The organism is Vibrio cyclitrophicus (assembly GCF_024347435.1).
Taxonomy (GTDB): Bacteria; Pseudomonadota; Gammaproteobacteria; order Enterobacterales; family Vibrionaceae; genus Vibrio; species Vibrio cyclitrophicus.
Genome location: NZ_AP025481.1, coordinates 692055 through 749725 on the forward strand (window position 1 = coordinate 692055; position 57671 = coordinate 749725).

A 57671-nucleotide genomic window follows, 5' to 3' on the forward strand; every position below is an offset into this window, starting at 1 on the left:
TCTATCCAGTTTTCCCAATCTTCTCCGCCCATTACCTTGAGTGTACTTTCGGCTTCTTCTTCCGTCGCAGCTTCAAGCGTATTGGTCACCCAGTTGTCATGTTGAAGAGAGATGGTGGCTCCGGTAACGCTTTCGCCAATAGGTTTAATCGCGGAGCGCCAGAATTCATCGGAATCGGGTTTAGGTCTAACGCCAGCAGCTAAGCTGTATACAATGAGATCGACTTCACCTTCAAAGTAAGTCTCAATGGCTTCAACAACTTGTGCACGTGTTTCTTTTGAAAAAGCATCTCCAACGATGTTTATCGCAGTACGTTGTTCACGTTCGGCTTCTTTTTTGAAATAGATGTTGTTGTACCAACCGGCGGTCCCTAGCGATTTTTCATTAGGACCACGTTCAAATGAAACACCGATGGTGTCTGCGTTAGCCCCGCCAAAAGTAAGAGCGATACGAGAGGCGAGGCCGAAGCCCGAGGAAGCGCCGAGAATCAGTACTCGTTTAGGGCCATCTTTGATTTGCGGCGCACTCTTAACAAATTTAATTTGTTGCTTGACAGCTTCTTGACAGCCGAGAGGGTGTGCGCTTTTGGCTACCACACCCTTGATAATAGGTTCGATCAGCATAAATAACCTTACAGTTAACGGTGATATGCACTCAGGCTAACGTAAAGCTGTGTAAAATTTATTGAGCTAGACCATTAAAACCTAAAGATACTGATATAATTCTTCGGCGACAAATTCAGCGATCCAAGGTTGAGCTTCAGGTTTTGGATGCAATCCATCGTTCATCATCCACTCAGGTTTAAGGATGATATGCTCCAGGAAAAATGGCAAAAGCGGTACATTTTTTTGATCAGCAAGTGACGTGAAAACGTATTCAAATTGTTGGTTATAACGCTTACCGTAGTTAGGTGGGATTTTTATCTGCATCATGATTGGTGTGGCGCCCGAGGCTTTTATCTGCTCAATGATTTGGTCTAAATTTGCAGACATAAGCTTAGGTGGGAAGCCACGAAGTCCGTCATTCGCTCCTAGCTCAATAAGAACGGTGTCAGGCGCATGCTCTTCAAGTAGCTGCGGTAAACGTGCTAAACCGTTGCCTGTTGTGTCACCAGAGATACTACCATTAACCACGGTAATCGCTTTATCATGCTTCGTAAGAGCGTCCGGCAGCAAACTTGGCCAACTCTGTTTGATATCCATGTTGTAGCCAGCACTCAAACTATCGCCAAGTATCAATAAAGTAGCGCTTGGATCTAACGTAGGATTTCGAACTAGCTCAGTATTTTGAGCCAACGAAGCGGTTGAAAATAAAATAAAAAATAAAAAGGAAATTAGTCGAGTCATGCATACATCCATCATAAAAGCAGAAGCTGTTTCCAAGACAGTGTCTACTAATCAAGAACATTTAACAATCTTAGAACACGTCGATATCGATATTCGTGAAGGCGAAACTGTGGCGATTGTGGGGACATCCGGTGCTGGTAAATCGACCTTAATGACTTTGCTTGCGGGTCTTGATGTACCAACAATGGGCGAAATCAGTTTATTAGGTCAGCCTCTATCACAACTTGATGATGAAGCTAGAGCAAAAATCCGCAGTGAATCTGTCGGGTTTGTATTTCAGAGCTTTTTGTTAATCCCAAGTTTATCTGCACTGCAAAATGTCACACTACCTTGTTTGCTTAAAGGTGAAGACGAAGACATCGAACGTGCGACCGCTTTATTAGAGTCTGTCGGATTAAAAGACAGGCTCGATCACTTACCATCTCAACTATCTGGCGGCGAGCAACAAAGAGTAGCTTTAGCCCGTGCCTTTATGATCAAACCAAAAATCTTGTTTGCCGATGAACCTACCGGCAACCTAGACCAACAGACGGCAGCAAAAATTATCGAGCTGTTGTTTGAGCTCAACTCTTCCCACGGAACAACGTTAGTCTTAGTGACACATGATCCTAAGCTTGCACAACGTTGCCAGCGAACTTTGAAAATGCACGTCGGTCATATAGAGGAAGTCTAAATTGAATTCATCAAAGGGACTCAACAAACGCCTGTTTTCATGGAGTATAGAAGAGATTCGACACGGACAACTGTGGCCAGTATCGATCGCTTTAACGCTAATTATTGCCTGTGTATTCGCGTTGTCAGCGTTGGCGGAGCGTATGGAACAAGTCATTGTTAAGCAGGGAAAGGATGCTTTAACAGCGGACAGTGTGTTTATTTCGGCGAACCCAATCCCACAGCTCTTACTCGAACTCACTGAAGCTGAGCAGTTAGAAAGCTCCCAATTAACCCGTTTTTCAACCATGGCATTTAGTGACCACTCAATGCAGTTAGTCACGGTTAAGGCTGTTGAAAGCAATTATCCATTACGCGGCGAAATGATACTTCAGCAAGCTAATGATACGTTTAGAAATCACGTAGAGCCGGGGGAACTTTGGCTGGATGAACGTATATTTGCTCAACTTGAAGTTGAAATTGGTGACAATGTCACGATTGGCGATGCGGATTTAACGATAACAGGGCGAATCACCCAAGAGCCTGGGTTGAGCTTTAACCCATTCCAACAGATGCCTGCAGTATTGATACACGAAAGTGATATCGATGCCACAGGTGCAATTCAACCGGGCAGTCGCGTTAGCTTTAGATTGTTTTTGAACGGCGATGAAACACAGCTTAAATCCGCTCAAGACAGTATCGAATTAACACCAAGCGATCGATGGCGCACGCAAGATTCAGCAAGCCGCACCAATGAGATGTTTGAAAGCACCACGCAATACCTGTCACTGACCGTTGCCATCGTGGTGATTATGGCTGCAACGACTTTAGTTTTAACTTGCCAGCACTATGTGGCGAGTCGTCGTAAAACCATCGCGATGCTTAAAAGCTTGGGGGCGAGTAAGCAATGGATCATTAAATGGCTGTCAGTACAGGTCTTTCTACTTGTGGTTATTGGCGCAGTATTAGGCATCGCTATAGGTATAGGCCTAGAGTTTTTGCTTCGAATTCCGCTCGGAGACTTACTGCCAACGCCGCTTCCTAGCTATGGTGCAGAACCTGCTATTTTGGCCATTTTATCTAGTCTTTTGATTGGTGTTCCTGCACTCGGAATTCCATTGATTGGCTTGGTCTCGACCTCAGCAATCAGCGTGATTCAATCGAGCCACCAGTCAAACGAAAGTTATAAGAAGTACTTGTTATTGCTCGTTCCTATTATTCCAATGATGTTGATGTACGGCGATAACTTGTTGGTATGGATAGTCTTAGTGGGTATTGCATGCCTGTTCCTAGTGCTAGCAATAGTGAGTACGGTTGTTCTTCGCCTATTCAGTAAGTTGCCAACGTCAACATCGATGCGCTTGGCGTTAAGCCGAATTAATCGGACACCATTAGCAACGGGCATCCAATTTGGCTCTTTGGCTTTGTCTTTAATGTTGTTATCGATTATTTGGTTAGTAAGAAGCGATTTATTATCCGATTGGCAACAAACCTTACCTGAAAACGCACCCAATGCTTTCGCACTGAATATTGCGAGCTATGAAAAAGACAGTTATCTCGCGACCATTGACTCGAATGAAGTAGAGCGTACTCAAGCGTTTCCAATTATTCGTGGACGATTGACGACAATCAATGGCGTAGAGGCAGCAGAATACAGCGATACATCTGATCAGACCGACGCCCTTAGTCGTGAGATTAATTTCACTTGGGGTGATAGTTTGCCTGAATACAATGAGGTGCTAGAAGGCAGTTGGACACAAGAGCAGGGCGTGTCTGTTGAATCTGATGTGGCTGATCAACTTGGATTGAAGATTGATGATGAACTTTCGTTTACCATTAATAGCCAAAGCGTTTCCGCAAAAGTGAATAGCATCCGAGAAGTAGAGTGGCGCGAAATGAAACCGAACTTCTATTTTATCTTTACTCCTGATGTTTTGAGTTCGATTCCGTCAACCTGGCTAGTGAGCTTCAGGCTCGAAGAGCAACACAATCAAATGCTCAACGAACTGTCCCGAAAGCATCCAACCGTCAGTTTGATGGATATTCGTAAAATGGGTAGTAAGATCCAGGAACTACTCAAGCAGATTGTTTGGTCTATTACCGTGCTTGCGGCTTTGGGTGTTGTAGCGGGGCTGTTACTCATTTTTACCTTACTAAGGTTGAGTTTATCCCAAAGACAACAAGAAATACGCTTGTATCGAACTCTAGGGGCAAGTAAGAAGCGGATTCTCAACACGATTTGGTGTGAATATGGCTTAATGGCTTTAGTCGCGGGTTCTATTGCTGCTCTAGGTTCAGAACTTAGCGTAGCCGGTGTAATGAACTTTGGTTTTGAGTTAGAACCATCGCTTCACCCAATGCTCTGGGTTGTTTTACCAATTCTTACTTTCATCACGCTAGCTGCTGTCGTGAATAGTTTGATTAAACGATTGTTAGCGCCAATGAACAAAGATTTTGGTTAAAAACCAACAGACGGCAAGTAAAGATTAAAAATTAACGAAATCGAGTCAAACGGTCTAAAGTGAATTTTTTATACTTAATCATGCACTATCTATAATACACCGCTTTAGATCGTTTTTTATTTGACCAACTCGTAGTATAAGTAAAAAATTTCACACCTTAAAATCGACATTTTTTAGCATTAATTAAAAGTTATTGAGCAATAATGCCGATTTAATGAACAACGGTTAGTCCCTGTAAACAAAGGGTTTGCGCAACTTAGCAAGAACGTTATCAACAGTTATCCACAAAAACGGTGGATAACTTTAGGGATAAGTTAACATCATTGTTTTACAAGTATTGAGGCAGCCTTTATGTGGCGTCACTTAGGGCAAATTCGACTGTTAGAATAACCTTTAAAACTCTATCTGGAGTTATTGAGTCAAGAGATTATTTATATTTTTTACATAGATATTAATAAGTGCCCAACTAAGACCTTGATAAAAATGTGTTTTAATTCGTCGCAGAACAAAAGTAGAATAGAGACAGTTAATCATATTCTACAGAACACGATGAACCACAACAAAACGGATACAAATCAACCTTCTATTGCCATTGTTGGTGGCGGCATTGCCGGAACGACAAGTGCGATTCACTTTAGTGAGTTGGGTTTTAATGTCACTATCTTGGAAAAAGGGCCGAGTTTGGTTAATGGCCCACCTATTTGCCACCTGCACGCGGGCGGCAATTTGTATCGAGATATTTCTGTAGAGCAATGTCTACAACTTCTCACTCAGTCTATTGATACCGTCCGTTTATTCCCACACACCATCAATATACGCCCAACAATCATTGCTGTGCCGCATAGTGATGGTGGGGAACCAATGGATCTACTTCCTCGTTTAAAGATAATCAAAAACGCTTACGCTGAGCTTGTTAAACAAGATAACAGCAATCAAGTGCTTGGTGACCCGGATGAGTACTACAAACTTTATAGCAAAGATGAGTTGTTAGCCCTTTCTACAAAAACTCAGCCTCTAAAACCGATTTCACTCGACGACTGGTGCATTCCTTTTGCTAAGCATACTAATTTAGATACGCTTAAATACCCGGTCGCAATGGTTCAAGAGTATGGCTGGAGTGTATTTCGACTTTCGGCGACGGCTCAACTGTCTTTAGGTAAGCAACCGAATTGTACTGTGTTGACCAACAGTCGCTTAAAGTCTGTTGAATCGACAGGACAAGGCTGGTCTTTGACTTACTCAGACCATGAAAACCAAAACCAACATCTGACGACTGACTACTTGATCAATGCTAGTGGGTTTGAAACAGGTATTGTGGATGATTTTGTCGGTTCGAAACAACAAAGACTTGTTGAGTTCAAAGCTGCATACGTGACAGAGTGGCCATATTCTCAAGAATGCAAAGAAGAGTGGCCAGAGGTAATCTTCCATGGCCCGAGAGGCACCCCGCAAGGTATGGCGCAATTAACGCCGTATGCTGATGGTGTGTTCCAACTTCACGGTATGACAGAAGGGATTACTCTGTTTGAGGGTGGGCTAGTTTCTTCATCAACAGATTCGTCCCAGCCACAGTTGCCTTCAAAGCTTCTTAAGAAAATCATATCCGGTTGGAGCGAAGAGCAACTTGAATTAAGAACTCGTGCTGCAATTACGCATATGTCTCAGTTCATCCCAAGTTTTAGTTCTGCAATGGTTGGTGGCAAACCTCTGTTTGGCGCGCAGCAGATTCCAGGAACCGATCCGAGTCTAAGAGCTTCAGATGTTTCATTCTGTGGTGATCGCTATGCTCGACTTGAAGTCGTAAAGGCGTCTTCAACACTAGAGGCCGCGCAGAAGGTTGCTCAACGTTGGTTTGGTGTGACCGAGACTATGCCGATTGAAAGCGCACACTCAGTGACAATGTCACTTAACATAAATGATATTGAAAACAGAGCGATAGACTTGACCAAGGAACGTGGTTACCCGGACGCTCTTGCTAAAATATCAGGGCAAGAGCACCACTAAAAGCTTATTCAGCCTTGTTTGTTACCCAAACCAAGATGCCAAAAGTCAAACCCAGCTTACTAGCAAGTAGTAAGCTGGGTTTATAATTTAAACGCCTTTTTATGCGAACATAGTCGCGGAAGCTTCGAATAGCCATTCTAAACAGAAAAGATCAATAACCAAAAAACTGCGCCCACTGACACCATACATCTTGAAGCCCCAAGCGATCGCCTCTACTAAACGAAATTGGATGCCCTGGTTTGGCTTGTGCCAAGCGCGGTAAGTCGATTCTCGCAACACATCCAATCTTTGGATAACCCCCAATGGTCTGTCTGTCATTGAGCAATACGATCGGTTGCCCATCTCGTGGGATTTGAATCGCACCAAGGGCGATACCTTCGGACAATAGAGAAATATCAGGGGAATCGACTGGCTCGCCATTGAGTCGATAGCCCATTCGATTCGAATTCTGGTCAACGTTATATTGCGTATTATACAACGTCTCTTTTGCTGGTTCTGAGAAGAGGTTGCTTTGGTAACCTTCAATAACTCTTAAATTTACTGGTAGGTTGTAATCCGGTTTATAGCGGAAGGTCACACTCAACGCTTTAAAAGGGCGAGTAATACGATGCTTGGAAAAACCAATTTGTTGCCCTTGTTTACAGGGTTCTCCATCTTGATCAAGCCCACCAATCTGTTCTCTCGTTACAGTCGAACAGCTATGAAGGGTGGAAGGAACATCGAAGCCTCCTTTAATTGCCAAATACGCTCTTAATCCATTTTTAGGTAGACCAAATGAGAGGACTTGTCCTTTAAAAGCTTGGAAAGTACTCCAGTTCCCTAAAAGCATACCATCTAACTTCGCTTGTAGATCGCCGCCGCATAACGCCATCTCACAATCAAAATCTATTTTTAGCGCACATTGACCGAGTGTAACTTCCAACGCCGCTAAGTTAACGGCATTTCCTAATAGATAATTAGCCCAACTATAAGAGTAATCATCAACTGGCCCGCCTTGTGTCAACCCAAGGTGAGCGACACCAAATCGGCCAAAGTCTTGAATCAAACTCAAAGGGCCTGGTTTAACTACTGTAAGCGTCGGTTTATTATTTAATTTACCCATATGTGATATCTCCACCAAGCGCTATAAACCTAAGATCCATAAACTCATGTTTTGATATCGCTTTAAAACGGACAGTATCACCTACATTCAGCAGTGATAGCGGAACTTGTGTAGTATCTGCGTTCTTCAATTGGCTGTGGTCAAACAGCGACAAAGGGCAGTTGCCAATAATGTTCCAACCACCTGGTGACTCCGATGGGTAAACCGCCGTTTTTGATCCTGCAATTGCGATACTTCCTTTAGGAACACTTAAGCGCGGGGTTGAGTGACGTGGTAACGCAAGCCTACTCACCACATCCGACATAAAGGCAAAGCCGGGAATAAATCCTATCGCGCTGACACTGTAGGTCTGAGAGGTGTGATATTCAATGATATCCTCAATCGACAAGCCTTTCACCTGATACCTATCTAAATCAAGCGCGGTTTCAGGTGAGTAATAGGCGGGTAGTTCAATAACATTGAGCGCTTCCTGAGTCTCTGAGAAGGAAGAAAGCGCTACAGCTAATAGCGAATTAAGCTGTTTGATAAACTGTTGCTCTGAGATTCGATAAGGTAAGTAGTCAACCAATATAGTGTGGTAAGCGGGTGTCACATTCATCAATACAGTTGTTAAGTTCTGGCGAATGGCATCAGAAAAATGAGCCATATACTGCGCATTGATCGCATTAGTATCACCTTTTAAATGCGGCAACGTTAACGTGATTAAAACGCTACATTCGGCAACCGGCGCTATATTAAATTCAATCGGATTCGTCGTCATTTCGTTTCCATACATTTTGATATTCTTGTTTTTCAACTTAGCTTTAGCTTTTTAACTTCCATGTCCTAAGTCACATAGGATTTAACAATCATTACTTAATAATTAGCGTGCGATAGACTTACGCTTCGTACTAATTAAACGTATTAAGATCTTGTCTGATTTTTCTAATCAGAGCGATGGATTGAGGGTTATCACCATGCACGCAAATTGTATCTGCCTCAATGGGCAGTCTTTCACCCTCAATCGTCGTTACTGAACCATAATTAACAATTTGCATGACTTGGTTATAGATGTCATCTTGATTAACGTAAACCGAACCTTTCCGGGTTCGCGGCGCGAGTTGGCCATTATTCAAGTACGCTCGATCTGCGAAAGCTTCAAACAAAAGAGGTAAGTCGTGATCATCAGCAATATCTAAATACTGTTGGTTATCAGAAGAAGAGAGAATCATCAGAGGAATATTAAACTCAGCTACCGCTTGAGCGACTGCGTTAAAAACATCGGTGTTCGCCATCATATCGTTATAAAGGGCACCATGAGGTTTCACATACCCAATAGAGGTATGGTGATAGCGGCAAAGCGCTTGTAATGCGCCCACTTGATAACAAACTAATTCACTTATTTCATCCATCGTATGCGGGATTGAGCGACGTCCAAACCCAACCAAATCTTGGTAGCCCGGATGAGCACCAATTTGAGTATGGTAATGCTGCGCAAGTTTGATTGTCTTTGACATCACGTGAGGGTCAGACGCATGGAAGCCACAAGCAATGTTTGCCATATCGACCCATTCCATAACCGACTCATCATCGCCCATTTTCCAGTTGCCGAAACTCTCTCCCATATCGCAATTAAGCAAAATCTTCGTCGTCACTTGTCGCTATTCCTTTAGGTTTGGGTATCTGATGACACTCGTATATATGAATAAATTAAACAGTGACCGAATTCAAATTTTTACTACTGTTAATCTAGCACTCATTATTAATGCAGAGTGAACGCTTAATGTTCGGTTAAAGAATGTTCGATTCTAAATTTTGTGACTGGACCACTCAACATAATCACACGATATATTGAGCCAAATGAAAAGAATATGGCCAGTTGATGCTCTTTAAAGAGCATCAATGAAACTAGGCGTTTGTGAACTCACTGTAAGTTGTTGTATCATAAGTGATAGGTTGAATATTTTAATTAAAAGGTCTGCTAAACATGAATGTTTTAGTTACAGGTGGCATGGGCTACATTGGTAGTCATACAAGTATCCAAATGATCAATGCAGGCATGACGCCTGTGCTTTTTGATAACTTGTACAACAGCAAACCAAGCGTTCTAGAACGTATCGAGAAAGTGTCTGGTGTTCGCCCTAACTTCATTGAAGGTGATATTCGCAATAAAGCGCTTTTAACTGAGACGATGAAACAACACGACATCGAAGCAGTTATTCACTTTGCGGGTTTAAAAGCAGTTGGTGAATCAGTTGCTAAGCCTCTTGAATACTACGACAACAATGTTAATGGTACGTTAGTTCTTGTTGATGCGATGCGCGAGGCTAATGTTAAAACGTTGGTCTTTAGTTCGTCAGCGACCGTTTACGGTGATCCTGCAAGTGTACCAATTACTGAAGACTTCCCAACAAGTGCGACTAACCCTTACGGGCGCAGTAAGCTAATGGTTGAAGAGTGCTTAACAGATTTCCAAAGTGCAAACCCAGATTGGAGCATCACTTTGTTGCGTTACTTTAACCCTGTTGGTTCTCATCCCAGTGGTGAGTTAGGAGAAGATCCGCAAGGTATTCCAAACAACCTAATGCCATTCGTATCTCAAGTAGCTGTTGGCCGACGTGAATTCCTGTCTGTATTTGGTAGCGATTACCCAACAAAAGACGGTACTGGCGTACGTGATTACATCCACGTTATGGACCTGTCTGATGGGCACATTGCAGCACTGGAGAAAGTAGGGCGCAAAGATGGTCTTCATATCTACAATCTTGGTACGGGTAACGGTTCAAGTGTGTTAGACATGGTTAAAGCATTCGAACAAGCAAGCGGTAAAGAGATCCCTTACAAGCTAGTTGAACGCCGTCCTGGTGACATCGCAGAGTGTTGGGCAGATCCAGCTAAAGCTCAGAAAGAACTGGGCTGGAATGCAAGCCGCACATTGGCTGAAATGACCGAAGATACATGGCGCTGGCAGTCAACGAACCCGAATGGATTCCCTGGTTAACCTAGTGGTTTCGTGAATGATTCAAAAATTAAAAGATGCTTTCGGGCATCTTTTTTGATCTTAATCGAATAAAAAGTAAATTAGTGGTTAAAAAGTATCATTCTGTATCCGCTGTGTTATTATGCTCGCGAATTATATGTTTAATGTTAATTTTCTTTGGAGTTAATCATGGAACTAGGCCTAATCATCACTTTCATCGTTGCTGCTGCAGTAATGGTTAAAAAAGAGATGGCAGAGAAGTAATTTCACTTATTACCTTTTTTATACAATTTTTTAGTGAAATAAATTAAAAGCCAGCAATTAAGCTGGCTTTTTAGTTTCTGCTGTATCAGATTCTGTCGTTAAGTTTTCTAACGAGTTAGAATTCGTATTTAGCTGAAATACCGTAGTTTCTTTCCGCTTGAGTGTTCTCTTTGTAAAGTTCATCATCACCGCGAATATCATTCCAACGGTAGTACTCTTCGTTAGTTAAGTTGAACACACCACCACGAATCGTCAGATCCTTCATTGGTTTGTAGTAAGCTGTTAAATCAACAACTGTTGCGCTTGGAAGCTCAGCCTGGCCTGCGTTACCGCCACTTTCGTCATCGAAGTTGATGTCTGAACCAGATTTGTCAGCTGTGTAGTTTAACTTAACGCTAGTACCCCAATTTTGGTTTGGTGCATCATAGTTAAGACCTAACACCGCATTCCAAGGGTTAACACTATTTAGTGCATTTCCGTTTCCGTCCTCACCCTCTGTGTATGAAGCTACGAAGTGAGTTGAAATACCCTTAGGCGCACCAACCAAGACATCCCAAAGTAACGTGTTCGAGAATTCAATCCCCTTTATCGTTGCCGAATCCAAGTTAACGTTAGAATAGTGCGTTGTTCCACCAACCTTTTTCGTAACCACTGTCTCGATAAAGTCATCGTAGTCACTGTAGTAGGCCGCGATTTCAGATGATGAAGCTTGAGTGTTGTGACGATAGCCTAGCTCGTATGAAATACTGGTTTCTGATTTAAGATCTGGATTTGGATCATTTACGTACCCATGTCCAGGGTTATCATATGTATAGTAAAGTTCATCAAAAGAAGGGGCTCTAAAGCCTTGGCTAATTTGGCCAAAAATAGTGCCTGTATCTGTAAGTTTGTATGTTGAACCTAAACGACCAGTTACCGCAGAATCTGAGAAATCACTCAACGTCTCAGTGGTGTTGTTACCAGGATCAGTTGAGAAATAGTCAAAGCGTACACCAGGGGTAACAATAAGTTTGTCATTCACTAAGCTAATTTCGTCTTGAATAAACAAGCCAAATTTTTGCTCCTTAGCATCTGGAGTATATACATAAAGTTGGTTATCAGTAGCAGGATCAGAGTTATACTCCATATTGGTGTTGCTGATGTCACTATGTGTATAAGTTGCACCATACACTAGGTAATGGTTATTAATTTCTTTATCTAACTGAGTCTCGATTTCAAGCTTATCTTCAGTGTACTCGTAGTCTTTTGTTTGTAAGTTGTCGTTGTTAGCTGGTACCCAAGGTGGCATACCTGGGCCTGCAGGTTTAAAGCGCTTAGTTACACCATTCTCTTCTTTGGAAATGTACGATACTTTACTCGTTACAGTATCGGCAATTGTGCCATCAGCGAACCAAATGTGCTTAATAGCGAATCGATTTTGCGTTGTGTCATCAGCACCTGTATAGCTATCGTAGCTTGAGTGGTAGATGTCAGAGTCTGAAGTATCTTTGATTAGCTCAGCTAAAAACTCGATACGATGACTTTCGTTTAACTGATATTGCAACTTAACCAAAAGATTATCTGCTGAAGTATCTTGACCTTCTACAGCGTAGTTCTCTAAGTCGTTAGGGTTACGGAAGTTTTGCAACTCTTCACCATCTCGACGAGTGTAGGCTACCAATGTTTCTAGGTCATCGAATCGATTAGCTAATGCAACGTGCTCACTGAAAGAGTTATCTTCTGAAGAGTAAGACAGTTTCGCTTGACCGCCAAAGTCTTCTCCATCTTTTAAGAAATCAGATGGGTCTTTAGTTTCAAAGGCGACAACACCACCAATAGCGTCGCTTCCGTGTAAACTTGAAGCCGCACCTTTGATAATTTCGACACTTTTCAGCATATCGGGATCGATTGAAATACCGCTAGAGTTAATAAATGCGTAAGGGCCACCATCAAATGAACCTGGTTGCGATGAGCCATCCACTAAAATCTTTACGCGCTTACCTTCCATGCCACGAATGTTGATGGTTTGTGCACCTTGTCGAGAGCTCGAGTTCATCGTTACACCTGGAGTGTATTCGAAGATTTCGTTAACATTTTTTGCCATGTTCTCTTCGATTTGCTCATCGGAGATGACTGCAACAGAAGCCGCTGTATTGATAAGTGTTTGATTCGTGCGCGTCGAGGATACAACAACCTCATCAAATAGGGCATAATCTTCAGCAAAGGCTGACGTTGATGAAAGCGCTAAAACGATTGAAGCAGAGAGTAGGGATTGCTTATACATCTGATAGTTACCTTAGTTCCATAGTATTATCTTGATTTGCGAAGATGATATTGGATCCAAATGATAATTACTATTATTTGCATTTAATTAATTTTCAACTTTATCAACTAATTCATAATTAATGCTCTTAATCACTTGTATTAAAAAGACTTATTCAGTTCCATTCATTTTGTGAATGCTTCTGTTTTTGTGATGTAAATCTCAATTTATAGTAGGAAAGCTATGCATAGCCCAATAACACTTGAAGCATTACACATACTAGATGCTATCGATCGTCGTGGAAGTTTCGCCGCAGCAGCGAATGAAATGGACCGAGCGCCATCGTCATTGAGTTACCAAATTCAGAAGTTGGAGCAAGATCTAGACATCATGATTTTTGATCGGTCTGGGCATCGTGCAAATTTCACGGAAGCGGGGCAGTTAATACTAGAACAAGGCAGGATAATTCTTGGTGCGACTGAACAACTCGTTAACGATGCGAGTATTCTTGCTAATGGTTGGGAGCTAGATCTAACTATCGCCTTTGATGGTATTATTCCGATTAGTAATTTTTTCTCACTGGTTGATGAACTAGGTAAAATCAGTAAAACACGCGTTCGTTTACAAGAAGAAATCTTAGCTGGATGTTGGGAATCTCTGGCCGATGGCCGAGCTGACTTACTTGTGTGCCCAAAGCTTGATACGATTCCAAACGACATTAAAAGTGACGTAATAGGTAAAATAGAAATGGTTTGGGTGGCAGCATCAAACCATTATGTTCACAAACGTTCTGGTGAGTTCGACCAGAAGGCCAGAGAAAGTTACAGGGTTATTGCAATTGCCGATACAGCACGCGATCAACCCGCACTAAGTATTAATATATTAGAAAAACAACCACGCTTAACCGTAACGAGTTTCCCAGCAAAAGTAGAAGCTCTAACAACAGGGTTAGGCATAGGCACTTTACCGAGTGTTATCGCGGAACCACTGATTGAATCTGGTGTGCTTCAGCGAATTGTAGGAACGGAACCCCAAGCTATTGATATCGTCATGGCTTGGCGACGCAATAAAATGGGCGACGCCAAATCATGGTGTATTCAGCACATTAAAAAGACATGGTCACTCAAGTAACGGCAACACCATATCCGCAGTACCGTCTTCAAAACTAATATCTAGCTCAAACCCCAACTTTTGAGCTAGTGTTAGCATGCCTCTGTTCGTTGGCATCGTCATCCCAGACATTTGCTTGGTCTGCTTTGCTCGGCAGTAGTCGATAACTTTAGTCAGAAGAATTCGACCTAATCCGACACCTTTCAGATCAGACCTAATTAATATCGCAAACTCTGCATCTGTGTTTTCTGGGTTAATTAGCGCTCTTGATACACCGATAATAGCCGGAACACCTTGTTCTTTGCGAACAACCACAAAAGCAATTTCTCTGTCGAAATCAATCTGAGTAAAATTAGCCAATGCCTCATGATTGAATTCACCCACATCACTAAAAAAACGCTTATAAAGATCTTCTTTCGATACTCTATTAATGAAGTCTGCGTGAAGTGGTTCATCTTCAGGGAGAATAGGGCGTAACAGCACCTCTGTGCCATCCTTGAGTTGAATGTTTTCTTCGAGCTCTACAGGATAAGGACGTATTGCCAACCGTTCTTGAGGATCACCTTCATAAGCTTTCAAGATAATATCTGCGTCTAATATTGTGAACTTGTCTCCATTGGCTAGTACTGGATGGATATCCAAATCATGTATTTCAGGGCAATCAACCACCATTTGAGATATACGAACCAGCAGTTCTGAGAGTCCCTCTATATCAATCGGATTAGGAAGCTTTTGCAGACGAATTTTGCCACTTTTTATTGCTCGAATGATTAGGTAACGAGCCAGTGTCATATTAAGTGGTGGAAATGCAGCTGCCGCATCAATCGATTCATCCCACTCTGAACCTCCTTGACCAAGTAAAATAATAGGGCCAAAAGTCTCATCGGTCGTGACCTTTACACGTAGTTCTTGCCCGCCCGCGAGTTTCGCCATTCCTTGAATCAACAAACCATGTATATGCGCCGTAGGGTACGACAGCTGAGAACGATCAAGGATCGCTTGAGCAGCATTAGCCACTTCATTACTGTTTCGTAAGTTGAGCATTACACCTTGCACATCTGATTTATGCGCAATGTCTGGAGAACGAAGTTTAACGGCAACTGGGTAACCAATCGTTTCAGCAATGTGTACCGCTTCACTTGGGTCTGAAGCAATCCAAGTTGGTAAGACATCAAGATTGAAGTGTTTGAAAAACTGACTGTTTTGGTGAGTATCAAGACTAACTGTTTCTTTATCCAGTAGTTGTCGCTCTATCCAATTTCTCGCATCAGCTAAATCTTCAATATGAACTTTCTCAGCTGTGGTCGGTGTTTCCATCAATTGGCGTTGGTTACGTCTGTATTCGACCAAGTGCATGAAAGCAACGACTGAACTTTCTGGTGTTCGATACGTTGGAATCCCGGCTTCTGTAAAAAGTTTTCTTGCAGGCCTTGCTGTCAGCTCGCCCGACCAATTGGTTAGAATGTTAAATCGCTTATGTCGAGGGTGTTTTTTAATTGCTTTAATAATTCGCTCAGCTGTCTGGGCTGAATGAGCAATCGCAGAAGGGCTGTGCATAATAAGAATTGCGTCAGCTTCATCCCCGTCGAGTAGTGCATTTAGTGTATCGATATAACGCTGATCACCCGCATCACCAACAATATCAATCGGGTTGCTGTGTGACCAACTCGATGGCAAGACTTTGTTTAATTTTTCTAGTGTTTGTTCTGATAAATCAGCGAGTTTGCCGCCACGATCAAATAAAGTATCCACGGCCATAATTGCGGGGCCACCACCATTGGTAACAATAGCAAGACGCTCGCCACGTAAGGGCACCGAATGAGTCAGTGTTTCTACCGCGGCAAACAGCTCATGTAAGTTCTTAACTCGTAACATACCGCTACGTCGAATAGCTGAGTCATAGATAATATCTAATGTGTCAGCACCACCAGTATGCGCTATGGCAGCGGCTCGACCTTTCGCTGTTCGACCTCCTTTCAACACCAGAATTCGTCGGTTACGAGATGCTGCACGCGCAGCCGAAATAAAGCGTCTTGCATCTTTAATGCTGTCAACATAAAGCAAGATGGCTTCAGTGTGAGAATCAGTACTGAGATAATCCAACAGTTCAGAGAACTCAATATCACTGCCGTTGCCGATCGAGATAAATGCAGAAAAACCGATTTCTTTGTCGTTCGCCCAATCGAGAATGGTGGTACAAACAGCGGCAGATTGAGAAACAAAAGCAATTTTACCGGGCAGCGCAGTCACGGGAGAGAAAGAGGCATTCAACTTTAACCACGGAACAATGATGCCAAGGCTATTTGGGCCAAGCACTCGGATGTTATGTTTTTTGGCTATAGTTAGGCATCGAGAATCAATTGTTTCGCCGTTGTCACTTATTTGGTGCATGTCTGATGACAGAACGATCACGGAGGCAATGCCTTTCTCAGCTAACTCTTCAAAAATGGCAACATTTCGCATAGCATTAGTACATAAAACCGCGAGGTCAGGAACGATAGGAAGCGATAGAATGTTCTTGTAAGAAAGTACGCCAGCAACAGAGTCGTATTTTGGCGTAACAGGCATCACTGCACCTTTGAAATCCCCGTGTAATAGGTTGTTCATAACGATATATCCCGCTCGTGTTTCTTGTTGGGAAGCACCAACAACGGCAATCGAACGGGGTTTAAGTAGGGGATCAAGATGATTCATAGACATATCCTAGCAATGCACGTAAGTTCATCGTAACTTACTTTCCCCTTGCGGGTTGATGGCAAATTCACCGAATTAAGATGAATAAGCAAACACTGCATAAAGTTTGTGAAATAGGTCACCCACTAATGGTGTATAATATCAAAGTTAACTTGATTCTAAACCGACGTATCGGCATGATTTATAGTAATTATTATTAAGGATATAGAGCTTTCCATGAAAAAATTTGCAATTGTGACTTTGCCACTGCTCTTGGCTGCATGTGTATCAGACGATTACGTTACAAATGTAACTTCAGATAGCTATCAAGAAGAGTACAAAACTGCCAAAGTTGAAGCTCCAGTTGTATCTCAGTCTGAGCAAACAGGCGTTGTAGAAGAGAATGTCGTCAACGTTATTAAGTCAGAGCCTGTTGAACAAAAAGTGACTCAAACAACGAGAACTAAGCCAGTAGCAACAGTGACTGGTCCAACTCAGAAACAACAAGATATGAACCAGCGCTTTGGTTACACGGTTCAAGTCGTTGCTGTTGGCAGCCAGAGCAAGGTCGACTCTTTCGTGAAAATGCTACCAACGACTTCACAACCCGTTTGGGAAAACTACAAAATGGTTAACGGTACTAAGTGGTTCACAGTTCTTTATGGTGACTACGCGACACGCTTAGAAGCTAAGAAAGCAATTTCGACCCTGCCAGCAACTTTCCAAAATCTGAAACCATTCGTTAAGAGCATTGATGACATCAAGAACTCTGAATACCCAACGCTTAACAAGTTAAACTAAGTTTTAATTCAGAAAGAGGGAGCAAATTGCTCCTTCTTTTTTTTTATGACGAGCCGTTTTGTCTAATAGTTAATCGCTCGATCTTTAGATGGCGATTTTAGCTTTCAAAACACTGTACCTATTTCGACTTTTGTTTATCATTGAAGTCAGTATTCCTAGTTTCAAGGACCGAATTTACCCATGAACACCACAAACATCCTTCTTCTTTGCGGCGGTGGATCTTCAGAGCATGAAGTGTCTTTAGTTTCAGCCAATTATCTTTTTGCACAGCTCGACAGCGTTGCTGATTTTAACGTTGTGAGAGTTGAAATTAAGAGTGAAGGTTGGTGTCTAGATTCTGGTGAATTAGTTTACCTTGATATTAACGATCAAACACTACGTGGCGATAACTTCGAGTCTAAAGTCGAATTCATTGTACCTTGTATTCACGGGTTTCCTGGCGAAACAGGTGACATCCAGTCATTGTTTGAAATGGCTAAGATTCCGTATCTAGGTTGTGGCTCTGAAGCGAGTAACAATAGCTTTAACAAGATCACTTCAAAGCTTTGGTACGATGCACTTGGTATCCCAAACACACCTTACTTGTTCCTATCAGACAACACAGAACAAACACACGCACAAGCAACCCAAGCTTTTGAAACTTGGGGGAAAGTCTTCGTAAAAGCCGCTCGCCAAGGCTCTTCTGTTGGTTGTTACCAGGTAAATGAAGTTGAAGAACTGAGTGAAGCGATCGATAAGGCGTTTACCTTCTCAGATCAAGTACTTATTGAAAAGTCAGTCGTACCAAGAGAGCTAGAAGTTGCCGCATATGAAATCGATGGTGAGCTACACATTAGTAAGCCAGGCGAAGTGATTGCACCAAATGGCGCATTCTACTCATATGAAGAGAAATACAGCGCAGACAGTCACTCAATCACTGAAGTGGAAGCAAGTAATCTAACGGATGAGCAGCGTGAATTGATTGCAGACAGTGCACGCAAAGTATTTACACAAATGAAGCTACGTCACTTGTCTCGTATTGATTTCTTCTTAACGCAAGACAACGAGATCTACCTAAATGAAGTCAATACTTTCCCAGGTATGACGCCAATTTCTATGTTCCCTAAAATGGTTGAACACGATGGACATAAATTTAGCCAGTTCTTAGAAAACTGCGTAAGAACCAGTCTTGCTTAGTTCGCTTTATACCAAACGAATCTAAACGGTTATCTGCATAGTGCCTTGAGCTTGATCAACAAGGTACTAGCCGTTTTATAACAAGTCATACCTTGGGTCACGCGATAATTTGATCGTTATGCGTTTGCTGATCTCGTTAGCGGTTGTACCTTTGCATTATCAACTTATTGCCAAGGTACAATCGCTTTAAATTTCATTTTCTCGCTCTCAGCAGTACCGGTATAGCCCACATATTGCGCGGGCATTGCAGGACTGAGCCAACGTCCAAAATCCTGAATCTCTCTTACCTTAAGACCCTGTTTTGATAACTCTTGTGCGGCACCCACACGAATCGAGTTACCTGAAAAATGGTGGTTATCTGCTAAACCTAGTATATCACTCGCTCTTCTTAATATTCGGTATATAGAAGAATCATCCAAAGGTTGAAGCCTAATATTTTCGTGCTTATCTATTGCACGAAACATAGGAAGTTCATCTTCTGAACCAGTAAAAGAAAGCCATCGCTGTAGTGCAACACTAGCCACTTGTGACAGCTTGTAAGCCGAATCCTTAATGGTTATCTGATAGCCTTCATCGTAACTCTCGATATCATTCATCTTTAACGCTTTAAGCTCAGAACGTTTTAACGCACACTCGAACATCACATTATAGATAGCAATATCACGAACCTCTTTTAAGTTTGCTTTTTGATGAGAAAGCAACATGTTCAATTCAGTCAGGTGTGCAGATGTCATCGCATTAGTTTGTTTAGCGTCACCGGCCATTTGAGCTTGCAAGTGGAGTAGGGTAAAGCGAACTTGCCTATGTTTAATCGGGTTGGCAAAGTTAAGCACAGTATGCAACAAACTAAGTGTTGCAGTGTAACGTTTTAGAGAGGCGTACTTTCTGTCATTGGATTCAGTTTCGAGGAAACGACGAACAGCAGTAATAGATGCAGGGAGTGTGTTGATACGATGTTTAGTACAGAACGCATGGTAGCGATTCCAATCACTATAGATACCTAACAGTGAATTATGAGAGTACTGATGTCCTGTTAACTCATCTATAATTTCAATTGTCGCTTTGCTGTTTAATTTTTCAACAAATGAATTAATTGTCACAAAGTCAGTTAAAATAGGGACTTTTTTTCTCAAATTACCGTACCTGAACAGCTGTTTTTACCATATTATGCTTGATATCATTAAAAGTATACTTATGATTAATGCAGTGAAAACAAAAAGATGATTAATAGATATGGCTAATTCAATTTACCGAAGCGTCCATCTTCAGTCGATAGATGCAAATAACACGGTTTGGCGTGCGAAGTTAAAAAACAATGTTATTCAAGGCAATCTAGCTGCCGTGAAGAAGAGTATTGATTGGTGGATTGACACCGCATCTATTATTGATCCAAAAGAGTTCACAGCGTTAAGTAAGTCCAGAGGAGCTGGCGGCGCAAGTGAAAACTTTAACGGCTACCAGATAAAGAATGACACCGGAGAGCCTAATGCGTGGTATTGCATGTTTAACGGTCGCTTAATTAAAGGCGGCAAAATTGCAATCCAACGTCATATAGAAGCTTACTTACTCGCTAAACAAAAAGCAGAGCAACAAAAGAAGTAATTTATGAGCCTAGTATATTCAACAGAAACAGGTCGCATTAAACCTGAAGAAGAGAAAGTCCAACGTCCTAAAGGCGATGGTATCGTTCGAATCCAAAAAGAAACCAAAGGCCGCAAAGGCAAAGGCGTTTCTGTCGTAACAGGCTTAGATCTAGATGACGCACCATTGAAACTAATGGCTGCAGAACTTAAAAAAGTATGTGGTTGCGGTGGCTCTGTAAAAGATGGCAACATAGAGATTCAAGGCGACGCTCGCGACAAGATTAAAGCGCACCTTGAAAAGAAAGGCTACAAAGTTAAGTTTGCTGGCGGTTAAGCTCTAACTAATGCCAGGGGTAAAATCGAAGATTATTATCACTGGTTATTAGGTATTTTATGGTAAATAGCCAACATGGTTAAATACACAGTATAAATCAGAGAATACCGACACCAAATAAAGGCAGGGCATCACACAAAGATACCTGCCTTATAAACGTCAAATCATATTTAACATAACGTACATAATGCGCAGTGATGGACATTGAAATCTGAGGGGTTTCAGTACCTTAGTCCTTACGGATTTTGCACACAACGCCGGATTAAGTCCTTAATGTTGTGGGTTTTATGGAATTTGACTGCACGTTTATGCGCGTTGAGTTTGATATTGTTGGCTATACTTGGTTTTCGTATCTCTGATTTTTGCGCTCACGTGTCGCCGTTTCCAGAAAATTTCGACTACAAACACACTTTATAAGGAGGTGTCAGCGCCGATGTAAAAATGACCCACTAACGCCGATTTAAAATTGACCCACTTGAGGCAAACTATCCGTTCGTAAATGGACAAAGCGGCGGATTATGATCAATCAGGAGCAACTAGTGGAAATACATGTTTTACATCAGCAAGGGTGCAGCATCCGCCGTATCGCCAAGGATTTGGGTATCTCAAGGAATACCGTTCGTAACTATCTCCGTGATAGAAGCAAAGCCCTCGTGTACCCCGAGCGTCAATCGCGACCAACTAAACTTCAGCCATACCATGACTACTTGCGTACTCGCATTGACGCAGCAAAACCGTATTGGATACCAGCAACAGTCCTACTTCGTGAATTAAAAGCGCTTGGCTATGAGGGCGGTATAACGATGCTCAAGGAGCACATCAAGCAATACAAACCTAGCACGCCAGTCGACCCCGTGGTTCGATTCGAGACAAAGCCTGGTGAGCAGATGCAGGTCGACTTCACTACCATCACGCATTACGGCGTACGTGTTAAAGCCTTCGTTGCAACGCTTGGTTATAGCAGAGCGACCTTCGTTCGCTTTTGCGAGCGAGAGCGACAAGAAGACTGGGTTGAAGGTCTTGAAGAAGCGTTTGAATACTTCGGTGGCGTACCCAAAGAAGTTCTCTTCGATAATGCAAAAGCCATCATGATAGAACGAGATGCTTACGGTGAAGGTGAACACCGATGGAATCCTATGTTGCTCACTGCCGCTAAGAAGTACAACTTCAAACCAAGAGCTTGCCGCCCTTATCGCGCAAAGACCAAAGGGAAAGTGGAGCGATTTAACTCTTACTTGAAAAGTAGCTTCGTTACTCCGCTTGCAGCGACACTCAAACAACACGGACTTAAAGTCACCGTCGATGTTCTTAATGGGCATATCGGCGCGTGGTTAGAAACCGTCGCTCACCAACGGATCCACGGTACGACGGGTACAAAGCCTCAAGTTCTCTTAGATGAAGAGCGCTTTACACTTCAACCCCTCACGTCACCGACACGCCTAATGGTACCGCTAACAATGGGTGATAATGTAATGCCAGTTGAGAGCTTCCAACACCCACTCTCAACCTATGACGCGCTGTTGGAGGTACGAGTATGAACCTTCAAATGAATCGCATCGAAGCGGCCTGTGCAGCGCTGAAGTTACAAGCTATAGGTCAGGACTGGCCAAGACTGGCAGAAGTCGCTAATAGTCGTGAGTTCAGCCTAGCCGATTACTTAGAGTCACTTCTCAACGCAGAGCTTGATGCGAGAGCTGAACGCACAAGAGCCACGCTGACCAAATTCGCCAGCTTCCCTATGGAGAAAACATTCGATGACTATGACTTCAAGTTCGCAACAGGCGCTCCAAGAAAACAGCTTAAGGAGCTAACAGGGTTAGCCTTTATTGAGCGAAAGGAAAACGTGATATTACTTGGCCCAAGTGGCGTTGGTAAAAGCCACCTTGCTGTGAGCCTTGGTCAAATAGCGGTTCAAAAGGGTCTAAAGACACGCTTCATCACAGCAGCAGACTTAATGCTTCAACTGTCTACAGCAAAAACTCAAGGCAAGCTTGAAAGCTACCTGAGACGAAGCGTGCTCGCTCCAAAGCTTCTTATCGTCGATGAAATCGGATATCTACCGTTCGGCAGAGAAGAGGCGAACTTGTTCTTCAACGTCATCGCTAAAAGATACGAGCAAGGCAGCATTATCGTGACCAGTAACTTGCCGTTCTCTCAATGGTCAAATGCGTTCGCCGACGATACGACACTGACGGCGGCGTTACTGGATAGACTTCTTCATCACTCGCACATCGTACAAATCAGTGGAGAAAGCTATCGATTACGAGGAAAGAAGGCGGCTGGAACCATACCAACGGTTCTAGAGAATCTATCTGAAAGTAGAAGTTAATTACGTGGGTGGGTCAGTTTTACTTCGGCGATAACGTCGATAAGTGGGTCAATTTTAAACTGGCGTTGACAGAGGAAAAAAATTTTGCACGCTTGTCTTAATTTTTGAAGGAGATCACATGCTCACGCCACACTTTGCGGATCTCGTGCACGATCACTTTGGTGATATCCACGACGCCGCGGCCTTTTTTCACGTTCAACCAATCACCGTTCAACGATGGCTCTCAGGTGAAGTCCCTGTGAACCCGATGGCCGAAAAATTGATGAACATCCACGCTCGCGGTTATTTGCCGTTAGACTATCGTTGGAATGGATTTAAGGTGCACTTTGACCGTGCTACCTTGATCACGCCTGAACGACGCGAGTTTAATCCGAAAGAATTGCTCAGTTTTGCGTATTGGCGCGACGAACATCGTCAGCTCGTCGAGCGCCACGGTCGAATTGATTCCCCAAAGTTTTACCCACCTAAAGATCATCCATTACCGTTTCGTGGCGGCCGCCGTATGCCCGCGAAGCCTTGGGTGCCCACCAAGTTCAAGTAACATTTCACGCAAACCTTAGGGAATTACCATCAGCATAATAAGAACCCAAAATGCGAATTCATGGTAATGAATCCCTATTGTAAGGTACCAAGAAAAAGGTATGACTCTCCTATCCCATTTTATACGCTGGTACTTTAAACATCAGGTTTAAATCCATCCCTGAAACCATATTAGATATTGCTTGGTACACGAGAGCAAAAACTCGACATTAGATCTTTTTGTCACAATACACGATTATTGTAATTGAGGTTTTGTAAAACTTATTTCTACTTTAAGCTGAAAGGCTCCATCCCAATCTTATAGTTTGAATCATATTCTTCTATCTTTTTTAAAAAATTATCAAAGTCATTTTTGTCTTTAACAAGTAAGTATTCTGAGTAAAGCTTATAATAGCTTTGCTCTCCTATATAAGGTCGAACAATATGCATACTCTTAACTGAGTACTGTCTCACTTTAAAAACTGACGTTTGTTTAGATAACAAAAACGTTGAAAAAACAAATAGAGAAAATCCTATAACTAGGCCACTCCATCCCTTTATATATGAGGAAAGTACCATATTTGCGAATTTCGCAATGGCAATATGTTCAAGAGATTTTGAAGAACTAAATATACAAGCTAAACCCAGAAAAGTCATACCAAACAGAAACATTACACCGGATTGTCCTTCATACGAAACTGTTGATGCGTTCTGATATATCGAATCTTCATATGTCGATGATATTATTGATAAAACATATGTAATCGCTCCTAAGAGATAGCTTAACATAGGTGACAGTAGTTTTTCCCAAACTCCGCTCCCAATAGCACCGACAAATATAGTTCCACAAAAAGCCAGACAGATTTTTATTATTTTATTCATTTAATAGCAACAATTCTTAGAAATTAATTTTTAGTCAAAATTATTATTTGTATAAGATAAAGGTCACCACTCCGATTAAATGTAGTCGATGCAGTAACCCCACTCTAAACTAGACTTAGATTTTTAGACGACTTTATCACGCTCACACATTTGCAGTTTTTGCGTCAAATAACGTTACTTTACATTTGAATTTACCCTTAATTTTTTCAATGTATTTTCTATCATCATCACTGTATACACCGATATAAACACTAAAAAGTTTGTTTCCAGCAGGTCTACCTTGCTTCGCGGCAATATTTATTGCGTCAATTATATGATAATCATACTTGCCAAAATTAAATCCAAATGTAACTAGTGAACCCTGAATTTCACACAATGAATCATAGCAAAATGTTAAATATCGGTTATGAAGGATATGCTCAAGCTTCTCTTCACCATTGCCTGACGCTACAAACACTGGGTAATGCCCATGATCAATCCTACGCTTGATATTCTCGAGCAAGTACTTCGTGCCTGTATACTCTTCTTTGATAATATGGACACCTTCATCAAAGATGGGTAATGCTCCATGAAGATAATAGATATTTTGGCTACTCTTGTTATTACCCCACCTAAGTTCCGAATATTCAGGCTCATCGCCATCACCCCCGTCATTTTCTCGATCTCGCCCAAAGCCATCTATCGCATTTTTAGCGCCTTTTCTCATAAGAACCCAATATAGCAATAAGTCATAATTGGTACTGAATAATGAACCTTGGTTGTTGATGAAAAATGATAAAAAACCAGAACATTTATCTATCTGATTTTCTTCCAACTTAAAGACATGCTCAGGGTGTAGTGATTCAACTGCATCGATCAGGCTTTCTTTCAACCGTTCACTCGCTAATTCAACTTTTTCCAACAATTGGTCATCGGTACCAAATGCCTCAATAAGTTCACCGAAATTATCTAATTGTTGCATCACCAATTCGAAGTTTTTGGTTTTTATTATATTAAAAAGTGAGGATATCAATGGATCTTCTTGCTTTTCAATAAATTGATGCAAGGCGTTATAAGAAAAGATTTTATGGTTATAGGCCATACTAAAGCCGTTACCCAACAGCAAATGAGTTGTTCTTTCTTTTTTTTCCAAATACTCTTTAACTTCATTAAACGTTTTTAGCTTACTGCTCATTCTGACCTCTAGATAGAAATATCAATCCGCATCTCACTCCCAAATAGGAGTGCTTTCAGCTCGATAAAAGTGAACATTACAAGTTTCAAAGAAAGATGCAGCATTGGACTTAGTTCTTCTGTTCTGTGCTGAATTGTCATCTCCATAAATACTCACGTAAACATCCGTGACTCCACTTGAATCTACTTGTTCAAAAATATGAGTATCCGTGTCATCCATCGAATGACCAAAAATGATTAGATTGCCATTCATTTTCCCCAGTTTTCCATAGCAATAATTTAGGTATGGATTATGAAGTATTTTATCTAGCTTTTGGAAGTGCGTAGGTTCAGACACAAATATTGGGAATTTATTAGAAGCTAGGTTTGCTCTAACCTGGTCTATGATCGTATCCCCGCTCTGGGTATAAGCGTGCTTTTTAATCACCCCACCTTCATCATATAGGTGCAACCCACCATGAAGAAAGAACACATTTTGGCTAGTATCACTACCAACCCAAGTTCGATGCTGACGAAAACCATCATCGCTTTCAAACCCTGCTGGATCTAGTTCAGATTTGTTCCGAGCCCAATACATTAGTAAATCGTAATTCAAGGTAAAAATACTACCGAATTGACTTAGAAAATTTCGCGCCATTTCATACTGTTCGTCAGTAACCGCACTTGGTAAGCTCGGATGCGTCTCTGCGATAGCTGTCACTAGCGATGATTTTAAAATATCAGCATCATTTCGAATTGCAGTTAATAATGCAGTACCACCACTATATAATTCGCAGATATCCGCACTTACAATCAAGCTTTGCATCACATTTTCAAAATCATATGTTTCTAACCGGTTAAAAATACTTTTTATCTCAGTATTTCGCACACCAAAATTAGCCGAATCTAATAGATTCTTGTAGTTAAATATATCGTAGCGCCACGCTTGCGAAAATCCATTTCCGATAAGGAGATGTCTATGACTACCTTCCGTCTCTTCTAGTACTTGTGCAAATGTTTTCAATCTATCTCCTAATTTCAAAAGTAAGGAAGACTCTAAGCAATACAGATGTTTTCAAATAGAGCCTTCATATTTAAAATTAACGCATGGTAAATGCCATACCTAAGGAACATTTTCTTGCGTAACCTGTCATGTTATTTTTTTGAAAACTTACCAAGCGTCTTTTGTAAATGGTTGTCTAAGTGCGCTTGAACTATTCTTAGTCCCTCTTCTCCCGCTACGTCTAGCAACGAATCGTAGTCATTTAACTCACTACAATTTTGACATTTTATTAAATCCCCAGAAGAAAATTCCTGATCAGAATCTCCCTCTAAATGACAATCACAAAACAAGCATTTAAGCTCAATCGTAAAATTGCCATCTTCCATTAGTAATACCCTTTAAGTTTCAGGCCGAGTGTTGCTAAGGCTAAAAGAAAACCTAAAACGAGAAAAAGCCCCTTGTGCTCCTCAATATAATAAGAAGTTTTCTTCAAAAACGACCTGTTTGCTTTGAGTTCCTCTGAACGCTTTTTAGAACGAGCAACACCTATTCCTTTGGGAGTTATTTGTAACCCTTTGTACTTATCACCTCCCAAATACGTATGATTGAGCCACTCATGTGCTAAGCACTTGTCTGCTGCCTTTTCTAGTTGTTCAAGCGTAAAAGGGCTTTTTTTGGCCTCGTTGATCTCTTGCAACAATTTTTCATCTATACCGAGATTAACGGTTTTGTAGGTACGACCGTGTTCTTCCATATAGTCGATAATATTATTTAATAACGCATATTCAGGCATTTTATCCTCCGAAAAACATAACGCCACAGTACTCAGTTGGTTAAGATAGAGCCATGCAGAACGAGCCAACTGCATAAATCGACTTGATTGCCTCGTTATGAATCTTTTTCTCCAACCATCGCCTTTTCAAACCTTAGATTCATTCGATGGGCATAGCTTCTATTTGTAAACGAACTAGGTTCAATCCCCATATAACTTGATGAACACCCGGGTGACACTAAAAATTCGATCTCATTATTTAATAATGTATCTACTATGTTTACATATGGTTCTGTATCTTCATGGAAGTCAATCGCATATAGTCCCCAGCACTCATTAATAAATGGGTCTATAACACCGTAAATAAAGTCAGTCGATGTACAACTTGAGTTTTGAGGGATAGCAAAATGTTGTATGGAGTTTCGCAGCATTCCAAACTCTTTATATAAACCTAAGTTTGGTAACTTTATTCCTGCTGTAGCCCATAACCTTTCCGGTAGCTCGGAGTACTGAATAGTTTTTGCTTTTTGAACAAGCGCTTTAAAGTCCAAGGTTTCTCCATCTACCTGCGTAGAACGCGGTATTTGGTCAAATATGAGTAACGGATGCTCTTCAGCTATTCTTGCTTTGATTAAAATTTCTGCTGCATGTGCAGCCTGCAAAACTGATAGCTCAGACCACTTATCATTTTCAAAACTATAGAAATTCGCATGCCAGTTTGCATGAGCCAATGCTGCGAGTCCGAGTTCTAGCATATCCTTTGGTACGTTTTTCAATTCTTGTTGCATATGTTTGACTCTGATTAAATTCGCAACAGTCTAAAAGACTGAGGGATTTTGCATTTAAATACAGTTTTTCTGGCTAGCCTGATTTATGCAATTGATTATAACCATTAACCCTATTTATAACAGTGATTTAAATCATTAGCTGTAAAACTAAATGCTAAGCGTCTAATTACTTATAGGTGAGATGCAAAAAGAGCCTCTTTTATAAGAAAGTGGCTCTTTTTATTGGTGAGGTTTACTGTCGTTTCTTGTAGCGTTTTCGTGTAGTGTTTGCCCTCACCACGCGCCCATTTCTAAGCGTGTAGCCTTTCATTAACTGGCCGTTTTGCTTTCGGCCTTTGCATTTATAACCTTTCTTAGCCATTGGGATCCTCCAGTTTTCGTATCCGTTGCTCTTGGTCTTGCTGCACTCGTTTAATCCAGTTGATGTCTGTTTTCAAAGCCGCAATCGTGCCAAGGCTTGAGACTCCACCTGTGATCAAAGCGATGATTAACGCATCGAGGTACGCCATCACTTTTTTTTCCATCGAGATGCGTAGTATTCAAGTAGGTATCGCACCATGGCACGCATGCCTAGCGTATCGACAACAACAGCACCGACTACAAACCAATAAGGCTTGGGGATGTTCTGCAATGCATCGAACCCTTGTTCGACATATGGCGCGTAATTGGAAATGAAAGACAAGATGACTGGTACGAACGCTCTCATAGACAACAAAGTGTTTCGATAAAATTTAGGTTAAAAAGTGACACTGCAACATAACGGCCCTCGACTTTAATTGATGAACAGTAAACAGTGGCCTTGTGACTCGTTATCACAGCAAGCCATAAAACTCGCACACACCACTCTGATTACACAAATCGAGCCACTTTAAATTTAACTGTATAAATATACAGTTAAATTATTACCCCCGTAAAAACCGTACTTATTGAGCAAATAACATTCAGAATCAAGAGTCTGCGTTCAATTTTTAAACTTGAATTTGGTCTAATGGTGCGCTTTCCTGTATAACCGTCAATTCTGGATCAGTTTTGGGTATAGCAATTTTATCAATGCTAATACTCTAATCTCCGATTGCGCCAACTCTAAGGCATTGCGCATTACATTCGAATCACGTGTACGGGTTAGTATCATGAGCGACAAAGCATTCCGAAAACTCAACATATTCCTTTCGATTTTTTGCCTAGCAATCACGCTAGTGTCGTTGATCTCATTTAATACGCTCATGAATAAAAGCTACGTTATTACGCCAGACAAATACTCTACACGCGTTAACACAGACAGAGACCACGATGGTGGCACCGTAGGTTCATTACATAAGTCAGAAGATGGAATTGAGTTACAGTGTGACTTTGAGCGAACATATAGCTTGCCCTTCTGTGAAATTGAATTCGTTATATCGACACAAGGTAAAGGGCTCGATCTCTCTACGTTCGATTCTGTCACCATTAATATGGATTACCAAGGCCAAGAAGACCCAAGGCTTCGCTTCTACATTCGTAATTATGACAAGAATTACAGCGTGAAAGGCGATGCTATGTCGAACAAGTTCAATCGCTTAGACTTCTCGCTACCAGATAAAAACCACATCGACTTAAACTACTTCAACGTCCCTTTTTGGTGGATCGATCATTACAACCAACCTATTACTAGTAGCGCGGTAGACATTACAAACGCGGTTTCTGTTGAGCTCGGGCTCGGAGCCAGCACGCTTGATGGGCACCATTCAATTAAGATCTCGAGCATTGTTTTCCACGGTAAAATCATCAGCAAAGCTTTGTTAGGTGAACTCTTAATTGGATTATGGGTGACCTATGCCATCTGTTATGTAGGTTGTGCGTTACACATCGCACAGCGAAGCAGAACGCGTGCAGCAGAGCAACAACGCCATTTGACCGAAGAAATTGAAGAGCTCAAGGTAAAGGCAACAACCGATCCGTTGACCGGATGTAGAAACCGAACCGAAGCGTTAGACACCTTCTATGATTTCGAATGGCTGGCGCAACAAGGAAAAACGATTCACATCGCGTTGTTTGATTTAGACCATTTTAAGCAGATCAATGATCAACATGGCCATGAAGTGGGTGACAAAGTACTTATTCAGTTTGTCGCAACGGCGAACGAGAGCCTTGGTGAGCAGTACTTGCTTTATCGCTGGGGTGGTGAGGAGTTTCTACTCGTTTGCCTCGAGCAAACTGCGCTACAGTGTAACGAATCTATCGATAATTTTTACCTAGCAATGGACCAAAGCCTATGGCCTAAAGCGCTTAAAGTCACGGCTTCGACTGGAGTAACGGAGCTTAAAGAGCATGAATCGATACGTACTGCCATCAAACGTGCAGACAAGGCACTTTACCAAGCGAAAGAAAACGGACGAAACCAAGTCGTTACGTTTTATTAAGGCTCGCTAGACTGGACCGCAGCTAAACATTCAACTCTCTGCTAATACTCAATCAACACGCCATTAATACCCTGTCGATATCTACTCTCCACTTAAGCACCCGTTAGATTCTTAAGTGCTGACCAAACAAGCCCATAAGCTTTGCTGTCTCATCAGAACCCAAATCCATTCGTATGCCTATAAGCGCACTCTCGCCATCTGCTATAACACCGTTTGCTAGAAAACCATCTGTAATAACGCAATCAATAGCATTCTCAGGTTGATACGTATCGTTCCTGAATCGCTCTATAAACAGCTCTTCCGTACGCCTCTAAGCTTCCTAAGCACTTGTTTTAAAGTGCACATATTTGGCTAGTAAAGCGTGCTCTAACCAGTGGTCAGTCACTCGCAGTATCGGTTTTGAACATTACCGTCGTCACTTATCTCGCGCTGTTCTTAGATGAAATCCTCATTTGTCTGCTTCTGAACATTCATCCACTCGTATCCGCTAAAAATAGAAGTCACAACGTCACCAGCCATAAAAAACGCAATATATTTAACCACTTAGACGTGGTGACACAAATGCTGACACCTAAAATAGCAATTGTTTTACTTTCAGATCTTGCTGTAATTTAATTACAAATATAAACCAAGAAAAGCCTGTAAAGTAAATTACTCCGCTGTAACTTGCTGAATTGACTAAATTTAAGGATTTTGATTAGGCTGGAAATTAGGGTGACTAAAGAGTGGGTATGTACGAGATAATATGCTAGAGGGCAATATATTTAGTTATAGTGCATTAAAGTGTTAAAAAAGAAGGGCTGATGCCCTACTCTTCTTTTTTACTCATTTCTTCACGAATTTGCTCAGCAACCATTTTGATAGCTTGTGCTGTGCTGATGCCCTGAGTCATCATTTCTTGAATTCGTTCAACAGCTTTCTGTTGTTCTTCGTGAGAAAGGGTTGGTAAGTCGTTTAACATGCTCTGCTCCTTTGTTTAGGAGCAGAATCATATAAGGAGTGTTAGTAACTAGCAAGGAAATTGATTGAAGCACCCATAGCGTTTTCATTCGTGTAGTTAGCACTGATATCTAACTGGAATAAATTTAGCGGTGACAAACCAATACCGGCTGTGACAGTACCTTCTGAGTCAGAGTAAGCGAGGTTCTTGTAGTACCCTCCCCTTAGCTTTAGCTGACGCAACAGATCAACTTCGGTACCGATACGAATCATCTGTTCGTTGTCATCAAACGATGTGAATTTTTCAGTCTCATTCAAATCGTAATCAACACTTAGCGTAAAGTAGTCAGAAACGATACCCGCACCAATCGTGTAAACTGGTTCAAGTTGATAAGTGTATTGGCCACCAACTTGATGAGTAGTACCGGAACTACTCGTTATTGTCTTAGTCGTATCTTTAGTTTGAATATCTCTAGAGATTAAGTTAGTTGCCGCAACACCGACTCTGAATGGGCCGAAGAACCAAAGTGCACCAGCATCCAAGTTGAAAGCCGTTTCTCCGTCACCATTTTCTCTGACATCTGATAAATCATAATCATTAACCGAAGCGACATAGTTGTATGTGTATATACGTTGGATTTTCGGTGTGACACCAAATGAAATATGTTGGCCCATAAAGGTTTGGTATTTTGCTAAAGAAAGACCAACCTCAGTTACACCAATAGACACCGCTTCAACGGTAGATAACTCTATGTTATCGGTACTTGTTGCTGTACCTGCGGTGTAAACATTCGGCGTCGCGAAAGATTCTGTGTAAGCTTTAGCGAAAAGGTTTGCTGCGACAAATTGATTAGGAAGCGCGAATGCGACCACCCCACCCAGTTCAACGTTGGCTTGGTTACCATCAAGTTTTTTTAGAGCAGCTTCTACATCACTCGGAGTTGACGCGTCAACAACACTATCAATGTTCGATTTCATGTCGTTGGGGTCGTTATAGCTACCACCAAAACTTGGCGTGATCATGCCCATATCATCATTACGACGATAGATAGCAACCAGTGCTGGGTTATAGAATGGAGCTGTTAGGAAGTTTGCTGAAACAACACCAACACCACCCATCGCATCACCACGCGCTTCAATGGCGTAGTTTGCTGCTGAAAGAGGAAGACTGGCGAATGCAATTGACGCTGCGAGTAGTTTTGTAGTTTTTTTCATGCCGTTTATCTTTGTGAGATCCCTTACATAGTTAACGGCACAATTCTAAATTACTTTAACTCTTCTTCGCTAGAAATATCATAAGTTTTACTGATAGTTTGTGCTTGTTCTATCGCTATGTCACCTTGCCAGCGAGAATGCACCATCGAAACGGCTAATACATAACGATCATTAGGCAGTTCTTCGCCCGTCAAACTCATTGGATAATCAGATTCGTAACTCTTACCCCATACCTTATCGTAGTGTTCGTCGACATAATCATACAAACCGACTTCAAGCTTAGGTAGCGGACAGTATGGATTTAGCAGTTCTTTTTTATCGATTCGCCACGTGTCTTTTGATGCCCAACGAACTTGTTGGCGCATGACAATTTCACCAAGGATAACCCAAGTGCTCCACGAGTTTCCTGCATCATCTTTAACGCTTACACGATACAGGCCCGAATCTAGTTGAGACGCTAAATTATAACGCTTATGGTAAAGGCTTGCTGATGCGTTATTGACGAGTTCGTCGTCTTTGGAGAATTCACTATCAGACGAAACAACTCTATCAACCCACTTTTCAAAGGTGATGTCTTGAATGTTGTTTTTAGATTCAACATCAATCGCTACTCGAAACGTATCACGTCCAGGGCTTTGAATGATGTGTCTTTTGACAACTACCGAACTTATCCAATCAGGTAAGGTCTTCTTGGTTAGGGTTTTACCACAATCTTTGTTCAACGCTTGAGCGAACAGTTCATTGAGGTGATCCTCTCGAGATTGATAAGAGTTGATTTGCCAAACTTCCACTAACGAATCAAACATCTGAGACAAGTCGTTATCTAACAGGTGTTTGTGAACTTGAGTTAGAGCATCACTGCTCTTAAACCAATCCGCTGCGTACGCCGTGTTTATAACGCTCGACAGCATTAATAGTGGAAGTAAGGCTTTTTTCATTATGCTTTCATCTTATAACCAACGCCACGTAGCGTTTCAATTTCTAGACCTGGCAGCTTCTGTCTTAGTTGTAGAACATGTGTGTCTACAGTACGCGTTGTTGGGAAATGGTTGTAACCCCAAACGTGGTCAAGCAGCTCATCACGTGTAAATACACGGCCAAGGTTACTTGCTAAGAACAATAGTAGGTCAAACTCTGTTCGCGTTAGCGTAATTTCTTGTTCATTAAAGAACACTTCACGAGTCGCTTTATCAATAACAAGATTTTGAGCGATAACTTTTGAGGCATCTTGTTCTTCAGCGTCTGGTAGCCGAAGTTGGGCGCGAATTCGAGCGAAAAGCTCAGCTTCTGCAAATGGCTTAGTTAGGTAATCGTTCGCGCCTGAATCTAGGCCCGCTACTTTGTCCTTTACTGTGACGAGAGCCGTCAACAAAATAACCGGGATATCTTTCTTTTTCTTCCAGCTTGGAAGCGAATCTACTGAGTCACCATCAGGAAGTTGACGGTCTAGAATAACCAGATCCGCTTGTTCCCAATAGCCTTCAACTTCAGAGATCAGCTCAGCATGCAAACATTCATATCCAGCTTGCTCAAGGCTAACTAATAAACCGTCAGCTAAATTTTTATCATCTTCAACGAGAAGCAATGTCTGTTTCACAAGGTATCTCCAAAATAAATGTTGTTGGGGGGCCGATAAGCGTCATGTGACCGCCCATTTTTCCGACCATAGATTCAACTATTGTCAGACCTAAACCTAGTCCACTCTTACTAACGAATGGCTTTCTTAGCTGTCCCCAATCTTTGCGGGATAAGTCTCCATTATCTATAACTTTGAATGTCAGCTTCTTGTCAGAAGTATTCAGTTCTAGTATCACTGGAGCCACACCGTACTTCACGGCGTTTCTGATTAGGTTGTCGATACACGTTCCTAACCAATATACGTTCACTTTTGCAGCAATGTCTTTATTCACACGTAACTCAATTCCCGGTGCGAAATCTTCTTCAACTTTATATTGCAACCACTCCTCAACACTTGGCACCCACTCAGTGGCTAGTGGTTGGTTATCCGACTGCAAATAGTCTTTACTAGCTTCCGCCAACTGTCTTAAACGACGAGTGTCTTCACACAATCTACGGAACTCATCATATACCGATTCTGGCAAGTGTTCGAATTCACGCCTAAACCCTTCAACCGTCAAAGATAAGCTCGCGATGGGCGTTCTTAATTCATGCGTTAAAATTTGAAGCACCAACATCCGGCTTTTCATTTCTTGTTTTTTGCTATTCCAGCGGTAAACCGCCCAGCCTAAAACCAGCATGATGTTGGCGATAACCAAGATAAACATTGCGACTTGTAGCAGCTCTGAATGATCTTCGATTTCCCAACACACGTTACCGCGCTGCACAAAACAGCTGTTGCCTTCTGACGACAAACTGAAAGACAACCCGGCTAGCGTTGCATTTTCATTCCACACCGATTCTTTGTATAGATAGTAGCGGTCACCGCGTTTTACCCACATCTCATTAAGCTCAACAAACATACTCGCGCCAGCTAACAATGCGGTTATGGCCTCGTTATCCATTTGTTGTAAACGCGATAAGAGTTCGTCATGCTCTGTATTTGGTCGTTCTTGGATGTGCATGAAGCGCTTCAAATCATCAAACTTTTCTGGGTACTTCTCAACGTACCTTGCAGCATAAGAGCCGCCACCAGGGTGAATCAAGCCACTGCGACTAAACCAACGGTCGGAAAGTTTCGTTCCCTTACATAATGCACGAGTGAAAACTAAAGGCTCTGTGATCAAAGGACTTAACGGCAACTTTCCGCTGCAAGTTTTAGATAATTGGTATAGGCGTTGGATGTCTTTCAACGGATACTCTGCTGTTTGTGGCAGCATAGAAGATGGCATGATCAACCGAGTTGGATAATCAGCCTGAAGCAGTCGAATATCATAAGATTCAACGGCCGTTTCATGATCAAAGAGTTTGGTAAAGTTATCGATACGCTCAGGCAAAGAGTCAGCAAAGGCGTTTACTGAGACTGATAACGTAGCAATAAGAAGAGTCAATGTTTTTTTGATGATCACAAACCAACGCAAATTCATATAGATCAAACAAATATATACCATTCGCTATCAAAGATAAATTTTTAACCGCGTGAAAAACAATGTTGATTCAAGGGACAACGATTGCCTTGCGGGATTGTAGACAAATACGCCGAGATATTTAGAAACATACCTGCCTACCTACTTACAAGAGAGCAACTGGACCTTTCATCAGTTAAGCAAGAGCTCCAAATACGTACTACATCGTTACGAGCAAAAAAAAGGAGCTCAATTGAGCTCCTTAGTATTACAACATGTTCTAACTTTTATAGGTGCTCTAAAATACCCAAGCAACTCTGTTTAGCATCACCAAACAGCATCTGCGTGTTCTCTTTGAAGAACAATGGGTTTTGAACGCCAGCGTAACCGGTATTCATCGAGCGTTTGAACACGATAACATTTTGAGCGTTCCAAACTTCCAATACAGGCATGCCAGCGATTGGGCTGTTTGGATCTTCTAATGCTGCTGGGTTAACAGTGTCATTTGCACCAATAACCAATACAGTATCTGTCTCATTGAAGTCATCGTTGATTTCGTCCATTTCAAGAACGACATCATAAGGTACTTTTGCTTCAGCAAGCAGTACGTTCATGTGACCCGGTAACCTACCCGCAACTGGGTGGATACCAAAGCGAACATTGATACCTTGTGCTCTTAGTTTTTCAGTAATCTCATGCACCGGGTATTGAGCTTGAGCTACTGCCATGCCGTATCCTGGAGTGATGATAACTGACTTAGAGTTTTTCAGCATGTCCGCAACATCTTCAGCCGATGTTTCACGATGTTCACCCTGCTCTTCATCACCATCAGACACAACCACTTCTTGACCGAATCCACCAGCGATAACGCTAATAAACGATCGGTTCATTGCTTTACACATGATGTACGACAGAATGGCACCTGACGAGCCAACCAATGCACCCGTTACGATTAACAGGTCGTTTGCCAGCATGAAACCTGCCGCCGCCGCCGCCCAACCAGAGTAAGAGTTCAACATAGAAACAACCACTGGCATATCTGCACCACCAATCGATGCCACTAAGTGGTAACCGAAGGCGAATGCGATCAGAGTCATTACCATTAGCGCAAACATGCTGCCATCGGCTTTAACAAACGTGATCATTAACAATGTAGAGGCAACAATAGCTGCTAGGTTCCACTTATGCTTATGAGGAATGTTTAATGCTGACGAAGAGATAACGCCACGAAGCTTACCAAACGCAACAATAGAACCCGTGAAGGTAACCGCACCGATGAACACACCAAGGAACACTTCCACTAGATGGATGACGTGTTCTGCATGTGTTGCCGCTTCAGGAGCATCAATGTAACTGTTGTAACCAACAAGTACCGCCGCCATACCTACGAAGCTATGCAAGATAGCCACCAGCTCAGGCATTTCGGTCATTTCTACTTTCTTTGCGTAGTGGATACCAATACCGCCACCGATCACCATTGCAATGATAATCCACACAATACCTGACGAGTGAGGGCCAAAGATCGTCGCGATCAACGCGATTGCCATACCCGTGATACCGTAATAGTTACCTGCACGTGCAGATTCCTGCTTCGATAATCCAGCCAAGCTCATGATAAAGAATACAGCAGCAACAATATAAGCTGCTTGTACTAATCCTTCAGACATCTGTTACTCCTTAGTCTTTACGGAACATTTCAAGCATACGTTTGGTCACAGTAAAGCCACCAAAGATATTGATACTTGCAATTAATACGGCAATAAATGACAAGAACGTGACTACACCACTTCCTTGTCCTATCTGTAACAGCGCACCTACTACAATGATCCCTGAGATAGCGTTAGTAACGGACATCAAAGGTGTATGCAGAGAATGGCTTACATTCCAAACTACGTAATAACCCACCACACAAGCGAGAACAAAAACGGTAAAGTGAGATAAGAACGCAGCAGGCGCAACCGACGCTATCCAAGCAAAAGCACCAACGGCAACCGCCATACCGGCCACTTTTTTGATTGGAGAGACAGGCTCTTCAACTTTTGGCTCAGGTTTCACAGCTTTTGGCTTAGCCTGTTGTTGTGGTTGAGCTGAAACTTGAATTGGTGGCGCTGGCCATGTGACTTCGCCTTCTTTAACAACTGTAACGCCACGCAGTACAACATCATCAAAGTCAATGTTAATGTTGCCATCTTTTTCTTTGCAAAGTAGTTTCAGTAGGTTAACTAGGTTAGTTGCGTACAGTTGAGATGACTGAGTCGGCAATCGACCAACCATGTCTGTATAACCAACCACCTTCACGCCATTCGCCGTTGTGATCACTTGATCTGCAACCGTGTATTCACAGTTCCCGCCATTTGCAGCAGCAAGATCCACAATCACGCTACCTGCACTCATGCTGTCTACCATCTCTTTGGTAATCAGCTTAGGTGCTGGACGCCCAGGGATAAGAGCGGTTGTAATAATGATGTCGACGTCTTTCGCTTGAGCCGCGTAAAGTTCTTCAGCTTTCTTATTGAATGCCTCAGACATCTCTTTTGCGTAGCCGTCACCAGCACCTGTGTCTTCCTGGAAGTCGACTTCCAAGAATTCAGCGCCCATAGACTCTACTTGTTCTTTTACTTCAGGACGAACGTCGAACGAACGAACAATCGCACCTAAACTACCTGCGGCACCAATCGCCGCTAGGCCCGCAACACCCGCACCGGCAACCAACACTTTCGCTGGTGGAACTTTACCTGCTGCCGTGATTTGACCTGTGAAGAATCGACCGAATTCGTGCGCCGCTTCAACAACAGCACGATAACCCGCGATGTTTGCCATAGAACTCAAGGCATCTAGCGCCTGAGCTCTCGAAATACGTGGCACAGAATCCATCGCCATCACGTTGATGTTACGAGTGGACAGTTGTTCCATTAATTCTGGGTTTTGAGCGGGCCAAATAAAGCTGACCAATGTGGCGCCATCTTTAAGCAATTCGATTTCATTTTTAGACTCGTCAACGATTGGAGCGTTAACTTTAAAGATAATATCGGACTTCCACGCTTCATCGGCGGTAACAACTTTTGCTCCAGCTTGTTCATAAGCTGTATCTTCAAAACTTGCTAACGCGCCGGCTTGTGATTCAACACAAACTTCAAACCCTAATTTTAGAAGCTGTTCTACCGATTTCGGCGAAGCAGCGACTCGCGTTTCTCCCGCGAGTGTTTCTCTTGGTACACCAATTTGCATAGCGATTCCTTGACTATTGGCACAATGACTTATTCGTTTGTATCTAACGAGAACTAATACTTCAAGCGTTTTGTTCAAAGAACAGGAAAAGTTATTACTTATAACGATTTAGTTGAGTTTTCGGCGCTTCATTTCAATCAATATTGGCCATCTCAAACAAAGAGGTCAAACCACTTTCTGATAATCCTTTAAATAACAACCTACTAGCTGTTCTTTATCCCTAAAACTAAAAAGAGCTTTCAGCATATACACTGAAAGCTCTCTAAATGATGACCAACATCAATTCTAACCCCAATTGGTTAGCTAAATATATTGTCGCCCATTTGATCAATGAACATCTGCGATTTCTTGAGCATCAATTCGTTGGCGTCTTCTTTGTTTGAAACAACATCAGAACGAATAAAACGATGAGTTTTGATTTCACCGTCGACTTCTTTCTCGATTCGCCCAGCGACACGATATTGACCAGATTCTGCAATGGCATCTTGGTAAATATTAAACCCTTTGTATTCTACTGGCTCAATGTCTACTTTTTGTTCGGTTTTTTCTTTGCCACCAAATAATCTAGAAAAGAATCCCACGTTTTTACTCCTTAAATGACCGTACTGACTCTAAACTATCATGACTATTTGCTGTTCAACAATGGCTTTTCATACCATTGTAATTCTACGTCATCATCAAAATTGTGTTGACTAAATATAACGGGCACATTGTCGTCACGTTCGCGTCTTCGGTCGTCAATGATCATGCTTTCTGCATTTTTGACCGCGATCTCACTATTTCGTTTATAGAGCACTAACTTGTCTTCTGGTAGGGCTGCAAGAAAATCGATATCAAAGCGAATGTAAATCGGTTTAAGTTGGCCTAACGCCAAACACGCGAGATCCGCCAGTTGTTCGTTGGTGTAACTAGACACATATTCCTCGGTAGTCAAAACATGACCAACAAGCGTTTCCATGTAATTGTGTACATCCACACTGATTTGCATACTACATCTCCGTTTGTAGTGTTTTATGATATTGCTCTTAACAACTTATTATAACTAACCGCTTGTTGTCACTTCCGTTTTTCATAACTGCCCATTTATCAGAATGGCCTGATTACCCTAACTGTCTGTTTATCAGGGCTATCAGTTCACTGTGACTATTTGCCTGTTATTACGGTTCGCTTATTCGTGATTAACCATTAATTGATACTATCAGCGTACGTTTTGTTAAGTATCTATAACAGCGAATTAATTTCTCATATATACTGTGTAGTTCGTTCTACGGTTAATAGCAACTCAAATACATATAAATATGGTTGCACCAATCTCGCCCTATGACCATGTTTTTGCTCTAATTTACGCAAAAAACTTGGCAATCGCTTGTTTAACCGTATCCTAAGTATAAAATTAAATTATAAGATCATCAGTACACTTTAGGCTCTCCACATAAATGGCATCTTCTTTTGTAACGTCGAGCTTGTTTCGATTTTGCTTTCCCTTACTTTTATTAGTAATGTTACTCGTAGGTATGAACAACGTCATTCTCGTGACGGAGTCAAACTTAGGGTTTGCTAGCAACCTCCCATATATTCTATTGAGCGTTGCCGTTCTGTTGTGTCATACATTCAGACAAGGCCGCATGGCAATGGTCTCTTCGACTATGCTTGTCGCATATCTCATTATCCAAGTTCGTTTGCAAACACCGCTAAACACAGGCACTACATTATTAGAGTTGTCTCTCCTTGCCACACTACTGCCAGTTACCTGCTTATTAGTCTATGCCTTCCCCGACAATGGCGTTAACTCTAAATCGATGTTCTTATATGCGTTGGTTGTGGTGTTGTTTATGGTCTGGGCACAGCTTATTGTTTCTCACTTCCATGCGGGCGGTTTTGAGTCGTGGAGCGAAGGCATACTGTTTACGGTAAGAGATTTTTCTAAGCTGCCATTTGTGCTCGTGTTGTACAGCCTTTGTTTATTAGGCTTAACGGCCATTTTGGTTTTGGTTTATAACCGCTCTATCGACGTTGTGGTTTATAGCGCTATCTTGCTTGCTTCATCTACCTTCACATTTTTTGATGTACAGTATATTTCGAGTACGATGTTTTCTTTGTCTGGAACATTGATAATCATCTATGTGATGTCAGCAAGCCACGATATGGCTTTTAATGACCAACTCACTAATATTCCTGGCCGACATGCATTAGAAGTCGATATGAAGCACTTAGGGCGTAAATACTCGATGGCGATGGTCGATATTGATCACTTCAAGACGTTTAATGATACCTACGGACATGACATTGGTGACGATGTTCTCAAGTTAGTCGCACGACTCATCACTGAGACTGGTGGCGGCGCACGTGCTTATCGCTATGGCGGTGAAGAGTTCACGATCATCTTTAAAGGTAAATACGCAGACCAAGTTAAAGCTGACCTACAGGCACTCATCTCTGATATCCAAAATTACGACATGATTATTCGTAATACTCACGAACGCCCTGATGATCATGAAGTGGGTATGAAAAAGCGCGGCCAAAGTAGTAACCCGACAGAAGTGGTGAATGTTACGGTAAGTATTGGAGTATCTGATAGTACGACGACCAAACACCCTGAAGAGGTTTTAAAATTGGCCGACAACGCACTGTATAAAGCCAAAGAAACGGGTCGCAACAAGTTGATTGTTAGTAACTAAGTAACTAAGTAATTTAATCGGGAATGGCTAAAACGCTTCATAGCTCGATTCATTAATCAGAATAAAATCAATGAATACCAGAGAGGAAGATCAATCTTGGTTAAAGAAGATAACTAAGCTCCCTCCTTTCAAACTGCTTCCATAATTAATCGTCAATCCAATCCCGACATTGTCCACCCAATCATTAAACAGATTAGGATTGAGCAACCAGCCTACACTGCCTTCGTAATAGGACGATGTTCCCATAGATGCAACCGTATCGCCCCCGATATCAATTCTTCTGATACTTGAATACATCGAAGTAATGTTTTTATCCCAGCGTATTAAGTCGTAAAAGATCTTGGCTTCGTTTGCGATGTACCAGCCTTCAGGGTGCCCAATGTTGCCTTCATTCGCCTCACCCCAACCAATACCATTAAAGTAATGCCAACTGGTGCTTAGTTTGTATTTTCCCCAGTCATGCTTGTCTTCAAAGGTCAGTTTTACCTTAGGTTCTACGATGTATGCCCATGCGTCAGTATTCAGATACACGCCATCCAGTTGATCTTTATAAGGCTCAAGTAATGATGAGCGATATTCAAAGTCATTGCGATAATAAGAGATGTGGTTACCAATCGCCGAGCTAAAGCTCCAGTGTTCATCCAACTGGGTAACATTGGCAAATTCAAGATAACCAGAAACTACTGATTCTTTTTGAAAATCACTTTTCGTTGTCGATGCGTACACAACATCTTTCTCGATACGCAACGCTGATAGACGTAATGTTATTTCTTGATGATTATCTTCAATGTACTCTGGAAGTTCAAACGTATACGGAAAGCTGATCGAAGCAATATCTTTTCTTCGGCTCACAGAATCATTGGAACCAATGTCTTCGTTATCTAAACGAAAAACTTTATTGGGATCAAAGTTATTAATACCAAAAGTAAACACATCCGTATCGTTAAGCAATACGCTCGTCGCGAACGTGCGTTCGATATCCTTTCTAACTAGATCAGACAACGTAGTGGCACTCACTATTGCAGGGAAAACAGAGCAAAACAGCGGTAGAACAATCGCCTTGTTTGTTTTTACCAAAGGGCATAACTTTGAGTGTGGCATTTCTCTTATCACTAAATAACTTCCTAGCAGGCTGCTATCAGAAGTCTAAATTCAAACATAGAAAGGAGCTTGTCTATTAACGAGCAAGCTCCAAAATGTTGCGCTGTATAAAGGTATTTCTACCGCTTTGTTTAGCTTGATAAAGCGCTTGGTCAACCTTATCGTAGATAGACGCAATTGACTCATCGCCTCCCGGTATAAACGACAACACACCTTGTGACACTGTCACCCTATCAGACACCGTTGAATGATCGTGTGCGTAATTCATCTCATGAAGCGCTTCTTTGATTCTCATGGCCTGTAGACTAGCCGCTTCACTGTCCGTATCACTCAGAATTAAAACAAATTCTTCACCGCCATAACGACCAACATACTCACCCGCACGGACAAAGAGCTGTTTAAGGGTGCTTGCAAGCCCCTGTAAGCAACTATCTCCTTGAATATGGCCGTAATTATCGTTGTAGGGCTTAAAGAAGTCTACATCCAGTAGTATGACTGTCATAGGTATATTACGTCTTCCATGCCATGCAATACTTTCTTCAAGCTTAGTATCCATATATCGACGATTATACAATTTGGTAAGGCCGTCTTCGTTGGCCTGTTGTTGAAGGAGAATGTTGAGCTCTTCGAGTTTGGCGGTACTCTGCTTTAATTCTCGTCGCATATGAGCGATACGCTGCATCGCAATCAACTTGGAATTTAGAACAACTTTGTTAACTGGCTTAATCAGGTAATCGTCACCGCCAGCATCGATAGCCTTAGCGATCATTGCTGGCTCTTCGTGACCACTCAAAAATATAATAGGAACCCATTCTGGGAACCGACTACGAACCTCGTTAGCGACTTCAAAACCATCCATGTCTGGCATGCTAATATCGAGTAATACGAGTTCAGGATCAAAGTCAGAATAAACATCCAGGGCTTCTCTGCCGCTGCCTACAGCTTCAACAATATGACCCAGTTGCTTAAGCCGAATCGCAAGTTGCATTCTGTCTAGTTGAACATCATCAACCAGCAATATGCGCATCGAAGATCCCTTTTCTATCATCACATCACCTTTATCTAGTGTTGAATATTCAAAGTAGCTCAAATTTGGGCTTAAATCATGCCCTAATCTCTATATTATATTGACTTTTTTACAGATCTTTTTAGCATTGTTTCTTTTTAAAGAGAAATACTATGTCAGACGCTACAAACAACGAACCACAAGAAATCGATTTAACGACCATCTCGCCAGAGCTTCGTCAAGTTATCGAATTTGATGAAGTGCCAAAAGAGATGCACTTTATGGTTACTTCTATTCATGAAGTGTCTGAAGAAGCAGTACGTGAAGCATGGAATAGTCTTCCAGCAAGCGCACAAAATGTTTTGGACAACTTCGAGCAGTTCCACGCTCTAATCAGTGTTAGCCAAGCTTTCGCTGGTGTTAACGTGATGGAAGAGTTCCCTACTCTTAAACTTCCAGAAGATATGTCTGACGAAGAAAAAGAAGAGTACCGAGCTCAACTGCTAGACCAAGTTCTACACAATTGTGTAAAAGACATGGTTAAACAAATCAAGAAAGCTCGTCGTGATGCTATCTTGAAGCGTGATTTTAAAGAAGTTTTTACTAAGTAAGTCGGGGCTAGCCTAGATTAGGCTGAGCGCTAACAGTATTACTTATTGACTAAGCCGCATGTTGCTTCAAACACGCGGCTTTTTTGTTTTTCATTAATCTTATGTTTGCTAATGGTATCAGCGCTGCCATCGTGTCATGTCGTTCACTGCTATGCTCATAAACTCATAAAGTCTGGCGTAAAAAATACATTAACACAGTACAAACGTAACGCGTGTTTCCATTCATGGAATCAAGATCGAATTTTAGTGTACGAACACGTAAGGTATCAACGATGCACACTACCTAAGCTACAATTCCAATCTAAAAATAAGCCGAATCTTAAATCCAAGAAACCTGAACTAAAACATCAAAACCGCTTTAATGCGTAACCGCAATATCTCGCTGCGTGACACTCACACCTTTGATTTGTGCGTAAACTTGTTGACCAATTTCTAGGTTTAACTCATCCAGCGCCCACAGTGTGATCGTGGCCCACAGATAACATCCAGGTTCTAGTTCCAATTCGACAGCGACAGACTGTTTGTTAGAGCCCTGCTGATGCGTCTCTACGCTTCGAATGGTCACAGGAAGAATATTACGTATCGAAGTCCTTTGTGGCTGTTCTAGTGCGATAGAGACGTCATTTGCCCTAACTTGCAGCCTTACCGAAGCACCAATCTCACTTGACACTTTTTGAACCCATAACGATGTCGATTTTCCTAGCATTAAGCGAGACAGCGCATAATCATCATTGTGCTCAGCTAAAGTCGCTTCAAAAAGCGAACTTTGTTCTGAGAAAGATTGCCACGGCTGCATTGCTCTTGATGCCCATACCTCTTCGGTTACTCCCGATGAAATAACTTTGCCTTGCTCAATAATCACTAAGTGATTGGCTAAGCGTAAAATCTCATTAAGACTGTGAGTAACATAGATGATCGGGATCTGAACAGTTTCAGATAAATTTTCCAGAAACGGCATCACTTCACGTTTACGCGGCAGATCCAAAGACGCAAGTGGTTCATCCATCAACAGAATGCTTGGCTTAGATAACAGTGCACGGCCAATTGCCACACGCTGCTTCTCTCCGCCAGATAAGCGAGCTGGATAACGATCAAGTAACAAACCCAAAGATAACAACGAAACAATTTGGTCAAAATGCGCTTGATCGGCTCTTTTCATACCGTACTTAAGGTTCGCCGTCACCTTCATGTGCGGGAACAATCGAGACTCTTGGAACACATAACCGACATTGCGTTGGTGAGTCGGTAAATTAACGCCATTCTTGCTATCAAACAGAGTGGTTCCAGATACACTGATCAAACCCTTATCTGGCTGTTTTAGACCACTAATCGCATTAATGAGTGAAGTTTTTCCCGCGCCAGAACGACCAAAAATTGCAGTAATACCGCTACTTGGCAGCTCCAAGTCGATATCGAAAAAGGTTTCACCAAGTTGTTGTTGATACTGGAGGACTAATGCACTCATGCGTTTCCTCCCAATCGCTGTGATGATTTTCTATTTAGCCATTCAGATAACATCAACGAACTAAGCGCAATCACAATAGAGATGACGCACAAACGCGCCGCTTCCATTTCTGCACCAGGGGTTTCGATAAAGGTATACATGGCCAATGGAATAGTTTGTGTTTCACCGGGGATATTGGAAACAAAGCTTATCGTCGCGCCAAATTCACCTAAGCTTCTTGCAAAAGAAAGCATTGTGCCGGTGATGATCCCAGGGATCATCAAAGGTAAAGTGATGGTGAAAAACACACGGATCGGAGAAGCGCCCAATGTAGCTGCAGCTTCTTCGAGTTTACAGTCTACTGTTTCTAAGCTGAGCCTGATAGAGCGAACCATTAGCGGCAACGCGACGACAACACAAGCAAGTGATGCACCCTTCCAGCTAAAGCTGAATACAATACCAAACACGTCATTGAGCCATGCACCTATTAACCCTTGTCTGCCCATCATCACCAACAACAAATAGCCGATAACCACAGGAGGAAGCACCAAAGGCAGATGCACGATGCTTTCTATAATACTTTTGCCAATAAACTGCTTTTTAGCAAGCAGCCACGCTAAGCCAATGCCGATAGGAATAAGCCATAAGATCGCAAACCCAGCAACTTTCAAGCTCAACATTAACGCTTGATATTCGTATTCCGATAAATACATCATTTAGCGCACTTCAAATCCAAAACTGTTCAAGGTGTTCTTCGCGTTCTTGCTCCTTAGAAAAATATAGAACTCTTCGGCAACCACTTTATCGCTCAATTTCGCTACAGGGTAACGTATCGGGGTATGTAAGTCTGATGGGAATGTCGACACTAGGTTCACTTCTTTAGAAAGCAGCGCATCTGTTTTGTAGACAATGCCAAGTTTAGCTTCACTACGCTCTACCAATGCCAACGCCATACGAACATTGTTGCTTGGCGCTAATCGAGCTTTAACATCATCCCAAACACCTAAAGCTTCTAACGCTTCTTTCGCGTAGATACCCGCAGGAACCGACATTGTGTTCCCTACAGCAAGTCTTTCATTGGTAAGCAGTTTAGCCCATTGTTCACCCTTTGAGAGATTCAAAGATACTGGCACCTCTTTCGGAGAAATCAGCACAAGCTCGTTTTCACACAAATTTGTGACATTGTCACTATAAACCAATTGGCGGTCTACTAAATACGTCATCCATTTGTCATTGGCCGAGATAAAAATGTCTGCTGGCGCGCCTCTTTCAATTTGGCGCACCAAAGAAGAGGTGCTCGCATAAACAGGAATCACATCGACAGAATGATTCTTTTCAAACTCTTCAACCAACAAATTTACTGCATTCGTCATCGATGATGCGGCATAAACTCGTAGTTTTTCAGCAGCAAAAAGATGAGTCGAACTCAACGATGTCGCAAATGCTAAGGTGACAAGGGTGACGAGTTTTTTCATTTTAATCACTTATCTATTATTCGTTTTATTTATGACCTAGAACGCTAGGCTCAGGCCAAAACCTTTAATTCAGGCCAAAGCAGGTCAAGATTTAAATGCTCTTCGATAGCATCAGCGATTCGATTAATACCCAACTCTTTAAGTTGTTCATGGTCAATCGCTTTTACGCCATTGGCTCCCGCCCATCCGCAAATAAGCGACAACGCATCACTGTTATCGAATACGCCATGCAAGTATGTGCCAAATATCGAGTTATCTTGATTCACAGCGCCATCAAGGTTGCCTGATTCTAACTGAACTGGGAATGACGTTTCATTGACATCGGTCCTACCTACGTGAATTTCATAACCTTTTACTGGTGCTGTTTTTCCATCAAGTGTCATGTTGCCGCGTACGTTGGTTAAGGTCTTCTGCTGCGTTAAGATCGTTTCTGTATCTAAATACCCCAATCCTTTACTACTGCCCGGCTCACCTTCCACACCATCTGGATCGTGGACGATATTGCCTAACATCTGATAGCCACCACAGATCCCCATCACCTTGCCGCCTAAGCGAAGATGACGCTGAATGTCTTTATCCCAACCTTGTTCTTTTAGGTAATCTAAATCCGCTCTTACTGATTTTGTACCCGGCAAGATAACCAAATCCGCGTTATTTACGCGCTCGCCTTTGCCTACGTAACGTAAATCAATTGAAGGGTTGAGTCTTAGTGCATCAAAGTCTGTGTGATTGCTGATTCTAGTTAACACCGGAACCACGACTTTAAGTTTAGCTTCTCCGTCAGACTCTTGCGCAGATGTGATGGCATCTTCCGCTTCAAGGTTAAAACCATGCAGGTATGGCAGTACACCAATTACTGGTTTACCGGTTTTCTCTTCTAACCAATCTAGACCCGATTGAAGCAGCGCAATATCGCCTCTAAAGCGGTTAATCACAAAGCCTTTTACTCGAGCTTGTTCAGATTCAGATAATAGAGCCAATGTTCCATATAGGTGCGCAAACACGCCGCCACGGTCGATATCAGCCACGATAATGACTGGGATATCCGCTTTCTCAGCAAATCCCATGTTGGCGATGTCATTTTCACGTAGATTGATTTCAGCCGGGCTACCTGCACCTTCAATCATCACACTTTCATATTCGGCAGAAAGTCGATCGAATGAATCAATTACCGTATTCATCGCAACTTTTTTATAATCGTGGTAGCCGGTCGCTTCCATGTTGCTCAGTGCTCGACCTTGAAGAATCACTTGCGCGCCTGTATCAGAATTGGGTTTTAGCAATACAGGATTCATGTGAACCGTCGGCTCAATATTACAAGCTTGCGCCTGAACGGCTTGAGCGCGACCTATTTCACCGCCATCTTTCGTCACAGCACTGTTTAAGGCCATATTCTGTGGTTTGAAAGGTGCCACTTTGATTCCTTTCCTTGCCAAGACACGGCATAAACCTGCCACCAAAACACTTTTTCCGGCATCTGACGTTGTGCCTTGAACCATAAGGGCGCTTAAAGGTGATCGCATTTGTACCTAAATCCTTAATTTCTTGATTTGTAATTGCTATCTGTTGGCAATATTTCTCTGCCACCATCTTAACGCCATTGCCGAGTAGATGCTCAATAAAATGAATGGAAAATGAATGTGTTACTCACTCTGCATTCAAACCGAGTGTTGTTTAATAGCCCCATCGAAACAAAGCTTCCAAGCGAAAAGAAGCGTATCAACTAAATGAAACGTTTCAAATTAAGAAAAACGTTTCAACAAAACAACACTTAAGGATTCATCATGAAAAAAACTGTATTGGCTATCGCATCTACTATTATTCTTGCACCTACTTTCGCAATGGCTGGTGACCACCACAGCAATAGCAAACACGAGAACGCTATTGCTTACACAGGTCCAATAGAGACAGTTTCTGTTGCAACTCTACTTTCAGACACAAGTATGTTTGCAGAACAAGACACGGTTGTTGACGGCAAGATTGTTCGTCAGTTAAAAAGCGATACGTTTATCTTCTCTGACGGACAGAGCGAGATTCAAATTGAGTTGGACGATGACATCCGCCTAGCTGCACCGCTAACTGCAGACACAAAAATTCGTATCTTTGGCGAGTACGAAGGTGGCAAAACTCCTGAAATCGAAGTTGATCACATTCAAGTTCTTTAAGCAACAATCATAAATAACTCACTGTAATTAATAAGCTTCAATAAATTGGCCTGCATATTGCAGGCTTTTTTGTATATAATGCCGAAAATACAATTTATATGGAGTCACCATGCTAGGTCGCGCAAACAAGACTGTCCTTCTAGGGCTAGCTGCACTGTGTTCATTCTCTGCGTCTGCAAACAACTTTAACTACAACACATTCGAGCTACGCATGGGTACGAGCCCGAGTACGTTTGGTGGTGAAGTCACAACAATGTTTACCCAGAACTCTCATTTTGTTGCTCGTATCGATTCAGAATTTGAAAGTGATTGGGACGCAGCGGTAGGTATGGGATTCCACGGCCCAATAAGTCAATTTGCTGACGTTACTGGTCAAATGTTACTGCATAACATCGAACGTAATGACGACAACCACATCAAAACTGAAGTAAACATCGGTTTAAGAGCATGGATTTTGGCGAATGTTGAAGTCAATGCACGCCTTGGTCAGTTGATCGATAACGATGACACACGTTCGATTGTTGGTGTTGGCGCACGTTTTCACTCAACAGATCAGCTTTCTGTAGGCCTAGATATGCGTAATAACGGTACTTACGGACACCAAATTTTGATGTCAGCTCGATTCGGTTTCTAGGCTAGATTCGATTTGTTACCTTGATCTAGTTGATTATCCTTATCCAGTTGAATCACTTTATCGAGTTAACTGATCTGGTCTCGCTTCATTTACTTAAATCTACACCTCAGAGATAATCCATCCATAAGTAGGTCTCGTTGATAAGTAGCTGTCGTTGATAAGCAATTTGGTGCTTTGAGAAGTAATACGTAACAACTCGAATTAAAAAAGCCCCGAGCATAATCATGCTCGGGGCTTTTTATTACTTTCAATTATCGCTCGCTATTAGCTGTGTTAACACTTAGCGAGCAATTTGCTTCTACAGAGCAACCATCAGCATCTTTTTCTGATGATCTAAGTACTCTTCGTAAGTACCTTGGAAGCTAATCAGTTGCTGGTCTTTCACGTCAATAATGTGTGTCGCCAACGACGAAACAAACTCACGGTCATGACTGACGAAAATCAGCGTGCCAGTGTAAACCTTTAGTGCATCGTTCAGCGCTTGGATCGCTTCCATGTCCATGTGGTTGGTTGGTTCGTCCATCACAAGTACGTTAATGTCTTGCATCATTAGCTTGCCGAATAACAAACGGTTCTTCTCACCACCGGAACAGTTACGAGCCTTTTTGTTCGCATCATCAGCGGTAAACAGCAAGCGACCAAGAATACCACGTACCATTAGGTCATCATGTTTCACAGTACGCCACTGTGAGATCCAATCGAAAATGCTCAAATCGTTATCAAAGTCAGCTGTGCTGTCTTGTGGGCAATAACCTACAGACGCATTTTCAGACCATTTAACGATACCTTGGTTTTGCTCAAGCTCTTGAACTAAACATTTCAGCAATGTGGTTTTACCAACGCCATTCTCACCGATAACCGCAAGACGAGTACCCGCTTCAAGTAATAAGTTACCACCAGTAAACAGAGTTTCACCATCGAAACCATGGCCAAGGTCTTGAATCTCAAGCGCTTGACGGTGTAACTTCTTACCTTCACCAAAATCAATTGATGGGCTCATACGACTTGACGATTTCACTTCATCAAGCGTGATTTTGTCCATTTTCTTAGCACGAGAACTGGCTTGTTTCGCTTTAGATGCGTTCGCGCCAAAACGGTTAACGAAATCTTGAAGTTCGCTAATCTCAGCTGCTTTCTTCGCGTTACTTGCTAGAAGTTGGTCACGAATCAAACCCGACGCCTCTAGGAAGTACTCGTAATTACCAGGATAAACACGTAGCTCACCGTAATCGATATCCGCCATATGCGTACAAACAGAGTTCAGGAAGTGTCTATCGTGCGAAATGATGATCATTGTACACTTACGCTGGTTTAGCTCTTCAGCAAGCCAGTTGATCGTGTGGATGTCCAAGTTATTGGTTGGTTCATCAAGAAGCAGGATGTCTGGGTTTGCAAACAATGCTTGTGCTAATAGAACACGTAGTTTCCAACCCGGTGCAACTTGCTGCATTAAGCCGAAATGGAACTCTTCTTCGATACCCGCTTGGATTAGAATGTCACCGGCACGGCTTTCGGCTGTGTAGCCATCCATTTCCGCGAACTCACTTTCAAGTTCCGCGACTTTCATACCATCGTCTTCGCTCATTTCAGGCAAAGAGTAAATGCGATCACGTTCTTGTTTTACTTCCCACAATTTTCTGTCACCCATGATCACAACGTCGATAACGCTGTATTGTTCGAATGCGAACTGATCTTGGCTTAGAACACCCAGTTTTTCCCCTGGAGTGATAGAAACATTGCCCGAGCTTGGCGTTAACGCACCACTTAGGATTTTCATGAACGTTGATTTGCCGCAACCATTAGCGCCGATCAAACCATAGCGGTTGCCGTTACCAAATTTAGCAGAGATGTTTTCAAACAGCGGCTCTGCGCCAAATTGCATTGTGATGTTCGCGGTAGATATCAAAGAACTAATTCCTAAGCGTGTACTGACAGATAATTATTAGACGGACTAACGCGCCTAAATGAGAAGTACGAAAGTATGGATTAAACATAAAACGAAGCGCGGATTATATAGAGATCAGGATCACATTGTCGAGGTTAAACAGTGAACGGATAGCGAACAATGCACAATTAAATGCATTTCGTCGGTTATTCGGCCATAAAAAGAAAAAATCCCCACTAATTCCATTAGCAGGGATTCGATTTATCAAAAGTAAAAGTGTTAGATCTCGTTTTAACTAAAACCGCTTAACGCTATTTAGTTATTTTCTTCTGAACGTATTTTTGTCCTACATCGACAACCGCAACGTCTCTAAAGAAGCTTCTACCCAACAGAAGTGGGAAAGCAAGATGCGTTCGGTCTGCTAATGTAAACTCGGTTTTGTCTTTTAGATCACCGATTTGAATCGCAGCCACAACAACGGCACGTCGTTGTGTACCTTCAGCGCTTGATTGCTTGATCTTAACCCAGCGTTCTACTGGTAAACTGATCTCTTCGGTTGTGATGCCGTCATGTTCAATCTTGAACTTAACCCAATCTTTTCCGTCACGTTCAAAATCAACAATATCAACCGCACTGATTGATGATGTTGTTGCACCCGTATCTACACGTGCTTTAAACGCTTCTTTCAAGCCCGGAACAAACACCCATTCTTCTTCTCCAAGAATCAGTTTGCCATCGCTTGTCTTCGTTGCTTTTTCTACTGGTTTCTCAACCGGTACTGGCTTTTTCTCTGGTTCGGTTGGTTTTACTTCTTCAGGCTTCTCTGTAGGTTCCGTGACCTTCTCACCTTCAGTTGCGTCAGTCTTTGAAGAGTCATCCACAACAGGTTGTTCTATTTGAGGCTTTTGCTCTGGTTCGACAGGAACTTGAGTCGTTGTGGAGCAAGCAAAAAGGCCACCACTTAGCATTAGAGTTACAATCGCTTTCCAATTATACATTCAGTCACCTTCTATTTTGAAACGTTGGCTATCGCTTTCGCTACATAAGGAATATGAGATTCAGAAAGACCTGCAATATTGATGCGTCCATCACCAACACCGTAGATTCCATATTCTTCACGTAATTGATTCATTTGAGTTTCTTTAAAGCCTAGTACAGTAAACATACCTTTATGGCTTTCAATGAAATCAAATTGTGACGTGTTATAAGTATTTCGCAATTCATCGCATAAACTTTGGCGCAGATTTAACAAACGCTGTTGCATTTCACTTAACTCTTGCTTCCAAATCGTTGTTAGCTCTTGATTCTGAAGAATTGTTTTCACTAGAGCCGCACCATGATCTGGCGGCATAGTGTAAGTTGAACGGGCCAGAGTTAGAAGTTTACCTTTTGCGTTACCAACGTGTTCGCTGTTCTTACCAATAACGATCGCAGCACCTGTTCTTTCACGGTACAAACCGAAGTTTTTCGAGCAAGATGTCGTGATAAGCATTTCTTCAATATTGTTAGCCATATGCTGAAGACCTTTTGCATCTTCTTCTAGACCATCACCGAATCCCTGGTAAGCGATATCAACAAACGGTAAGAAACCATTTTTCTGCGATAACTTGGTAATTTCCTGCCACGCTTCAAAATCGATGTCAGCCCCCGTTGGGTTATGGCAGCAACCGTGCAGCAATACTACGTCTGAAGGGCCCGCTTTCGATAGGTCTTCTAGCATTTTTGCAGTATCAACTTGCTTGGTTTGAGGACTGAAGTAATTGTAGTAGCGAACTTTCAAGCCAGCCGCTTCCATGACCGGTTTGTGGTTAACGTAGCTTGGGTTTGAAATCCAAACTGTCGTGTCAGGTTGAGAAACTTTCATTAAGTCTCCCAACATACGAAGTGCACCACTTGCACCTGGTGTTTGAATCGCAGCAACACGACCCATTGCAGAAGTCCCTTTAAGCAAAAGATCAACCATGCTCTGGTTGAACTCTTCACAGCCTGCTAGGCCAACGTAAGCTTTGGTTTTCTGAGTCTCGACAACAATATCTTGAGCCATAGAAACGGCTTTCATGATAGGTGTTTCGCCTTGGTCGTTTTTGTAAACGCCAATACCTAAATCGACTTTGTCAGTACGAGGGTCGCCACGGTAAGCGACAGAAAGAGATAAAATTGGATCTAAAGTTGGTTTTGGTAGATGTGAAAACATGAAAGTCACAACCCTTTGAAATTCAAGTAATGGCCTCCAAGTTATCATTTTATTTACAATTTAAGAAACAGAAATTCATCAAAGTTTTGATTTTTAGGAGATAACTCTAGTTGAGACTGGTGCAATCTAATATTCCCTATTCCATATAGTTCAATATTCAATCAATTTACAAATTTAGAACGTCATAAAATAAAAAAGCCTCAACAGAGAAGCTGAGGCTACTAATTTGCACTAATGTAGGTTGACGTTAACTAACGAAAGTCTACTAGAGTCGGAACCGATGAATAATTTGGTTTGAACTACCACGCCAATCTAACATTGGGTCTGCTTTATCTTGTTCAAAGCGACCGTCAATCAAGGTATCAACGTATTCCAATACTTGCTTCTGCTTATCATCAAGCTCATCGAGTTCATAGCCAGTCCACATCCAGATGTCTTTACCTTCGCACTCCGCTTTCACACGCTGAACAAGCTTCAGTACTTCAGACACGTTTGCAGGATGCATAGGATCACCACCAGAAAGCGATAACCCGCGACGTTTAATTCGCGGATCCTGGAGATCTGCGATAATTTGGTCTTGCAGTTCTTGAGTGAACAAATGCCCAGAGTCTAACCTTTGCGTCGATTGGTTATAACACCCGCGACACTTGTGCACACAACCCGACACAAACAACGTGCAGCGTGTTCCTGGACCATTTACAACGTCGATTGGATGATATTGATGATAATTCATAAGACAGTATTGAAAACTCGTTATTACTTAATAGGTTAAAGTGCAGTGCTGTAAGAACTGAAACGAAAGAATTGGTACCGACATGAAGCCGATACCAATCTTATTTCTTGAACCGTAGCTCTTCTAAGTGAGCGAGCTAAAGATCGCAGACCTTAACTAGGATCCTTTGTTAGATCAAAGGTGCTTCACGCGGCGTTTAACTTCTTCTTGCTTACCGAAGTTAAACGGTCGTGCATCTGGGCTACCAAGGTAACCACATACACGGCGTGTTACGGATACTTTGGTTGAGTCATGGTTGCCACACTTAGGACACGTAAAGCCCTTACTTGTACAGTCAAACTCTCCGTTATATCCACACTCGTAACATTCATCAATCGGCGTGTTGGTGCCGTAGTAAGGAACACGTGTGTAGCTGTAATCCCATACGTTTTCTAGCGCTTCGATGTTCTTCTGCATGTTCGGGAATTCGCCGTAACAGATAAAACCACCACTAGAGATTTCAGGATAAGGCATCTCGAAATCGATCTTGTCGTATGGGTTCACTTTCTTCTGTACGTCTAAGTGGAAGCTGTTTGTGTAGTAACCACGGTCTGTTACGCCATCAATCACACCAAACTCTTTGGTATCGATGCTGCAGAAACGGCTGCATAGGTTTTCACTTGGTGTGCCATATAGGCTGAACGCGTAACCTGTCTCTTTTGTCCAAGATTCCACTTGACGCTTCATGTACTCCACTAGCTCAAGCGCTTTAGCACGCATTTCGCCATCGTCATACAGGTGAATATCTGTGCCGTAAAGTGCGGTCATTGCTTCGTGGATACCAATGTAACCAAGAGAAACTGACGCACGGCCGTTCTTGAAAATGTCAGCAATGGAGTCGTCTGCTTTCAAACGAACGCCACATGCTCCTTCCATATATAGGATTGGAGCAACACGCGCTTTCACGTTTTCTAGACGAGAAATACGAGTTTCTAGAGCACGACGAGCCAGCTTCAGTTTTTCATCAAGCAGCTCATAGAACTTAGCCATATCTTGCTTCGCGTTAATCGCGATACGTGGCAAGTTCAAGCTAACTACACCTAAGTTGTTACGTCCTTCATGAATCAACTCACCGTTTTCTTCGTAAGTATTCAAGAAGCTACGGCAACCCATAGGCGTTTTAAATGACCCTGTCACTTCTACTACTTTGTCGTAGTTAAGAATGTCTGGATACATACGCTTAGACGCACACTCAAGCGCTAATTGCTTGATGTCGTAGTTTGGATCTTGCTTCTGGTGATTCAAACCATCTTTAATCGCAAACACCAGTTTAGGGAACACGGCTGTTTTGCGGTTCTTACCCAAACCTGCAATGCGGTTTTTCAAGATAGATTGCTGGATAAGTTTTGAACCCCAGCTTTCGCCTAGACCAAAACCAAATGTTACGAATGGTGTTTGACCGTTAGCTGTGTGCAGCGTGTTTACTTCGTACTCCAGAGATTGGAACGCGTCGTAACACTCTTTCTCTGTACGAGAGATAGCAAAAGCTTCTGGGCTATGAATGTCCCACTCTTTCGCTAGAGATAAATGCTTCTCGTAGCTCGCCATAACGTAAGGCTCTAAAACCTCATCGATACGGTTAATCGTAGTACCGCCATAGATGTGGCTCGCCACTTGCGCGATGATCTGCGCTGTTACCGCTGTTGCCGTAGAAATAGACTTAGGTGTGTCGATTTCTGCGTTACCCATCTTGAAGCCATGCGTTAACATGCCTTTCAGATCGATAAGCATACAGTTAAACATTGGGAAGAACGGTGCGTAGTCTAGATCGTGGTAATGAATGTCACCACACTCGTGAGCTTGTACGATGTCACGCGGCAAAATGTGAGTTTTTGCATAGTGTTTAGCCACGATACCCGCCAGCAAATCTCGCTGAGTAGGAATTACTTTACCGTCTTTGTTGGCATTCTCATTGATCAGATCAACATTGCTTTCTTCGATAAGGCCTTCGATTTCACGCGTTAAAGCGCTTTGCTTTTCACGTGCGATGTCACGGTCATGACGATATTCAATGTAGGCACGAGCCAGAGACTTATACGGTCCCTGCATTAGCTCATTCTCGACCAAAGTCTGAATTTCAGAAATATGAACTTCATCGTAGTCTTCGAGCTTCAACTCAACTGCTAATGCCACATTCAGAGCATAAATAGCAATTTCCTTATCGGCTTTGTCTGATGCTGCTTCCACTGCAGCTTGGATACGATCTCTACTGAATGGAGCTCTTGAGCCATCACGCTTGATTACGATTGATTTCACCACTTCTCCTTACTCTTGAGGTATTCACAGACTTATCCACAAACACACTATATAGAGCGATTTATCGTTTAACTAACACTAGATATTGTGGCGTATTTAACGAGAACCACCAACTTTGAGTATTGATTTGGATCAATAAAACGCGAACGCTGAACAAGATAAATCCAATATTATTACGTGAGTTCTCAAGTCGAAAAGAAACAATGCAACAATAAAAAAACTGCTAAAAAGAGTTGAATTTTTGGTAAGTGTTGTAGGATAACGGCTCAACTATATTGGACGACAAAATTAGGGATATTTGGAATGAAACGACTTCAAAAGTGGGTAATGCTAAGTTGCTTACTCAGTAGCCACGCATTTGCTGAACCTTTGACCATATCCAGTTGGAATATCGAATGGTTATCAACCAATGTGGCTGTGAATAAGTTTTCTGCCCAACGTGATCAAGCGGATTTCGATAAACTCGAACAGTATTTCCAATCCTTAGATGCGGA

53 protein-coding genes and 1 pseudogene (2 of these 54 cut by a window edge) are annotated in these 57671 nt (G+C 42.2%); 18 read left to right on the plus strand and 36 right to left on the minus strand.

The window, feature by feature from the left end; translation table 11 throughout:
- Together fabV and OCW38_RS17985 are read right to left on the minus strand one after the other, a co-directional pair.
- On the minus strand, window positions 1–623 hold the 5' portion of the coding sequence (fabV, locus tag OCW38_RS17980) for an enoyl-ACP reductase FabV (protein WP_016785951.1). Its footprint begins 577 nt before the window's first position; only the first 623 of its 1200 coding nucleotides appear in the window; the start codon lies at window positions 621–623; the stop codon falls past the left edge of the window.
- An 81-nt stretch (window positions 624–704) separates the two neighbouring features.
- Window positions 705–1346 (minus strand): arylesterase, encoded by a 642-nt coding sequence (locus OCW38_RS17985; RefSeq protein ID WP_016767426.1) that lies wholly within the window; start codon window positions 1344–1346, stop codon window positions 705–707.
- Here OCW38_RS17985 and OCW38_RS17990 point away from each other — a divergent pair.
- From OCW38_RS17990 to OCW38_RS18000, 3 genes are all read left to right on the plus strand, one after another.
- Window positions 1345–2019 (plus strand): ABC transporter ATP-binding protein, encoded by a 675-nt coding sequence (locus OCW38_RS17990; protein ID WP_010429639.1) that lies wholly within the window; start codon window positions 1345–1347, stop codon window positions 2017–2019. The genes OCW38_RS17985 and OCW38_RS17990 overlap by 2 nt on opposite strands.
- A gap of 1 nt (window position 2020) precedes the next feature.
- On the plus strand, window positions 2021–4459 hold the full coding sequence (locus tag OCW38_RS17995; RefSeq protein ID WP_010429642.1) for an ABC transporter permease: 2439 nt from the start codon (window positions 2021–2023) through the stop codon (window positions 4457–4459).
- Window positions 4460–5008: 549 nt separating this feature from the next.
- Complete coding sequence (locus tag OCW38_RS18000) at window positions 5009–6463, plus strand: FAD-dependent oxidoreductase (protein WP_016767424.1); 1455 nt, start codon at window positions 5009–5011, stop codon at window positions 6461–6463.
- 151 nt (window positions 6464–6614) lie between these two features.
- Here the strand turns inward: OCW38_RS18000 and OCW38_RS18005 are convergent, their stop codons facing one another.
- The 3 genes from OCW38_RS18005 to OCW38_RS18015 form a co-directional block, all read right to left on the minus strand.
- Window positions 6615–7565, minus strand: coding sequence for a 5-oxoprolinase subunit C family protein (locus tag OCW38_RS18005; RefSeq protein WP_016767423.1), 951 nt, complete (start codon window positions 7563–7565; stop codon window positions 6615–6617).
- Window positions 7558–8325: a 5-oxoprolinase subunit B family protein gene (locus OCW38_RS18010; RefSeq protein ID WP_016767422.1), complete on the minus strand. Its 768-nt coding sequence runs from the start codon at window positions 8323–8325 to the stop codon at window positions 7558–7560. Before OCW38_RS18010 ends, OCW38_RS18005 begins: the two co-directional genes overlap by 8 nt.
- 130 nt (window positions 8326–8455) lie before the next feature.
- A complete protein-coding gene (locus tag OCW38_RS18015) occupies window positions 8456–9199 on the minus strand; it encodes a 5-oxoprolinase subunit PxpA (protein ID WP_016767421.1) in 744 nt (247 codons plus the stop codon).
- A gap of 332 nt (window positions 9200–9531) precedes the next feature.
- Between OCW38_RS18015 and galE the strand changes: the two genes are divergently transcribed.
- A complete protein-coding gene (gene galE / locus OCW38_RS18020; RefSeq protein ID WP_016767420.1) occupies window positions 9532–10545 on the plus strand; it encodes a UDP-glucose 4-epimerase GalE in 1014 nt (337 codons plus the stop codon).
- Between the two features lie 358 nt (window positions 10546–10903).
- On the opposite strand, the gene OCW38_RS18025 is transcribed toward galE, so the two are convergent.
- Window positions 10904–13051, minus strand: a complete 2148-nt coding sequence (locus OCW38_RS18025; protein ID WP_010429656.1) for a TonB-dependent hemoglobin/transferrin/lactoferrin family receptor — start codon at window positions 13049–13051, stop codon at window positions 10904–10906.
- Window positions 13052–13273: 222 nt separating this feature from the next.
- Here OCW38_RS18025 and OCW38_RS18030 point away from each other — a divergent pair, with 222 nt between their 5' ends.
- Complete coding sequence (locus OCW38_RS18030) at window positions 13274–14161, plus strand: LysR family transcriptional regulator (protein ID WP_010429659.1); 888 nt, start codon at window positions 13274–13276, stop codon at window positions 14159–14161.
- On the opposite strand, the gene OCW38_RS18035 is transcribed toward OCW38_RS18030, so the two are convergent.
- On the minus strand, window positions 14150–16834 hold the full coding sequence (locus tag OCW38_RS18035) for a bifunctional acetate--CoA ligase family protein/GNAT family N-acetyltransferase (protein ID WP_010429661.1): 2685 nt from the start codon (window positions 16832–16834) through the stop codon (window positions 14150–14152). The two genes, OCW38_RS18030 and OCW38_RS18035, sit on opposite strands and share 12 nt — an antisense overlap.
- 216 nt (window positions 16835–17050) lie before the next feature.
- On the opposite strand from OCW38_RS18035, the gene OCW38_RS18040 reads away from it, so the two are divergent.
- Window positions 17051–17614 (plus strand): SPOR domain-containing protein, encoded by a 564-nt coding sequence (locus OCW38_RS18040; protein WP_010429664.1) that lies wholly within the window; start codon window positions 17051–17053, stop codon window positions 17612–17614.
- A 180-nt stretch (window positions 17615–17794) separates the two neighbouring features.
- Window positions 17795–18790: a D-alanine--D-alanine ligase gene (locus OCW38_RS18045; RefSeq protein ID WP_010429666.1), complete on the plus strand. Its 996-nt coding sequence runs from the start codon at window positions 17795–17797 to the stop codon at window positions 18788–18790.
- Between the two features lie 164 nt (window positions 18791–18954).
- On the opposite strand, the gene OCW38_RS18050 is transcribed toward OCW38_RS18045, so the two are convergent.
- A complete protein-coding gene (locus tag OCW38_RS18050) occupies window positions 18955–19923 on the minus strand; it encodes a tyrosine-type recombinase/integrase (RefSeq protein ID WP_010429669.1) in 969 nt (322 codons plus the stop codon).
- A gap of 100 nt (window positions 19924–20023) precedes the next feature.
- On the opposite strand from OCW38_RS18050, the gene OCW38_RS18055 reads away from it, so the two are divergent.
- The 5 genes from OCW38_RS18055 (at window position 20024) to OCW38_RS18075 (ending at window position 23577) form a co-directional block, all read left to right on the plus strand.
- Window positions 20024–20392 (plus strand): DUF3319 domain-containing protein, encoded by a 369-nt coding sequence (locus tag OCW38_RS18055; RefSeq protein ID WP_010429671.1) that lies wholly within the window; start codon window positions 20024–20026, stop codon window positions 20390–20392.
- Window positions 20393–20395: 3 nt separating this feature from the next.
- On the plus strand, window positions 20396–20707 hold the full coding sequence (yciH, locus tag OCW38_RS18060) for a stress response translation initiation inhibitor YciH (protein WP_008221404.1): 312 nt from the start codon (window positions 20396–20398) through the stop codon (window positions 20705–20707).
- Between the two features lie 518 nt (window positions 20708–21225).
- Complete coding sequence (istA, locus tag OCW38_RS18065) at window positions 21226–22245, plus strand: IS21 family transposase (RefSeq protein ID WP_046209543.1); 1020 nt, start codon at window positions 21226–21228, stop codon at window positions 22243–22245.
- On the plus strand, window positions 22242–23036 hold the full coding sequence (gene istB / locus OCW38_RS18070; protein ID WP_046209544.1) for an IS21-like element helper ATPase IstB: 795 nt from the start codon (window positions 22242–22244) through the stop codon (window positions 23034–23036). The genes istA and istB overlap by 4 nt, the downstream gene beginning before the upstream one ends.
- Window positions 23037–23154: 118 nt before the next feature.
- Complete coding sequence (locus tag OCW38_RS18075) at window positions 23155–23577, plus strand: phage protein (protein ID WP_102424286.1); 423 nt, start codon at window positions 23155–23157, stop codon at window positions 23575–23577.
- A gap of 266 nt (window positions 23578–23843) precedes the next feature.
- Here OCW38_RS18075 and OCW38_RS18080 read toward each other — a convergent pair whose 3' ends face one another.
- The 8 genes and pseudogenes from OCW38_RS18080 to OCW38_RS18115 form a co-directional block, all read right to left on the minus strand.
- Entirely contained in the window at window positions 23844–24437 is a 594-nt protein-coding gene (locus tag OCW38_RS18080) for a hypothetical protein (protein ID WP_102424284.1), read from the minus strand.
- Between the two features lie 142 nt (window positions 24438–24579).
- Window positions 24580–25611, minus strand: a complete 1032-nt coding sequence (locus OCW38_RS18085; RefSeq protein ID WP_261896415.1) for a DUF4917 family protein — start codon at window positions 25609–25611, stop codon at window positions 24580–24582.
- Between the two features lie 33 nt (window positions 25612–25644).
- On the minus strand, window positions 25645–26613 hold the full coding sequence (locus OCW38_RS18090; RefSeq protein WP_017081088.1) for a DUF4917 family protein: 969 nt from the start codon (window positions 26611–26613) through the stop codon (window positions 25645–25647).
- Window positions 26614–26744: 131 nt separating this feature from the next.
- Window positions 26745–26978: a hypothetical protein gene (locus tag OCW38_RS18095; protein ID WP_102424280.1), complete on the minus strand. Its 234-nt coding sequence runs from the start codon at window positions 26976–26978 to the stop codon at window positions 26745–26747.
- A complete protein-coding gene (locus OCW38_RS18100) occupies window positions 26978–27385 on the minus strand; it encodes a hypothetical protein (RefSeq protein ID WP_102424304.1) in 408 nt (135 codons plus the stop codon). The genes OCW38_RS18095 and OCW38_RS18100 overlap by 1 nt, the downstream gene beginning before the upstream one ends.
- A gap of 95 nt (window positions 27386–27480) precedes the next feature.
- Entirely contained in the window at window positions 27481–28152 is a 672-nt protein-coding gene (locus tag OCW38_RS18105; protein WP_017081085.1) for a hypothetical protein, read from the minus strand.
- A 353-nt stretch (window positions 28153–28505) separates the two neighbouring features.
- A complete protein-coding gene (locus tag OCW38_RS18110) occupies window positions 28506–28664 on the minus strand; it encodes a hypothetical protein (protein WP_157781559.1) in 159 nt (52 codons plus the stop codon).
- Window positions 28661–28852, minus strand: a pseudogene (locus OCW38_RS18115) (hypothetical protein); the annotation flags it as partial. The gene OCW38_RS18110 and the pseudogene OCW38_RS18115, both read right to left, overlap by 4 nt.
- A 391-nt stretch (window positions 28853–29243) precedes the next feature.
- On the opposite strand from OCW38_RS18115, the gene OCW38_RS18120 reads away from it, so the two are divergent.
- A complete protein-coding gene (locus OCW38_RS18120) occupies window positions 29244–30551 on the plus strand; it encodes a GGDEF domain-containing protein (protein ID WP_102424276.1) in 1308 nt (435 codons plus the stop codon).
- A gap of 808 nt (window positions 30552–31359) precedes the next feature.
- Here the strand turns inward: OCW38_RS18120 and OCW38_RS18125 are convergent.
- The 9 genes from OCW38_RS18125 to OCW38_RS18165 all read right to left on the minus strand — a co-directional run bounded on the left by OCW38_RS18125 (window position 31360) and on the right by OCW38_RS18165 (window position 39944).
- Complete coding sequence (locus tag OCW38_RS18125) at window positions 31360–31512, minus strand: YoaH family protein (protein WP_010429681.1); 153 nt, start codon at window positions 31510–31512, stop codon at window positions 31360–31362.
- Window positions 31513–31553: 41 nt separating this feature from the next.
- The gene (locus OCW38_RS18130) at window positions 31554–32705 is read right to left on the minus strand and encodes a conjugal transfer protein TraF (protein WP_016798023.1); all 1152 of its coding nucleotides are present in this window, start codon (window positions 32703–32705) and stop codon (window positions 31554–31556) included.
- A gap of 50 nt (window positions 32706–32755) precedes the next feature.
- A complete protein-coding gene (locus OCW38_RS18135) occupies window positions 32756–33643 on the minus strand; it encodes a DUF2861 family protein (RefSeq protein WP_261896419.1) in 888 nt (295 codons plus the stop codon).
- Window positions 33643–34302 (minus strand): response regulator transcription factor VxrB, encoded by a 660-nt coding sequence (gene vxrB / locus OCW38_RS18140; protein WP_010429687.1) that lies wholly within the window; start codon window positions 34300–34302, stop codon window positions 33643–33645. Before vxrB ends, OCW38_RS18135 begins: the two co-directional genes overlap by 1 nt.
- A complete protein-coding gene (gene vxrA / locus OCW38_RS18145; protein ID WP_010429689.1) occupies window positions 34277–35749 on the minus strand; it encodes a sensor histidine kinase VxrA in 1473 nt (490 codons plus the stop codon). Before vxrA ends, vxrB begins: the two co-directional genes overlap by 26 nt.
- Before the next feature lie 266 nt (window positions 35750–36015).
- Window positions 36016–37395 (minus strand): Re/Si-specific NAD(P)(+) transhydrogenase subunit beta, encoded by a 1380-nt coding sequence (gene pntB / locus OCW38_RS18150; protein ID WP_010429692.1) that lies wholly within the window; start codon window positions 37393–37395, stop codon window positions 36016–36018.
- Window positions 37396–37405: 10 nt separating this feature from the next.
- The gene (pntA, locus tag OCW38_RS18155) at window positions 37406–38956 is read right to left on the minus strand and encodes a Re/Si-specific NAD(P)(+) transhydrogenase subunit alpha (protein ID WP_010429694.1); all 1551 of its coding nucleotides are present in this window, start codon (window positions 38954–38956) and stop codon (window positions 37406–37408) included.
- A gap of 299 nt (window positions 38957–39255) precedes the next feature.
- A complete protein-coding gene (locus OCW38_RS18160) occupies window positions 39256–39537 on the minus strand; it encodes an HlyU family transcriptional regulator (protein ID WP_010429698.1) in 282 nt (93 codons plus the stop codon).
- Between the two features lie 44 nt (window positions 39538–39581).
- A complete protein-coding gene (locus OCW38_RS18165; RefSeq protein ID WP_010429701.1) occupies window positions 39582–39944 on the minus strand; it encodes a late competence development ComFB family protein in 363 nt (120 codons plus the stop codon).
- 448 nt (window positions 39945–40392) lie between these two features.
- On the opposite strand from OCW38_RS18165, the gene OCW38_RS18170 reads away from it, so the two are divergent.
- The gene (locus OCW38_RS18170) at window positions 40393–41634 is read left to right on the plus strand and encodes a GGDEF domain-containing protein (protein WP_171342274.1); all 1242 of its coding nucleotides are present in this window, start codon (window positions 40393–40395) and stop codon (window positions 41632–41634) included.
- Between the two features lie 90 nt (window positions 41635–41724).
- On the opposite strand, the gene OCW38_RS18175 is transcribed toward OCW38_RS18170, so the two are convergent.
- The gene (locus tag OCW38_RS18175) at window positions 41725–42735 is read right to left on the minus strand and encodes a Solitary outer membrane autotransporter beta-barrel domain (protein WP_010429705.1); all 1011 of its coding nucleotides are present in this window, start codon (window positions 42733–42735) and stop codon (window positions 41725–41727) included.
- A gap of 76 nt (window positions 42736–42811) precedes the next feature.
- Window positions 42812–43783: a GGDEF domain-containing protein gene (locus OCW38_RS18180; RefSeq protein WP_016795356.1), complete on the minus strand. Its 972-nt coding sequence runs from the start codon at window positions 43781–43783 to the stop codon at window positions 42812–42814.
- A 131-nt stretch (window positions 43784–43914) separates the two neighbouring features.
- Between OCW38_RS18180 and OCW38_RS18185 the strand changes: the two genes are divergently transcribed.
- Entirely contained in the window at window positions 43915–44352 is a 438-nt protein-coding gene (locus tag OCW38_RS18185; RefSeq protein ID WP_010429711.1) for a DUF3069 domain-containing protein, read from the plus strand.
- 358 nt (window positions 44353–44710) lie between these two features.
- Here OCW38_RS18185 and modC read toward each other — a convergent pair whose 3' ends face one another.
- The 4 genes from modC to OCW38_RS18205 are packed head-to-tail and all read right to left on the minus strand — an operon-like array spanning window position 44711 to window position 48794.
- Entirely contained in the window at window positions 44711–45817 is a 1107-nt protein-coding gene (gene modC, locus OCW38_RS18190; protein ID WP_016787658.1) for a molybdenum ABC transporter ATP-binding protein ModC, read from the minus strand.
- Entirely contained in the window at window positions 45814–46512 is a 699-nt protein-coding gene (gene modB / locus OCW38_RS18195) for a molybdate ABC transporter permease subunit (protein ID WP_016787657.1), read from the minus strand. Before modB ends, modC begins: the two co-directional genes overlap by 4 nt.
- Window positions 46513–47271: a molybdate ABC transporter substrate-binding protein gene (modA, locus tag OCW38_RS18200; protein ID WP_016787656.1), complete on the minus strand. Its 759-nt coding sequence runs from the start codon at window positions 47269–47271 to the stop codon at window positions 46513–46515.
- Window positions 47272–47321: 50 nt separating this feature from the next.
- Complete coding sequence (locus OCW38_RS18205; protein ID WP_010429720.1) at window positions 47322–48794, minus strand: cobyric acid synthase; 1473 nt, start codon at window positions 48792–48794, stop codon at window positions 47322–47324.
- Between the two features lie 261 nt (window positions 48795–49055).
- Here OCW38_RS18205 and OCW38_RS18210 point away from each other — a divergent pair, with 261 nt between their 5' ends.
- Together OCW38_RS18210 and OCW38_RS18215 are read left to right on the plus strand one after the other, a co-directional pair.
- Window positions 49056–49436 carry a YgiW/YdeI family stress tolerance OB fold protein gene (locus OCW38_RS18210; RefSeq protein ID WP_010429722.1) on the plus strand — a complete coding sequence of 127 codons (381 nt, stop codon included), beginning with the start codon at window positions 49056–49058 and terminating at the stop codon, window positions 49434–49436.
- A 109-nt stretch (window positions 49437–49545) separates the two neighbouring features.
- Entirely contained in the window at window positions 49546–50070 is a 525-nt protein-coding gene (locus OCW38_RS18215; RefSeq protein WP_010429725.1) for a hypothetical protein, read from the plus strand.
- A gap of 298 nt (window positions 50071–50368) precedes the next feature.
- Here the strand turns inward: OCW38_RS18215 and OCW38_RS18220 are convergent, their stop codons facing one another.
- The 5 genes from OCW38_RS18220 to nrdD all read right to left on the minus strand — a co-directional run bounded on the left by OCW38_RS18220 (window position 50369) and on the right by nrdD (window position 57177).
- The gene (locus OCW38_RS18220; RefSeq protein ID WP_010429727.1) at window positions 50369–51976 is read right to left on the minus strand and encodes an ABC-F family ATPase; all 1608 of its coding nucleotides are present in this window, start codon (window positions 51974–51976) and stop codon (window positions 50369–50371) included.
- Between the two features lie 290 nt (window positions 51977–52266).
- Complete coding sequence (locus OCW38_RS18225) at window positions 52267–52953, minus strand: putative ATP-dependent zinc protease (protein ID WP_010429729.1); 687 nt, start codon at window positions 52951–52953, stop codon at window positions 52267–52269.
- 11 nt (window positions 52954–52964) lie between these two features.
- Entirely contained in the window at window positions 52965–54149 is a 1185-nt protein-coding gene (locus tag OCW38_RS18230) for an amino acid aminotransferase (protein ID WP_016787654.1), read from the minus strand.
- A gap of 265 nt (window positions 54150–54414) precedes the next feature.
- A complete protein-coding gene (gene nrdG, locus OCW38_RS18235; RefSeq protein ID WP_261896429.1) occupies window positions 54415–54882 on the minus strand; it encodes an anaerobic ribonucleoside-triphosphate reductase-activating protein in 468 nt (155 codons plus the stop codon).
- Window positions 54883–55056: 174 nt separating this feature from the next.
- Window positions 55057–57177, minus strand: a complete 2121-nt coding sequence (nrdD, locus tag OCW38_RS18240) for an anaerobic ribonucleoside-triphosphate reductase (protein WP_016798742.1) — start codon at window positions 57175–57177, stop codon at window positions 55057–55059.
- A gap of 303 nt (window positions 57178–57480) precedes the next feature.
- Between nrdD and OCW38_RS18245 the strand changes: the two genes are divergently transcribed.
- Window positions 57481–57671, plus strand: the start of a protein-coding gene (locus OCW38_RS18245; protein ID WP_016789147.1) for an endonuclease/exonuclease/phosphatase family protein. It continues 685 nt past the right edge of the window; the window shows 191 of its 876 coding nt (coding positions 1–191); the start codon lies at window positions 57481–57483; the stop codon falls past the right edge of the window.

Excerpts from the sequence above, each read along its gene's own strand:
- istA (WP_046209543.1), top strand. The coding sequence starts at position 21,226 with ATGATCAATCAGGAGCAACTAGTGGAAATACATGTTTTACATCAGCAA.
- OCW38_RS18215 (WP_010429725.1), top strand. The coding sequence starts at position 49,546 with ATGCTAGGTCGCGCAAACAAGACTGTCCTTCTAGGGCTAGCTGCACTG.
- OCW38_RS18000 (WP_016767424.1), top strand. The coding sequence starts at position 5,009 with ATGAACCACAACAAAACGGATACAAATCAACCTTCTATTGCCATTGTT.
- OCW38_RS18180 (WP_016795356.1), bottom strand. The coding sequence starts at position 43,783 with ATGATAGAAAAGGGATCTTCGATGCGCATATTGCTGGTTGATGATGTT.
- OCW38_RS17985 (WP_016767426.1), bottom strand. The coding sequence starts at position 1,346 with ATGACTCGACTAATTTCCTTTTTATTTTTTATTTTATTTTCAACCGCT.
- OCW38_RS18230 (WP_016787654.1), bottom strand. The coding sequence starts at position 54,149 with ATGTTTTCACATCTACCAAAACCAACTTTAGATCCAATTTTATCTCTT.
- istB (WP_046209544.1), top strand. The coding sequence starts at position 22,242 with ATGAACCTTCAAATGAATCGCATCGAAGCGGCCTGTGCAGCGCTGAAG.
- OCW38_RS18030 (WP_010429659.1), top strand. The coding sequence starts at position 13,274 with ATGCATAGCCCAATAACACTTGAAGCATTACACATACTAGATGCTATC.
- OCW38_RS18010 (WP_016767422.1), bottom strand. The coding sequence starts at position 8,325 with ATGACGACGAATCCGATTGAATTTAATATAGCGCCGGTTGCCGAATGT.
- OCW38_RS18045 (WP_010429666.1), top strand. The coding sequence starts at position 17,795 with ATGAACACCACAAACATCCTTCTTCTTTGCGGCGGTGGATCTTCAGAG.
- OCW38_RS18185 (WP_010429711.1), top strand. The coding sequence starts at position 43,915 with ATGTCAGACGCTACAAACAACGAACCACAAGAAATCGATTTAACGACC.
- OCW38_RS18130 (WP_016798023.1), bottom strand. The coding sequence starts at position 32,705 with ATGAAAAAAACTACAAAACTACTCGCAGCGTCAATTGCATTCGCCAGT.
- OCW38_RS18165 (WP_010429701.1), bottom strand. The coding sequence starts at position 39,944 with ATGCAAATCAGTGTGGATGTACACAATTACATGGAAACGCTTGTTGGT.
- OCW38_RS18005 (WP_016767423.1), bottom strand. The coding sequence starts at position 7,565 with ATGGGTAAATTAAATAATAAACCGACGCTTACAGTAGTTAAACCAGGC.
- OCW38_RS18210 (WP_010429722.1), top strand. The coding sequence starts at position 49,056 with ATGAAAAAAACTGTATTGGCTATCGCATCTACTATTATTCTTGCACCT.
- OCW38_RS18075 (WP_102424286.1), top strand. The coding sequence starts at position 23,155 with ATGCTCACGCCACACTTTGCGGATCTCGTGCACGATCACTTTGGTGAT.
- OCW38_RS18170 (WP_171342274.1), top strand. The coding sequence starts at position 40,393 with ATGGCATCTTCTTTTGTAACGTCGAGCTTGTTTCGATTTTGCTTTCCC.
- OCW38_RS18105 (WP_017081085.1), bottom strand. The coding sequence starts at position 28,152 with ATGCAACAAGAATTGAAAAACGTACCAAAGGATATGCTAGAACTCGGA.
- OCW38_RS18085 (WP_261896415.1), bottom strand. The coding sequence starts at position 25,611 with ATGAGCAGTAAGCTAAAAACGTTTAATGAAGTTAAAGAGTATTTGGAA.
- OCW38_RS18175 (WP_010429705.1), bottom strand. The coding sequence starts at position 42,735 with ATGCCACACTCAAAGTTATGCCCTTTGGTAAAAACAAACAAGGCGATT.
- modA (WP_016787656.1), bottom strand. The coding sequence starts at position 47,271 with ATGAAAAAACTCGTCACCCTTGTCACCTTAGCATTTGCGACATCGTTG.
- OCW38_RS18035 (WP_010429661.1), bottom strand. The coding sequence starts at position 16,834 with ATGAATCATCTTGATCCCCTACTTAAACCCCGTTCGATTGCCGTTGTT.
- pntA (WP_010429694.1), bottom strand. The coding sequence starts at position 38,956 with ATGCAAATTGGTGTACCAAGAGAAACACTCGCGGGAGAAACGCGAGTC.
- OCW38_RS18055 (WP_010429671.1), top strand. The coding sequence starts at position 20,024 with ATGGCTAATTCAATTTACCGAAGCGTCCATCTTCAGTCGATAGATGCA.
- OCW38_RS18125 (WP_010429681.1), bottom strand. The coding sequence starts at position 31,512 with ATGTTAAACGACTTACCAACCCTTTCTCACGAAGAACAACAGAAAGCT.
- OCW38_RS18225 (WP_010429729.1), bottom strand. The coding sequence starts at position 52,953 with ATGTATAATTGGAAAGCGATTGTAACTCTAATGCTAAGTGGTGGCCTT.
- OCW38_RS18205 (WP_010429720.1), bottom strand. The coding sequence starts at position 48,794 with ATGCGATCACCTTTAAGCGCCCTTATGGTTCAAGGCACAACGTCAGAT.
- OCW38_RS18135 (WP_261896419.1), bottom strand. The coding sequence starts at position 33,643 with ATGAAAAAAGCCTTACTTCCACTATTAATGCTGTCGAGCGTTATAAAC.
- OCW38_RS18095 (WP_102424280.1), bottom strand. The coding sequence starts at position 26,978 with ATGGAAGATGGCAATTTTACGATTGAGCTTAAATGCTTGTTTTGTGAT.
- galE (WP_016767420.1), top strand. The coding sequence starts at position 9,532 with ATGAATGTTTTAGTTACAGGTGGCATGGGCTACATTGGTAGTCATACA.
- OCW38_RS18080 (WP_102424284.1), bottom strand. The coding sequence starts at position 24,437 with ATGAATAAAATAATAAAAATCTGTCTGGCTTTTTGTGGAACTATATTT.
- yciH (WP_008221404.1), top strand. The coding sequence starts at position 20,396 with ATGAGCCTAGTATATTCAACAGAAACAGGTCGCATTAAACCTGAAGAA.
- modC (WP_016787658.1), bottom strand. The coding sequence starts at position 45,817 with ATGAGTGCATTAGTCCTCCAGTATCAACAACAACTTGGTGAAACCTTT.
- OCW38_RS17990 (WP_010429639.1), top strand. The coding sequence starts at position 1,345 with ATGCATACATCCATCATAAAAGCAGAAGCTGTTTCCAAGACAGTGTCT.
- nrdG (WP_261896429.1), bottom strand. The coding sequence starts at position 54,882 with ATGAATTATCATCAATATCATCCAATCGACGTTGTAAATGGTCCAGGA.
- OCW38_RS18025 (WP_010429656.1), bottom strand. The coding sequence starts at position 13,051 with ATGTATAAGCAATCCCTACTCTCTGCTTCAATCGTTTTAGCGCTTTCA.
- pntB (WP_010429692.1), bottom strand. The coding sequence starts at position 37,395 with ATGTCTGAAGGATTAGTACAAGCAGCTTATATTGTTGCTGCTGTATTC.
- OCW38_RS18100 (WP_102424304.1), bottom strand. The coding sequence starts at position 27,385 with ATGCCTGAATATGCGTTATTAAATAATATTATCGACTATATGGAAGAA.
- vxrA (WP_010429689.1), bottom strand. The coding sequence starts at position 35,749 with ATGAATTTGCGTTGGTTTGTGATCATCAAAAAAACATTGACTCTTCTT.
- OCW38_RS18040 (WP_010429664.1), top strand. The coding sequence starts at position 17,051 with ATGAAAAAATTTGCAATTGTGACTTTGCCACTGCTCTTGGCTGCATGT.
- modB (WP_016787657.1), bottom strand. The coding sequence starts at position 46,512 with ATGATGTATTTATCGGAATACGAATATCAAGCGTTAATGTTGAGCTTG.